47 protein-coding genes and 1 pseudogene (1 of these 48 running past the window's edge) are annotated in these 57374 nt (G+C 70.9%); 27 read left to right on the forward strand and 21 right to left on the reverse strand.

The genetic code is table 11. From position 1 onward, the window contains the following. The first annotated feature begins 585 nt into the window (after positions 1-585). Complete coding sequence (locus tag ACLJPY_RS47985) at positions 586-1350, forward strand: hypothetical protein (RefSeq protein ID WP_410597690.1); 765 nt, start codon at positions 586-588, stop codon at positions 1348-1350. Then, positions 1347-2657, forward strand: coding sequence for a DUF6923 family protein (locus ACLJPY_RS47990; RefSeq protein WP_410597691.1), 1311 nt, complete (start codon positions 1347-1349; stop codon positions 2655-2657). Before ACLJPY_RS47985 ends, ACLJPY_RS47990 begins: the two co-directional genes overlap by 4 nt. A 4-nt stretch (positions 2658-2661) precedes the next feature. On the opposite strand, the gene ACLJPY_RS47995 is transcribed toward ACLJPY_RS47990, so the two are convergent. Continuing rightward, complete coding sequence (locus ACLJPY_RS47995) at positions 2662-3678, reverse strand: autoinducer 2 ABC transporter substrate-binding protein (RefSeq protein ID WP_410597692.1); 1017 nt, start codon at positions 3676-3678, stop codon at positions 2662-2664. A 265-nt stretch (positions 3679-3943) separates the two neighbouring features. Here ACLJPY_RS47995 and ACLJPY_RS48000 point away from each other — a divergent pair, with 265 nt between their 5' ends. Continuing rightward, the gene (locus ACLJPY_RS48000; RefSeq protein ID WP_410597693.1) at positions 3944-4399 is read left to right on the forward strand and encodes a DUF4396 domain-containing protein; all 456 of its coding nucleotides are present in this window, start codon (positions 3944-3946) and stop codon (positions 4397-4399) included. Positions 4400-4624: 225 nt separating this feature from the next. Here the strand turns inward: ACLJPY_RS48000 and ACLJPY_RS48005 are convergent, their stop codons facing one another. The 3 genes from ACLJPY_RS48005 to ACLJPY_RS48015 all read right to left on the reverse strand — a co-directional run bounded on the left by ACLJPY_RS48005 (position 4625) and on the right by ACLJPY_RS48015 (position 10319). Further along, positions 4625-5860 (reverse strand): glucuronyl hydrolase, encoded by a 1236-nt coding sequence (locus tag ACLJPY_RS48005; protein WP_410597694.1) that lies wholly within the window; start codon positions 5858-5860, stop codon positions 4625-4627. A gap of 213 nt (positions 5861-6073) precedes the next feature. After that, complete coding sequence (locus ACLJPY_RS48010; protein ID WP_410597695.1) at positions 6074-7297, reverse strand: hypothetical protein; 1224 nt, start codon at positions 7295-7297, stop codon at positions 6074-6076. Positions 7298-7385: 88 nt separating this feature from the next. After that, positions 7386-10319: an AfsR/SARP family transcriptional regulator gene (locus ACLJPY_RS48015; protein ID WP_410597696.1), complete on the reverse strand. Its 2934-nt coding sequence runs from the start codon at positions 10317-10319 to the stop codon at positions 7386-7388. A gap of 370 nt (positions 10320-10689) precedes the next feature. Here ACLJPY_RS48015 and ACLJPY_RS48020 point away from each other — a divergent pair, with 370 nt between their 5' ends. Continuing rightward, positions 10690-12171: a glycoside hydrolase family 28 protein gene (locus ACLJPY_RS48020; RefSeq protein ID WP_410597697.1), complete on the forward strand. Its 1482-nt coding sequence runs from the start codon at positions 10690-10692 to the stop codon at positions 12169-12171. A 107-nt stretch (positions 12172-12278) separates the two neighbouring features. Here the strand turns inward: ACLJPY_RS48020 and ACLJPY_RS48025 are convergent, their stop codons facing one another. Next, entirely contained in the window at positions 12279-13463 is a 1185-nt protein-coding gene (locus tag ACLJPY_RS48025) for a glycoside hydrolase family 105 protein (protein ID WP_410597698.1), read from the reverse strand. A 352-nt stretch (positions 13464-13815) separates the two neighbouring features. Here ACLJPY_RS48025 and ACLJPY_RS48030 point away from each other — a divergent pair, with 352 nt between their 5' ends. Then, positions 13816-15588, forward strand: coding sequence for an alpha-L-fucosidase (locus tag ACLJPY_RS48030; protein ID WP_410597699.1), 1773 nt, complete (start codon positions 13816-13818; stop codon positions 15586-15588). Between the two features lie 40 nt (positions 15589-15628). Here ACLJPY_RS48030 and ACLJPY_RS48035 read toward each other — a convergent pair whose 3' ends face one another. Continuing rightward, a complete protein-coding gene (locus ACLJPY_RS48035) occupies positions 15629-16864 on the reverse strand; it encodes an MGH1-like glycoside hydrolase domain-containing protein (protein WP_410597700.1) in 1236 nt (411 codons plus the stop codon). Between the two features lie 59 nt (positions 16865-16923). Here ACLJPY_RS48035 and ACLJPY_RS48040 point away from each other — a divergent pair, with 59 nt between their 5' ends. Both ACLJPY_RS48040 and ACLJPY_RS48045 read left to right on the forward strand, forming a co-directional pair. After that, positions 16924-18069, forward strand: a complete 1146-nt coding sequence (locus tag ACLJPY_RS48040; RefSeq protein ID WP_410597701.1) for an ROK family protein — start codon at positions 16924-16926, stop codon at positions 18067-18069. A gap of 302 nt (positions 18070-18371) precedes the next feature. Next, positions 18372-20303 (forward strand): protease pro-enzyme activation domain-containing protein, encoded by a 1932-nt coding sequence (locus tag ACLJPY_RS48045; protein WP_410597702.1) that lies wholly within the window; start codon positions 18372-18374, stop codon positions 20301-20303. 53 nt (positions 20304-20356) lie between these two features. Here the strand turns inward: ACLJPY_RS48045 and ACLJPY_RS48050 are convergent, their stop codons facing one another. Further along, entirely contained in the window at positions 20357-21901 is a 1545-nt protein-coding gene (locus ACLJPY_RS48050; RefSeq protein WP_410597703.1) for a sensor histidine kinase, read from the reverse strand. Positions 21902-22034: 133 nt separating this feature from the next. Between ACLJPY_RS48050 and ACLJPY_RS48055 the strand changes: the two genes are divergently transcribed. The 3 genes and pseudogenes from ACLJPY_RS48055 (at position 22035) to ACLJPY_RS48065 (ending at position 25120) form a co-directional block, all read left to right on the forward strand. Further along, positions 22035-23402, forward strand: coding sequence for a purine-cytosine permease family protein (locus ACLJPY_RS48055; RefSeq protein WP_410597704.1), 1368 nt, complete (start codon positions 22035-22037; stop codon positions 23400-23402). 44 nt (positions 23403-23446) lie between these two features. Then, complete coding sequence (locus tag ACLJPY_RS48060) at positions 23447-24112, forward strand: SDR family NAD(P)-dependent oxidoreductase (protein ID WP_410597705.1); 666 nt, start codon at positions 23447-23449, stop codon at positions 24110-24112. Beyond that, positions 24109-25120: pseudogene (locus ACLJPY_RS48065) on the forward strand (S-adenosylmethionine:tRNA ribosyltransferase-isomerase). Before ACLJPY_RS48060 ends, ACLJPY_RS48065 begins: the two are co-directional and overlap by 4 nt. 507 nt (positions 25121-25627) lie before the next feature. Here the strand turns inward: ACLJPY_RS48065 and ACLJPY_RS48070 are convergent. Beyond that, entirely contained in the window at positions 25628-26008 is a 381-nt protein-coding gene (locus ACLJPY_RS48070) for a hypothetical protein (protein WP_410597706.1), read from the reverse strand. A 210-nt stretch (positions 26009-26218) separates the two neighbouring features. Here ACLJPY_RS48070 and ACLJPY_RS48075 point away from each other — a divergent pair, with 210 nt between their 5' ends. The 5 genes from ACLJPY_RS48075 to ACLJPY_RS48095 all read left to right on the forward strand — a co-directional run bounded on the left by ACLJPY_RS48075 (position 26219) and on the right by ACLJPY_RS48095 (position 30272). Then, the gene (locus ACLJPY_RS48075; protein WP_410597707.1) at positions 26219-27271 is read left to right on the forward strand and encodes an ABC transporter substrate-binding protein; all 1053 of its coding nucleotides are present in this window, start codon (positions 26219-26221) and stop codon (positions 27269-27271) included. Between the two features lie 62 nt (positions 27272-27333). Further along, positions 27334-28125 carry an ABC transporter ATP-binding protein gene (locus ACLJPY_RS48080; RefSeq protein WP_410597708.1) on the forward strand — a complete coding sequence of 264 codons (792 nt, stop codon included), beginning with the start codon at positions 27334-27336 and terminating at the stop codon, positions 28123-28125. After that, entirely contained in the window at positions 28112-28996 is an 885-nt protein-coding gene (locus ACLJPY_RS48085) for an ABC transporter permease (protein WP_410597709.1), read from the forward strand. The genes ACLJPY_RS48080 and ACLJPY_RS48085 overlap by 14 nt, the downstream gene beginning before the upstream one ends. An 80-nt stretch (positions 28997-29076) precedes the next feature. Further along, on the forward strand, positions 29077-29454 hold the full coding sequence (locus ACLJPY_RS48090; protein ID WP_410597710.1) for a DUF1761 domain-containing protein: 378 nt from the start codon (positions 29077-29079) through the stop codon (positions 29452-29454). Continuing rightward, on the forward strand, positions 29454-30272 hold the full coding sequence (locus ACLJPY_RS48095) for an SMP-30/gluconolactonase/LRE family protein (RefSeq protein ID WP_410597711.1): 819 nt from the start codon (positions 29454-29456) through the stop codon (positions 30270-30272). The genes ACLJPY_RS48090 and ACLJPY_RS48095 overlap by 1 nt, the downstream gene beginning before the upstream one ends. Before the next feature lie 395 nt (positions 30273-30667). Here ACLJPY_RS48095 and ACLJPY_RS48100 read toward each other — a convergent pair whose 3' ends face one another. Further along, a complete protein-coding gene (locus ACLJPY_RS48100; RefSeq protein WP_410597712.1) occupies positions 30668-32146 on the reverse strand; it encodes a DEAD/DEAH box helicase in 1479 nt (492 codons plus the stop codon). Between the two features lie 235 nt (positions 32147-32381). On the opposite strand from ACLJPY_RS48100, the gene ACLJPY_RS48105 reads away from it, so the two are divergent. The 3 genes from ACLJPY_RS48105 to ACLJPY_RS48115 all read left to right on the forward strand — a co-directional run bounded on the left by ACLJPY_RS48105 (position 32382) and on the right by ACLJPY_RS48115 (position 35378). Next, positions 32382-34088: an acyl-CoA dehydrogenase gene (locus ACLJPY_RS48105; RefSeq protein WP_410597713.1), complete on the forward strand. Its 1707-nt coding sequence runs from the start codon at positions 32382-32384 to the stop codon at positions 34086-34088. A 95-nt stretch (positions 34089-34183) separates the two neighbouring features. Further along, the gene (locus tag ACLJPY_RS48110; protein WP_410597714.1) at positions 34184-34960 is read left to right on the forward strand and encodes a 2-keto-4-pentenoate hydratase; all 777 of its coding nucleotides are present in this window, start codon (positions 34184-34186) and stop codon (positions 34958-34960) included. 4 nt (positions 34961-34964) lie between these two features. After that, positions 34965-35378: a hypothetical protein gene (locus tag ACLJPY_RS48115; protein ID WP_410597715.1), complete on the forward strand. Its 414-nt coding sequence runs from the start codon at positions 34965-34967 to the stop codon at positions 35376-35378. A gap of 12 nt (positions 35379-35390) precedes the next feature. Here the strand turns inward: ACLJPY_RS48115 and ACLJPY_RS48120 are convergent, their stop codons facing one another. The 3 genes from ACLJPY_RS48120 to ACLJPY_RS48130 all read right to left on the reverse strand — a co-directional run bounded on the left by ACLJPY_RS48120 (position 35391) and on the right by ACLJPY_RS48130 (position 37588). Further along, positions 35391-36266, reverse strand: a complete 876-nt coding sequence (locus ACLJPY_RS48120) for an SAM-dependent methyltransferase (protein ID WP_410597716.1) — start codon at positions 36264-36266, stop codon at positions 35391-35393. A 68-nt stretch (positions 36267-36334) separates the two neighbouring features. Next, the gene (locus ACLJPY_RS48125; protein WP_410597717.1) at positions 36335-37210 is read right to left on the reverse strand and encodes a helix-turn-helix domain-containing protein; all 876 of its coding nucleotides are present in this window, start codon (positions 37208-37210) and stop codon (positions 36335-36337) included. 105 nt (positions 37211-37315) lie between these two features. Next, positions 37316-37588, reverse strand: coding sequence for a DUF397 domain-containing protein (locus tag ACLJPY_RS48130; protein ID WP_410597718.1), 273 nt, complete (start codon positions 37586-37588; stop codon positions 37316-37318). An 805-nt stretch (positions 37589-38393) separates the two neighbouring features. On the opposite strand from ACLJPY_RS48130, the gene ACLJPY_RS48135 reads away from it, so the two are divergent. Then, complete coding sequence (locus ACLJPY_RS48135; RefSeq protein WP_410597719.1) at positions 38394-39323, forward strand: hypothetical protein; 930 nt, start codon at positions 38394-38396, stop codon at positions 39321-39323. 252 nt (positions 39324-39575) lie between these two features. Here the strand turns inward: ACLJPY_RS48135 and ACLJPY_RS48140 are convergent, their stop codons facing one another. Continuing rightward, complete coding sequence (locus ACLJPY_RS48140) at positions 39576-39878, reverse strand: hypothetical protein (RefSeq protein ID WP_410597720.1); 303 nt, start codon at positions 39876-39878, stop codon at positions 39576-39578. A gap of 215 nt (positions 39879-40093) precedes the next feature. On the opposite strand from ACLJPY_RS48140, the gene ACLJPY_RS48145 reads away from it, so the two are divergent. Continuing rightward, positions 40094-40384 carry a hypothetical protein gene (locus ACLJPY_RS48145; RefSeq protein ID WP_410597721.1) on the forward strand — a complete coding sequence of 97 codons (291 nt, stop codon included), beginning with the start codon at positions 40094-40096 and terminating at the stop codon, positions 40382-40384. 78 nt (positions 40385-40462) lie between these two features. On the opposite strand, the gene ACLJPY_RS48150 is transcribed toward ACLJPY_RS48145, so the two are convergent. Further along, complete coding sequence (locus ACLJPY_RS48150; protein ID WP_410597722.1) at positions 40463-42844, reverse strand: Tex family protein; 2382 nt, start codon at positions 42842-42844, stop codon at positions 40463-40465. Between the two features lie 154 nt (positions 42845-42998). On the opposite strand from ACLJPY_RS48150, the gene ACLJPY_RS48155 reads away from it, so the two are divergent. Next, positions 42999-44480 (forward strand): chitinase, encoded by a 1482-nt coding sequence (locus tag ACLJPY_RS48155; protein WP_410597723.1) that lies wholly within the window; start codon positions 42999-43001, stop codon positions 44478-44480. A gap of 47 nt (positions 44481-44527) precedes the next feature. On the opposite strand, the gene ACLJPY_RS48160 is transcribed toward ACLJPY_RS48155, so the two are convergent. The 3 genes from ACLJPY_RS48160 to ACLJPY_RS48170 all read right to left on the reverse strand — a co-directional run bounded on the left by ACLJPY_RS48160 (position 44528) and on the right by ACLJPY_RS48170 (position 48813). After that, complete coding sequence (locus ACLJPY_RS48160; protein ID WP_410597724.1) at positions 44528-46180, reverse strand: GMC oxidoreductase; 1653 nt, start codon at positions 46178-46180, stop codon at positions 44528-44530. Next, positions 46180-47643 carry a flavin-containing monooxygenase gene (locus ACLJPY_RS48165; RefSeq protein ID WP_410597725.1) on the reverse strand — a complete coding sequence of 488 codons (1464 nt, stop codon included), beginning with the start codon at positions 47641-47643 and terminating at the stop codon, positions 46180-46182. Before ACLJPY_RS48165 ends, ACLJPY_RS48160 begins: the two co-directional genes overlap by 1 nt. A gap of 75 nt (positions 47644-47718) precedes the next feature. Next, positions 47719-48813 carry a winged helix DNA-binding domain-containing protein gene (locus tag ACLJPY_RS48170; protein ID WP_410597726.1) on the reverse strand — a complete coding sequence of 365 codons (1095 nt, stop codon included), beginning with the start codon at positions 48811-48813 and terminating at the stop codon, positions 47719-47721. An 80-nt stretch (positions 48814-48893) separates the two neighbouring features. On the opposite strand from ACLJPY_RS48170, the gene ACLJPY_RS48175 reads away from it, so the two are divergent. Continuing rightward, positions 48894-49949 (forward strand): AraC family transcriptional regulator, encoded by a 1056-nt coding sequence (locus ACLJPY_RS48175; RefSeq protein WP_410597727.1) that lies wholly within the window; start codon positions 48894-48896, stop codon positions 49947-49949. Here ACLJPY_RS48175 and ACLJPY_RS48180 read toward each other — a convergent pair. After that, positions 49870-50541, reverse strand: coding sequence for a TetR/AcrR family transcriptional regulator (locus ACLJPY_RS48180; protein WP_410597728.1), 672 nt, complete (start codon positions 50539-50541; stop codon positions 49870-49872). The two genes, ACLJPY_RS48175 and ACLJPY_RS48180, sit on opposite strands and share 80 nt — an antisense overlap. Positions 50542-50733: 192 nt before the next feature. Here ACLJPY_RS48180 and ACLJPY_RS48185 point away from each other — a divergent pair, with 192 nt between their 5' ends. Next, positions 50734-51045, forward strand: coding sequence for a hypothetical protein (locus tag ACLJPY_RS48185; RefSeq protein ID WP_410597729.1), 312 nt, complete (start codon positions 50734-50736; stop codon positions 51043-51045). A gap of 128 nt (positions 51046-51173) precedes the next feature. On the opposite strand, the gene ACLJPY_RS48190 is transcribed toward ACLJPY_RS48185, so the two are convergent. The 3 genes from ACLJPY_RS48190 to paaI are packed head-to-tail and all read right to left on the reverse strand — an operon-like array spanning position 51174 to position 53448. Beyond that, positions 51174-51761 carry a TetR/AcrR family transcriptional regulator gene (locus tag ACLJPY_RS48190; RefSeq protein WP_410597730.1) on the reverse strand — a complete coding sequence of 196 codons (588 nt, stop codon included), beginning with the start codon at positions 51759-51761 and terminating at the stop codon, positions 51174-51176. Continuing rightward, positions 51758-53035, reverse strand: coding sequence for a phenylacetate--CoA ligase PaaK (gene paaK / locus ACLJPY_RS48195; protein ID WP_410597731.1), 1278 nt, complete (start codon positions 53033-53035; stop codon positions 51758-51760). The genes ACLJPY_RS48190 and paaK overlap by 4 nt, the downstream gene beginning before the upstream one ends. Continuing rightward, on the reverse strand, positions 53032-53448 hold the full coding sequence (paaI, locus tag ACLJPY_RS48200) for a hydroxyphenylacetyl-CoA thioesterase PaaI (protein ID WP_410597732.1): 417 nt from the start codon (positions 53446-53448) through the stop codon (positions 53032-53034). Before paaI ends, paaK begins: the two co-directional genes overlap by 4 nt. Before the next feature lie 165 nt (positions 53449-53613). Here paaI and paaZ point away from each other — a divergent pair, with 165 nt between their 5' ends. The 4 genes from paaZ to paaC form a co-directional block, all read left to right on the forward strand. Beyond that, positions 53614-55644: a phenylacetic acid degradation bifunctional protein PaaZ gene (paaZ, locus tag ACLJPY_RS48205; RefSeq protein WP_410597733.1), complete on the forward strand. Its 2031-nt coding sequence runs from the start codon at positions 53614-53616 to the stop codon at positions 55642-55644. After that, complete coding sequence (gene paaA / locus ACLJPY_RS48210) at positions 55641-56573, forward strand: 1,2-phenylacetyl-CoA epoxidase subunit PaaA (RefSeq protein WP_410597734.1); 933 nt, start codon at positions 55641-55643, stop codon at positions 56571-56573. Before paaZ ends, paaA begins: the two co-directional genes overlap by 4 nt. A gap of 86 nt (positions 56574-56659) precedes the next feature. Continuing rightward, positions 56660-56926 carry a 1,2-phenylacetyl-CoA epoxidase subunit PaaB gene (gene paaB / locus ACLJPY_RS48215; protein WP_410597749.1) on the forward strand — a complete coding sequence of 89 codons (267 nt, stop codon included), beginning with the start codon at positions 56660-56662 and terminating at the stop codon, positions 56924-56926. Next, positions 56923-57374, forward strand: partial view of a 1,2-phenylacetyl-CoA epoxidase subunit PaaC gene (gene paaC, locus ACLJPY_RS48220; RefSeq protein WP_410597735.1) — the 5' portion only. It continues 406 nt past the right edge of the window; 452 of the gene's 858 nt are visible here — the first part of the coding sequence; the start codon lies at positions 56923-56925; its stop codon lies beyond the right edge, outside the window. The genes paaB and paaC overlap by 4 nt, the downstream gene beginning before the upstream one ends.

Below are 57374 nucleotides of genomic sequence, written 5' to 3' on the forward strand. Positions count from 1 at the left end.
GGAGGAGATGCCCTGCATCTGCGGGACCGACTTGGTCGTCGTGGCCAGCGTCCGGGCCGCCGCCCGCCCCAAGCTCGACGGTGCCTGCTCGGATTCCACCGGGTCGGTGACAGTCACAGCGAAAACCACCCAATCGTTCGCGTTCGGCCCGTACCTGCCCAGCGGGCACGCCGGTCCTGAGGTAATTGTGGATATGCGCGGTTTCGTCACACCGCGAAATCAACATAGCAATCGCGCCGGGTCGCACAATGACACGATCGGGTCACCCGCGAAGGCGGCTGTGTTCGATACTTGATCGTTTCCCGACGACGTTCGAACGCCGTGGTCACAGCCTGTCCCCGGACGTCACTCGGTCGTGGAAATCCCTGTACAGCAGCGGGGTCCGTGGTTGCCGAGCGGTACGCTGCCACCGCCGTATCCCGCGTCGACTGGGCCGAATCGGCGACTTCCACGGTCGGGGTGCGGCCACCAGGATGAATTCGACCCCCGCTGTTGTCCGCCCGGAAATGGGTGACTAACTTGAGCGTTCCCGGGGCTGGAATGCGCCGGGCCGTGCTTCCCGCGCTCGCGGGCGAAAGGACCCCGATGAACATCTTCGTGGCCGGCAGTCTGTGGGTGGCCGGCGCGGCCGCGGTGGCGGGCGTGATCGCGTACCTGGTGCGCCGGTTCGGCTGGGACGAGGGCCGCCCGGACAACAACGACGCGGCCGGCCAGGTGTTCACCATCGTCGGCGGGTTGCACGCGGTCCTGGTCGCCTTCGTGCTGATCTCGCTGTTCGACTCGGTGAACGACGCGAGCCAGAACGCGCAGACCGAGGCCGACAGCCTCGTCGCGGCCACCTGGGCGGCCGACGCGCTGCCGGCCGAGACGAAGGACCGCGTGCACCAGCTCGCCGCCGCGTACGCGCGGACGGTCGAAGAGCAGGAGTGGCCGCGCCTGGCCGACGGCGGCCCGGTGCCGGCCACGGGCGCGACGCAGCTCGACCAGATGCGCGAGGCCGTGACGGCCGCCCCGGCCGACGGCGACTGGCAGCTGGACCGCAAGACCGAGGCGAGCAACCAGCTGTGGTCGGTCTACCAGGCCCGCGAGCAGCGGCTGGCGCACTCCGGCGCCGGCGGGGTCGGCGCCGTCGTCTGGTTCGCCCTGATCCTGGGCAGCCTGATCACGGCGATCCTGCTGCCCAACCTGTTCGGCGGCACCCGGCTCGCCGCGCACATCATCATCGTGTCCACCCTGGCCGGCACGATCACGCTGCTGTTGTTCGCGATCTACCAGCTGCAGAACCCGTTCAGCGGGGGCGCGAAGGTGGCGCCGGAGGCGTTCACCTCGGCTCTGGAAAGGCTGGTTTGACCGGCACGCGGGCCCGCTGGGCGGCGATGCTCGGCGTGGCCGCGGCCGTCTCGGCGCTGCTGGCGGCGACGGGCTGGCTCGCGCCGCCGCGCGCGAAGCAGCCGCCGCCGCAAGCGCCGGGCGGCTGCACGATCCTGCAGGCGGAGAACGTCCGCGAGGGCGCGCCGACGACCTTGCGGCTGCTGGCCCTGCCCGCGGGAACCACCCGCCGCGTCACCCAGGCCGGGTACTGGATCAACGCGATGGGCTACTCCGCCGCGCAGGACGTCGTCTACGGCGTTGCCGACGGCACCCGCACCGGCCGGTACGTCCACGGTGCGCACGCGGTCCGGATCGACGCCGCGGGCGTGGTCACCGACCTCGGCGTGATCGGGCGCGCGGGTGCGCACCGTCCCGTGTGGAGCCTCGTCACCGGGGCCACCGCGGGCGCGATCGACGGCCACCGCTGGTACGTGCGGCAGGGCAGCGATCTGTACACAGTGGACATCGACCCGGCCGGGCAGGACTACCTGCGGGTCGTGCACCGGACGCCGCTGCGGCCGGTGTCGCTCGCCGTCGGCATCGACGACTTCGCCGTCGACCCGGCCGACGGGCTGCTCTACGGCGTCTCGACGACCTCCCGCGGGGACAGCTCGGTGGTCGGGATCGACCCGGTGACCGGGCGGGTCGCGGTGGTGCCCGGCCTCCGGTTCCCGGAGGGCGGCGCGTACGGGTCGGTGGTGCTCGCGCCCGGTGCGATCTACGCCACGGCCAACCACGCCGGACGGCGCAGCGTCACCTACCGCCTGCCGCGCGACGGCTCGGGTCCCGCCATCGAGGTCGCCTCCGGGCCGCCGCTGGTGAGCAGCGACGCGGCCGGGTGCCTCACCGAAGCGGCGCCTCCGCCGTCGTCCCCGCCGCCGTCGACCACCCGGCCATCCCCGCCGTCGACCACCCGGCCGTCGCTGCCGCCGTCGACCACCCAATCGTCCCCGCCGCCGCCCCGGACCCAGACGCCGCCGGTCACGCCGCCGCCGTCGCCCGAACCGCCGCCGCCGTCGCGGCCGCTCCCGGTGGAGCAGCCCGTCGTCGTGCCGCCGGCCCCGGCGCCGGCGCCCCTGCCGACCCCGGTGGTCACGCCGCCGCCGTCCGCTTCGGCGCCGCCACCGCCGTCGCCGTCACCTCACGTGCACCCGGCGAAGAAGGCTGAAGTGGCAGCCCCGGACACCGGTAAGCGGACCCAGCAGAAACGCCGCTGGGGGCTGACGGTGCTCATCCTCGTGCTCGGCGGCGCCGCCGCGGGCGGGCACGCGCGCCGGCACCGGTGAGGGGTCAGTACTTGAACTGGTCGACGTTGTCGGCGGTGATGAGCAGGGGATCCCCCAGCAGGACGGTCTTCGTCGCGGCGTCGTACTTCACCGACGGCAGCTCCAGGCTGACCTTGTTCACCGGGTTGAGGGGCTTGCCGTCGGCGACCTGCTTCGCCGTCCACGCGGTGAGGTAGCCCAGCGACTCGACGTTCCACAGCACCGACTGCGAGCACGAGCCGTCGAGCAGGAACGGCTTGACCGCCTGCGGCGTCCCGACGCCGACGGTGAACACCTGGCCGATCTTCTGCTCGTCGCCCACGGCCTTCGCGACGCCGGGCGCGGACGTCGTGCACTCGCCGATCAGCCCGGTCAGGCCGGGGTGGCTGGTGATGAGCTGCTTGGCCAGCGCGGTCGCGACGTCCTCGTCCTCGCCCGCGTAGACGGTCCCGACAAGCTCGGCCTTCGGGTAGTGCGCGGCCGCATACTCCTTCTGGACCGCGATCCACGCGTTGAGGTTCGCCGCGGCCGGGCCGCAGGAGACGATCGCGTACTGGCCGGCCCCGCCGGTCTTCGCCATCAGCGCGTCGACGAGCGCGGTGCCGATGCCCTGCGCGCTGGCCTGGTTGACGAACACCTCGCGTTGCGTGCCCGGCGCGTCGGCGTCCGCGGTGAGCACGTGGATGCCCTTCGCCCTGGCCTCGGCGATGACGCCGGCGAGCGCGGCCGGGTCGTTGGGGGCCACGACGATGACGTCGACCTTCTTCGCGATCAGGTCACGCAGGATCTTCACCTGCGCGGCCGGGTCGACGCTCGCCGGGCCGGTCGAGTGCCAGACGACGCCCAGCTGCCTGGCCGCGTCGAGGCCGCCGCGGTCCATCGCCTCGAAGTACGGGATGCCGCGGACCTTGGGCACGAACTCGATCCGGGTGGGCGACGGCGCGGGTGCGCTGCCCAGCTGGTCCGCGCAGCCTCCGAGCGCGAGCGCCGCCACCAGCGGCAGCGTCGCGGCCAGCCGGAAGGTCTTCGTCGGCCCTCGCATCCCCACCCATTCCTCGGGAAATTCGATCGGTTCGATCGGTCTGCGCACGGTGGAGACCAAGGGCGAACGTAGGGCTCCGGGTAACTGTGGTCAACGGGATGTGCGCAAAGGGTTACGGAAGTGAGTTCTGCTCCGGTGAAGATCCGCTGGTGAGGCGGGTTCGGCTACTGTGTGTGATGTCGACGGGTCTTTGGGTGCCCGGCCGCGCGCCGCTGTGACGGACAGAACGGGCGCCGTGTACCCCCAGGGGGTATACAGTGGCGTCATGAGCGAACAGCACGGGGCTTCGTGGGCGACGGCGATCCAAGCGACTCTGCACTGCCTGACCGGCTGTGCCATCGGTGAGGTGCTCGGCATGGTGCTGGGCACGGCGTTCGGCCTGCACAACGCGGCGACGGTCGTCCTGTCGATCGTGCTGGCCTTCGTCTTCGGCTACGGCCTGACCATGCGCGGCGTGCTGAAGTCGGGGCTGGGCGCGGCGGCGGCGTTCAAGGTCGCGCTGGCCGCGGACACCGTGTCGATCGCCGTGATGGAACTGATCGACAACACGGTGGTCGTGGCGATCCCCGGCGCGATGGACGCCGGGCTGACCAGTTTCCTGTTCTGGCTGTCACTGGCGCTGTCGCTGGCGATCGCGTTCGTCGTCACGGTGCCGGTCAACCGCTGGATGATCGGGCGCGGCCTCGGCCACGCGAAGGTGCACGCGCACCACCACCACTGAACGGCAACTGACCGGACACTGGTCGGCCACTGGTCGGCACTGATCGGGCACTGGCCGAGGATGGCAACTGATCGGCCACTGGATGCCAACTGACCGGGCACTGAGTCGCCACTGGCCGGGCACTGAGTGGCCACTGATCGGGAATTGGCCGGGAACTGGAACGACAACTGACTGGGCACTGAACGGCAACTGCGTCCGGGGAGGTGGCGGCCTCCTCGGACGCCGCTACACGCTCGAGAGGTCGATCGCGCGGTCCACCTTGCGCCGGTCGAGCACCCGCAGGATGCCTTCCAGCAGGTAGTAGTCGGCGTAGGGGAGCGACACCTCGACGCCGTCCTCGGCCGGCCGGTTGCGGGTGCAGCGGGCGACACTCGCCTCGGCGCGGGCGGACTTCGTGGTCAAGCACGTCCGCGACACCGCCGTGAGGATCCTCAGGGCACTTTCCCGGTAGTGCGGGCGGTGCGTGAGCTCCGCCAGGTCCAGCAGGCCGCACGCCATGACGACCCCTGCGGACGCGTCCTTGACGTCGTCCGGTGCCTGCGGGGCCAGGTAGTCCCACACCGGCACGTGGTCGGCCGTCAGCTGCCCCAGCGCGAAGTCCGCGAGCCGCCGGGCCGTGGTCAGGAACTCCGGGTCGCCGGTGCGCCGGTGGATGGTCGTGAACCCGTAGACGCCCCAGGCCTGCCCGCGCGACCAGCACGACGCCGGGCTGTAGCCCTGCACCGTGTTCGGCCCGACCGGCGCGCCGGTGACCGGGTCGAAGTCGAACACGTGCGGCGTCGACCCGTCCGGGCGGACGAAGTTCCGCTGCGCGGTCTGCGCGTGCGCGACCGCGATCTCCAGGTACTTCGGGTCCTGGGTCTGCTGACTCGCGAAAGCCAGCAGGTCGAGGTTCATGATCGTGTCCATGATGACGCGGCCGGCGTTGTTCGGGTCGCTCAGCGAACCCCAGGCGCGGATGAACCGGCCCGCCGGGTTGTAGCGCTTGATCAGCGACGACGCGGCCTGCACCGCGCCGGCCCGCCACTTCTCCTCGCCGGTGAGCCGCCAGGCGGTCACCCACGAGGGGTAGAAGAGGAACCCGAGGTCGTGCGTGCTCGTGTCGTTCTGGCGCGGCGCGAGTTTCTCCGCGGAAGCCAGGGCGAGTGCCTTGAATTGTTCCTCGCCGCTGTGCAGCCAGGCCAGCCACAACTGGCCGGGCCAGAATCCGCCGACCCAGTCGCCGTTCTGCGAATAGGTCCACTTTTCGAACTTCGTGCCGACCGGAAACGCGGTGACGCCGGGGGCCACCGCGCGGAGCTTGGCCACCGCGTAATCGGCCGCTTGGCGGAGCGTCCGGGTGGCCGAGGCCAGGTCCAGCTGGTCGGGGGTGGCCGCCGAGGCGGCCGGGGCGGTGCTGGCACCCACCGCCACCGCGGCACCGGCCGCGGTGGTCAGCAGGGTTCTCCGGGAAACGCTCACAGGTACCCGCCATTCCGTGGAATCCGTGGGAGTGAAGTGCCCGGAATTTTTACACGCCCGGCGGCCCGTTGTACACCCGGCGGAATCTGTTCAAGGTTGTGAATAGTGTGCCGGTGAGTGGAATGGCGGAAAAGGCGAAGGCCCGGCGGGGAACGCCGGGCCTTCGCGTTATCGCGGGGTGAGGGCAGTCATCCACGCGATGCTTGCGGGAACTCAGCAGTGCGGGGCGACGGGGCCGTCGGAACCGGTCTGGAGGTAGGTGTCCGAGACGAAGTTGTTCGGGCCGATCCGGTCCCAGATGTTGGTGGTGCCGAACTTGCCGGCGACCGTGTCACCCTCGACGTAGCACTCGATGGTCACCTTGGCGTAGTTCGCCGCGAGGCCCTTGACGGCCGCCGACGTGCTGGCGCTCGCCCGGACGTTCATCGGGTCACCGGCCGTGCTGACGACCCCGGTCGGGCCGGAGCCGGTCCACAGGTAGGTGACGTTGACGTTCCCGTTGTCGGACATGCCGAGCCCGTCGTAGAAGACGCCGTCGGCGAGGTCGATGCCGGCCGGGTTCTCCACCTTGTAGCCGAGGTCGTCCTTACCGCCGTTGTAGCCGTTGTGGTAGGCGGCGTACGCCTCGGGCTGGCCCTGCGGGAGGTCCTTGTACTCGGCACGCACCGAAGCCGGGTTCCAGTAGTCGTCCTTGGTGTTCCACGGGCCGATGTCCCACACCGGCGCGTACTCGCACCGGCTGGCGTCGGTCTTGCAGACGCGGACGGTGTAGGTGCCGGAACCCTTGCCGGACAGCGCGCGCCCGGTCGGCAGGGCGACGAAGTGGTCGCGGCCGGCGATGACGTGGCCGTTGGCGGTCGTCCGGCCGGTCAGGCCCTCGCGGGTGGCGTAGACCTTGTAGGTGAGCGCGGTCGCCGCGGTCAGCGCGTTGACCTGCGGGACGCTGTCGGCGCTGAGCGCGACACCCGTGACGGCGGGTCGCACGCCGTCGGTGCTGCTGTGCAGGCTGATCCGCACCTGCACCTCGCTGACGGCGCTCTTCAGCGCGGTGCCGGCGGGTGTCCACTCGGTCCAGTCGTTGACACCGGTGCGGCCGCGGACGTCGACGTCGACCGAAGTGCCCTTCGGGGTGTCGGCGGTCAGTTCCGCGCTGACGCGGTTCGCCGGCGAGCCGAGCCGGTGCGCGGCGGTCGTCAGGCTGCCCTCGCTGCCGGCGAAGACTCGGGCGGTTCCGTGCCAGGCGGCGTCGGCCAGGGTGAGCGTGCCCCCCGCGCCGGTGACGTTGACGTCGTTGTCGTCCACAGTGGACAAGTCGGCGGTCCAGCCGGCACCGGCCGGCGCGGTGGTGGCCTGGGCGGGGCCTCCGGCCAGCGCCGTCACCGCTCCGGCGGCCAGGACCGCCGCGGTCACGCGGCCGGGCTTCATGATCCGGATCATCCCCGGTTCTCCTCTCGCACCTGTTCGTTCGAAGGTGGCGAAAGACTGACCGGACGGCGTACACGATCCGTACAAGCAGAATTGTGCGTCAGGCGGAAGCCACGCGCGCGCGCTCCTCGACCAGGACCGTCGGCTCCTTGGGCCGCGTGGACAACTCGCGCCAGATGGCCAGCGCCCGGTCCGAGTAGTCGCGTGAGCGTTCCGGCTGCGAAAGCGCCCGGTGCAACTCGCCGAGCAGCTGCGAAACCTCCGCCTCCGACCGCCGGTCGCCGTTGCGGCGGTGGACGGCCAGGGAGTTGACCAGCAACAGTTGCGCGTGCGCGAAGTCGCCGCTGTGGAGGCACAGCTCGCCCAGGTTCTGGTTCGCGTAGCCCACGCAGTGGTCGTCGCCGAGGTCGGTGAAGATCGCGATCGCGCGGTCGACGTGCTCGCGCGCGGCCGCCAGGTTGCCCTGGTGCTGGAACAGCAGGCCGAGCCGCTTGAGGGCGTGGGCCTCGCGGTGGCGGTCGCCGATCGCGGCGGACAGTTCCAAGGCGTCGGTGATCCAGCGCTTCGCCGCCGCGTAACACCCGCGGGACATCCACACGGCGCCGGCGCCGAGGCGGGCCACCGCTTCGCCGTTCGGGTCGTCCGCCTCCGCGAACAGGGCCAGTGCCTCGTGACAGTGGTCGAGCGCCGGGTCGTCCTCGCCTTCGATGCGCAGGATCGTCGAAAGCCCGGTCAGCGCGACGGCGACCCCCTGGACGTCGTCGACGACCTCGAACAGCTTCTTCGACGCCGCGAACGCCACCCGCGCCTCGGCGTACTCGTCCTGGTAGAGCAGGTACTGCCCGAGGTTGCGCTGGACGATCGCCTCCGCCCGCGCGGAGCCCGTCCGGCGGGCCGCCGCCAGGGCGATCAGGTGGGTGCTGTGCCAGTCGTCCTGCGGCCCGCGGAGGTCGAAGTACGGCGTCAGTGCCGAGGCCAGTTGCCAGGCCAGGTCGTCGAAACCGTGCTGGACGGCCAGCGAAACCGCCGCGACCGTCGTGTGCCGCTCGGCCGCGAACCAGGTGGCGGGGTCCTCGGGCAGCACGCCTTCGGGCACCGCGGGGCGCGGCAACTCGTCGTCGCAGTACGCGCCGAAGAAGTGCAGCGGCATCCGGCGGGCCGCCTCGAGCGCGAGCCCCAAGTAGCCCTCCAGCACCCGCCGCAGGCCGGCCCGGGTCTTCGCCGCGTCACTCCGCTCGGCCAGTTCCACCGCGTAGACGCGCAACAGGTCGTGCAACCGGTAGCGCGGCTGCCCGGTCGGATCGGAGCCGACGAGCTCGACGAGGTGGCCGTCGACCAGCACGTCGAGGACGTCGTCGGCGTCGCGGCGGCCCAGCACGGCCGCGACCGACCACGCCGGGAACTGAACCGGCCCGAGCAGGCCCAGCCCGCGGAACGCCGTCGCCGCCGACATCGGCAGCAAGTCGTAGGACAGTGTCACGCTCGCCCGGACGGCGAGGTCGCCGACGCGCAGCTCGTCGAGCCGGCGGCGTTCGTCGCCCAGCCGGTCGGCCAGCAGCCGCAGCGTCCAGCCCGGCCGGTGCGTCAGCTTCGCGCCGGCCACCCGGATCGCCAGCGGCAGGTGCCCGCACTGGCGCAGGATCACCGCGGCGCTCTCCGGCTCGGCGGCCACCCGCTCCGCGCCCACGATGCCCTCCAGCAGCCGCGCGGCCTCGGCCTCGGGCAGCAGGTCGACGTCCACCGGACTGGCGCCGGCGAGCCCGGGCAGCCGGATGCGGCTGGTCACCAGCACCGCGCAGGCCCCGGCGCCGGGCAGCAGCGGCCGCACCTGGGCCTCGCTGCCGGCGTCGTCGAGCACGACGCACATCCGCCGCCCGGCCAGCCGCGAGCGCAGCAGGGCCGAGCGTTCGGCCAGCTCGCGCGGCAGGCCGGCGTCGGGGATGCCCAGCGTGCGCAGGAGCTCGGCGAGCACGCTCATCGGCGCCCGCGGCGAGGACGACGTGCCGGCCAGGTCGACGTGGAGCTGGCCGTCGGGGAACTCGTCGCGGACCGCGTGCGCGACGCGGACGGCGACCGCGGACTTGCCGACGCCCGGTGCGCCCGAGAGCACGACCACCGCGGGCGAACCGGAATCCGCCCGCTTCTGCAGCAGGGTGACGACGTCGTGGATCAGCGCGTCGCGGCCGGTGAAGTCCGGCAGGTCGAGGGGCAGCTGGCAGACCGGGGCCACGTCGGCGGGCCGCGGGACGGCGGCGCTTTCCGGCACGAGGGTCGCGCGCAGCTCGCGCAACCGGGCACCCGGGTGCGCGTCGAGTTCCTCGCGCAGGACCCGCTCGGCCGATTCGTACGCCTCGATCGCCTCGCCGGTCCGGCCCGCGGCGCGCAGGGCGGCGATCAGTTGCGCCCACAGTTCCTCGCGCAGCGGGTGCTCGGTGACCAGCCCGCGCAGTTCGGCGATGGCCTCGCCGGAGCGGCCAAGGCCGATCCGCGCCCGGAGCCGCTGTTCCTGCACCGACAGCCGCAGTTCGGCGAGCCGGGCGACGGTCGCGCCCCAGCTGTGGTCGTGCGGCAGGCCTTCGAGGACCTCGCCGCGCCACAGCGCGTCGGCCTTGTCGAGGAGTTTGAGCGCGCTCTCGGCTTCGCCGCTTTCGAGCGCTTCCTGTGCTTCGCCGGCCAAAGCGGCGAAGGCGAGGTGGTCGAGTTCGTCCGGCGACGCGGTCAGCAGGTAGCCGGAGGCCCGGCTGCTGATCCGTTCGCCGAGGGCGGCGTCGATTTCGGCGAAGCGTCTTCGCAGCGAATGCACGTACGTGCGGATGTTCGCCGCGGCCGACCGCGGCGCCGATTCCGGCCACAGCACTTCCACCAGCACGTCGGTCGAGACGACGACGTTCGGCTGCAGGGCCAGCGCGGCCAGCAGCAGCCGGGGCTTCGGTCCGCCGAGGGCGATCACCCGCCCGGCGGCGGTGACCTCCAGCGGACCGAGGACGCGGATGGTAAGCGAGGTGGTCTCAACCTGCCCGATGAGTTCCCCCATGTCCCGGACTCTAGGACCCGTCCGGCCGCATCGGATAGATCCATTCGGAGTGTCTGTGCGCACACGTGCGCTTTGTACGGAACGTGTACGGCGGGGAGTCATGCTGCCGCCATGCAGTGTTCGCACCTCCGGCGTACCGGGGCAGACCGCTGGCGAAGTCCTTCGACGTCCGCCCGGCCCCACCGCTTTTCACGGAGCACCAATCGATCCTGAATGGACTCCGGCGGCACCGGAAACCGGGGACCCGCGTCCCGGCTGGGGGTGACGCGGGTCCTCCGCTCCGATCTTGACAGTGTGCTCGCGCCGCTCGTAATCTGATGTCTCCGCCGTCATGCCGATGTTTTCGATTCCATGACAAGGCGGTTCCACGGTGAAAAAACTCTTGCTGATCACCTGCGCGGTGGCGAGCCTGGTGGTGACCGGTGCCGGCGTCTCCGCCGCCGCGCCCGGCGGCGTCTACGACGTCAAGGACTACGGCGCCAAGGGAAACGGGTCCGCCAACGATTCCGCGGCCATCGACAAGGCGATCACCGCGGCCAACGCGGCGGGCGGCGGCACCGTCCGGTTCACCTCCGGCACCTACAAGTCGGCGAACACCGTCCACCTGAAGAGCAACGTGACGATCCAGCTCGACGCGGGCGCCACGATCACGGGGTCCGGTGCGGACACCTACGACAAGGCCGAGCCGAACCAGTGGGACTCCTACCAGGACTACGGCCACAGCCACTTCCACGACGCGATGTTCTACAGCGACAAGCTGACGAACATCGGTTTCACCGGCGCGGGCACGATCGACGGCGGCGGCAACCTCATCACCGGCAACCCGAAGTCCGGCCAGGCCGACAAGATCCTGTCTCTCACACGGTGTGACGGGCTGACGCTGTCCGGGATTAAGCTGCGCCGCGGCGGGCACTTCGGGGCCCTGATCAACGGGTGCAAGAACGTCGTCTCCGACCACCTGACCATCGACACGGCGAGCGACCGCGACGGCTGGAACATCATCAGCACCACCAACATCACGATCACGAACGCTTCGATCGCGGCGAACGACGACGCCCTCGTGTTCAAGAGCGACTACGCGCTCGGCGCGAAACTGCCGAACGGGAACGTGACGGTGACGGGCGCGAAACTGTCGGCGGTCTGCTGCAACGCGCTCATGTTCGGGTCCGAGACGTGCGGCGACTTCACCGGCTACCACTTCTCGGACATCACGATCACCGGCGCGCACAAGTCCGGCATCGGCATCGTTTCGATGGACGGCGCGAAGATCTCCGACGTCCACTACCGCGACATCACGATGTCCGGGACGTATTCGCCGATCATGATGAAGATCGGCACGCGCAAGCGGTGCGGGAACAACCCCGGCGTCGGGTCGATCAGCGGCATCACGTTCGACAACGTCACCGGCACGCACACGGGCACCAGCTTCAGCCCGACGATCTGGGGCGCGGACAGCGGTCACCGCGTCGCTGACGTCACGTTCACCGGCGTCAAGCTGACGGTGCCCGGCGGCAACGGCACGATGGGCACGGGCGTGCCGAGCAACACGGCGACGGACTACAACCCGAAGAGCATCGGCACCCGCCCGTCGTACGGCTGGTACGTGCACTACGCGGCGGGCATCCGGTTCGTGGACAGCTCGGTCGCGTTCGCCAAGGACGACGGCCGTCCGGCGAGCATCGTCAACAACAGTTCCGACATCGTGTTCGACCACTTCACGGCGGAGAAGGGCACGAAGAGCCCGTTCGACGTCGGCTTCCAGTCGGTGACGGGCTACTGCGTCAAGAACTCGGCCACCACCTCCGGCTCCGCCCTCCGCATCAACACGACAAGCTCGACGTCCAACTGCTGACCCGCCCAAGGCCCTTCCCGCCCCCCCGCGGGAAGGGCCTTGCCGTCCAGCACACGACGAAGGGGCCCCGGCGTGAGCCGGGGCCCCTTCTGCGGCGCGCCTCGAGGTCAGTGGGCGTACTGCTCGTTCATGATCAGGAAGGCGCCGAGGCCGTGGAAGTCGTTGGTCTTGCGGGCCCGGCCGTAGTAGTAGGACAGGTCGCCGACGTTGGTGCCTTCGCAGATGTCGGTGATGTTCGTCAGGCCGTCGGAGCCCAGCGAGACCTTGCGAAGCACGCCGGCGTACCCGCGGTCCGCCACCGCCTGGTACGACGCCGGCAGGTAGCCGCGCTGGACGCCGCGGGCCATCGTGAAGGTGTACATCGACGACGCCGACGTCTCGAGCCAGTTCTTCGCGTCGCCGCCGCGGTCGACCACCTGGTACCAGCGGCCGGTCGCCGCGTCCTGGTAGCGCTGGTAGCCGGCCGCCAGGAACTGCACGACGTCGATCAGCGCGGGCCGCCGCGGGTGGTTCGGCGGCAGCACCTCGAGGATGTCGACGGCCGCCATGCCGAACCAGCCGATCGCGCGCGCCCAGTGGTACTTCGAGTGGTGCCCGGCCCCGGACGCCCACGACTCGGAGCCGTCCTCGTCGTAGGCGTGGTACAGCAGGTTCTTCGCCGGCTCACGCAGGTGGCCGAAGTACACGACGACGTTCTTCGCCGCCTCTTCGAAGCAGTAGTCCCCGTCGCCGAACGCCGCGCCGTACAGCGCGAGGAACGGCTGGGCCATGTAGGCGCCGTCACCCCACAGCTGACCGACCTTGCTCGTGGCGTGGAACATGCCGCCGTCGGACGTCCGCGGGTAGGACGGGAACCGCTTGCGCAACTGGTCGGCGGCCGTCTTGTACTTCTTGCGGCCGGTTTCCGCGTACAGCAGCGGCAGCAGCTGGCACGAGCGCATCGAGTCCAGGTTGGTGAAGCTGTTCGAGATTCCGCTGTCGGTGATGAAGCGGTCGTACCACGCGACGATGTAGTCGAGGTACTTCTTCTCGCCGGTGCGCTTGTAGAACAGGTACTGCCCGTAGAGGTACAGGCCCAGGGTGTAGCCCCAGCCGCCGATCTTGCCGGGCGGGTAGCGCTGCATCGTCGAGTCGATCACCGCGCGGGACCAGTCGGCCGGTGCCGTGTCACCGACCGGGGGCAGCCGGTCCGCCGCCCGGGCGAGGGGCCCCGCCGCGGCGAGCGTGCCCAGGGCGCCGAGCGTGCCGGCCAGGACCGCGCGCCGGGTCGGGCGAAGGGGGTGTTCGGACATCGTCGTCCCTTTCGTGCACTGGCCCCGCGACGCGGTGGAAAGGGTGGCCGGGATGCCGATCCGCCGTCCGTCGGCATCCCGACCAGCTCTGGGGGGCGCGGCGTGCTGCCCGTGTCGCCGGAGCGATGGTCTCGAAGCGAAAGCGCTTCCGGGGAAAACATCTACTCGCCCCCGGGACGCCGAGTCAAGAGAGATCGGATCTCTCGCGTCATATATCAGATATTTAACCCGAACGGCCGCGGTGGTGATGTACCGGCCAGCGAAACTTCGCCGAAAGGTCGGATCTCAGCCTTGACCGGCCGTCGTCGACAGGAGTACACCACCGGGTGGACCAGACCACTGGAGGTCGTTCATGGCAGACAGGTTCCTCCGCCGGGTGCTCGTCGCGTGCGCGGCGGCCCTGACGGTGTCCGGGCTCATCGCCGCACCGGCTTCGGCCGACCTGCAGAAGCCGTCCCAGCAGTGGCTGCGCGACAGCCAAGCCGGGTTGTTCCTGCACTGGGGCATGCGCACCGCACCCGGCTACACCAGTTGCAGCGCCTGGGAAAAGGCGATCACCGACGGCGGGTGGGATCCCGCCTACTGGGTCGGCGAAGCCCAGAAACTGCACGCGTCCTACCTCGTGCTCGCGTCCTTCCACAGCCGCCTCGGCTACTCGCGGGCCTGGCCGTCGAAGATCCCGGGCAGCTGCTCCACCAAGCGGGACTTCCTCGGCGAGCTGGTCGCCGCGGCGAAAGCCCGCGGGCTCAAGGTCATCCTCTACATGACCAACGACGCCCAGTGGCACGACGAGGGCGGGCACGAATGGCTCGACTCGGCCGGCTACTCGAAGTACAAGGGCAAGACCGTCGACCTCGACACCCAGGACGGCTTCGGCCAGTTCAGCTACGACAACTTCTTCGAGGTGATGAAGAACTACCCCGACCTCGGCGGCTTCTGGATCGACAACGACAACGCCTACTGGGAGTCGCACCACCTGTACGAGCAGATCTACCAGCAGCGCCCGGACTACCTGCTGAGCAACAACAACGAAGACACGCCGATCATGGACACGATCAGCAACGAGCAGAAGACCGGCATGACACCGTCCTACGACTACCCGCAGGCGACCTACACCGCGATGCCCCGGCTCACCGAAGCCTGCTTCAAGCTGCCGGACACCGGAGCCTGGTGGTACGGCGGCTCGAACCCGCCGGTGAACAAGATGCTCAACCTCGGGCGGCTCGTCGCGAACTCGGGCTCGTCGATCAAGTCCCTGATGGCCGAGACGGCGATGGTGAACGGGAAGTTCCCGTCGAACCAGGAACAGTTCGACAACTTCGCGGACACTTACCTCGCCGCGATCTGGGAGTCCCTCGGCGGCACCCAGGGCGCCGGGTACATGTACGGCGGTATGCAACCGGGCTTCTGGAACGACGGCGCCCACGGCGTCATCACCATCAAGGGTGACGCGCAGTACGTGCACGTCCTGACCAAGCCGTCGACGTCGACGCTGAAGATCCGCGACAACGGCTACCGCGTCCGCCGGGTCACGAACCTGCGCACCGGCGCGGCGATCGCGTTCACCCAGGGCGGCGGCAGCCTGACCCTGACCGGGCTCTCCGGCTGGGATCCCTACGACACGGTGTTCAAGGTCGAGACCGCGGGCCGCACCGGCCTCTACGACCCGAAAACCGTGACGCTCGAGGCGAGCGCGTCCGCGAGCGGCCACGGTGGACAGTCCGCGAGCGACGGCGGCTACCTCACCTACTTCGACAACAACAAGACACTGCCGGTCAACCTCGACTACGCCCTCGGGACGGCGAAGAAGGTGCAGTACCTCGGGATCAACCAGCGCGAGGACTCCGTCAGCTACGCCCGGTCGGACACCGAGCAGTCGGCGCGGATCAAGGCGTACAAAGTGTTCGTGTCGACTGACGGTACCAACTGGGGCAGCGCGGTGAAGTCCGGGACCCTGCCGAGCCACCGCGGCGTCCAGTTCGTCGACCTCTCCGCGGTGACGGCCCGGTACGTGCGCCTGCAGGTGACGAGCACGTACGCGGCGTCGAGCGACACCACGCGCTACAAGCGGCTGCGGATCGACGAGACCTGGGTCGGCTCGGACTACGCGACCGCCGCGAGCTGAGCGGGTCGCCCGGCCGCCCCCGATGCGGCCGGGCGACCCGTCATTCCCCCTCGGCCAGCAGGTCCACGGTCAAGGCCGCGGTCCAGCTGAACGACCGGGTGCCGTGGCCGGCGCCGGTGAACGGGTCGACGTACTCGGCGAAGCCGGTCCGCGCGGCCGTTTCGACGAGGTCTTCGCGCAATCGCGCGGCGAGGACGTGCTCGCCGTGGCGCAGCAGGCCCTGGCGGACCAGCCAGCCGACGTTGAACCACGACGGCCCGCGCCAGTAGCGGCCCGGGTCGAAGTCCGGCGCGGTCAGATCGTAGCTCGGCACGCCGTGCACCCGGCCGAGCCGGAACCGCGGCCCGGTCGCGGTGGACACCAGGGCCGGGGCGACCGCCAGATCCGGCAGCAGGAGCGGGAGCAGGCCCGCGCACGTGTACTCGGGGGCCGGCGCGCCGGTGCGGACGTCCCTGGCGAAGAACCAGCCGGCGGCACTGTCCCACAGTGTGTCCTGCAACGCCTTCGTGACGCGGGCCGCGGCCTCGCGGTGGGCGGCGGCGGCCGTGGGCAGCCGGAGGATCTCGGCGATCTCGGCCAAGGCCAGTTCGGCGTCGGCCAGCAGGGCGTTGAAGCCGGGGTCTTCCACAACGAAATCCCCGAAGTCGCGGTAGCCGCTGTCCCGGTAGTCCGTGGCCAGCCGGACGTACCGGCCGTAGTCCTCGTCGCTCGGCCGGTCGGCGGCCGCGCCGTGCTCCAGGTCGCGGCGGACGAACCCGCTCGACGGCGTGACGTGCGAGAGCGGGCCGTCCCACGCCGGGCTGTTGTCCATGCCCGACTCCCACGGGTGCACGATCGCCGCGAGGCCGCGCCCGCCCGCGTCGCGCCCGGTCCGCAGGTACTCGTGCCAGGCCCGCAGCTTCGGGTACAGCGTGGCGAGGAACACCGGGTCGGGCTCGGCTTCGTGCACCGCCAGCACCGCGCGGGCGTGGATCGGCGGCTGGACCAGCCCCGACGTCCGCCCGGCCTGCCAGAAGGCCGGGCCCGGGAAGTACGCCTCGGCCGGGGTGGCCGGGTTGAAGAGGATGTGGGGGACGCGGCCGTCGCGCCACTGCGCGGAGAACAGCGTCAGCAGCTCGCGCCGGGCCCGCGCCGGCGACAGGTGGCGCAGGCCGAACGCGATGAAGGCGGAGTCCCAGCTCCACTGGTGCGGGTAGAGCCCACGGGAGGGCACGGTCGACGAGCCGAGCCAGTTGCCTGCGAGGACCTCGGTCGCACGCCCCCATGTTACGTTCATATGTCCAACATATCTCCTACTTATGTCTTGTCAATGGACAAAAGTCCGAAGGGGGTCGGATGGCGAGCGCCGGCGAGCTGTTGCAGCTGGTCAGGGTGGGACGGGCGACGACGCGGAAGGCCCTGCAGGTGCACAGCGGCCTGTCGCGGTCGACGCTGACCGCGCGGCTGGACCAGCTCCAGGCGGCCGGTCTGCTCGCCGAAGGCGGCCAGGAGGACTCCACCGGCGGCCGTCCGGCGCGGCAGCTGCGCTTCGACGACGAGCACGCGGTCGTGCTGGCCGCGAGCATCGACACGACGCACGCCGAAGCGGTCGTCACCGACCTGGCCGGACGCGTCCTGGCGCGCCGCGCCGGCGCCCTGCGGGTCGCCGACGGCCCGGAACCCGTGCTCGACCGGGTCGCGGAGTGGTTCGAGGCGCTGCGGACCGAGGCGGGCCGGCCGGTGTGCGGCGTGGGTGTTTCGGTGCCGGGCCCGGTGGAACCCGGCCGCGCCCGCGTGACGCAGCCGCCGATCATGCCCGGCTGGGACGGCTACCCGATCGACGCCCACCTCGGCGCGCGCTTCGGTGTCCCGGTGCTGGTCGACAACGACGCGAACCTGATGGCGCTGGGCGAGCACCGCGCGCGGTACCCCGACTCGGCCGCGCTGGTGGTGGTCAAGGTGTCCACCGGGATCGGGGCCGGACTGGTGCTCGGCGGCGAGGTGTACCGCGGCATCGACGGCGGCGCGGGCGACATCGGGCACATCCGGCTGCCCGAGCACGCGGACGCGCGCTGCCTGTGCGGATCGCACGGCTGCCTGGCGGCCGTCGCGGGCGGCGGTGCACTGGCGGCGAAGCTGACGGAGCTGGGCCTGCCGACGGCGTCGGGATCGGGCGTGCGCGACCGCGTCACGGCGGGCGAGCCGGCCGCGGTCCGGCTCGCCGAGGTGGCCGGCCGGCAGGTGGGGGAAGTGCTGGCGACCCTGGTGTGCGTGGTCAACCCGGGAGTGGTGGTGATCGCCGGCGACCTGGCCGAGCCGCACTTCGTGGCGGCCGTCCGCGAGGTGCTGTACCGCCGCGCCCTGCCCAGGGCGACGCAGCACCTGCGGGTGGAAATCGGCGGCCGGGGCGAGGGAATGGCGCTGGGCGGCGCGGTGGCGATGGTGGTGGACGCGGTGTTCGCCCCGGCGGAGGTGGACCGGCGGCTGGCGGCCCGCGCGTGACGGCCGAAGTACCGCCACCGCCGGACTGTCCGGAGTGGACGGAGCAACCGACTTTAGTAGGTGGCGCGCTCCCGAGGCGCGTGGTCCGTGATACCGGCACGAACCGGACGAACCGTGCAGAAAATACTATTTCGCGCGTTTTCGTCACGACAAATCGGATTTCCGTACCACGCTTCACGCGCCGGGAATTCCCGGCCAGATAACGGTTCCGCAAGCACTTCCCCGCGAGCGGAACACCGATCTAGTCTCAGCCGGTGTTCTCAGGCCCGTTTCCACGGGCCGTTCCGAAGAGGGAGATTTCTGTGCGAAGAAGCTCCACCCTGCTCCTTTCGCTCGCGGTGGTGGGTGGCCTGACCGGCACCCTGCCGGCGACGGCGTCCGCGCAGGGGCGTCAGGACATCCCGCAGTCGCACCCCTTGTGGGCGAACGCGCAGGCGAAGGTGGCCGACACGGCGCCCGCCGCGAAGCTGAGCTTCCGGGTCTACCTGAACCAGCGCGACAACGCCGGTGCCGAGGCGCTGGCCCAGGCCGTGTCCGACCCGGACAGCGGGACCTACCGGCAGTACCTCAGCCCCGACCAGGTGCGCGACCGCTTCGCCGCCAGTGACGCGACCGTGAACGCGGTCAAGTCGTGGCTGACCGGCAACGGCTTCAGCATCGGCGAGATCCCGTCGAACCGCGCCTACGTCGAAGCCACCGGCACCGCCGCCCAGACGGAGAACGCGTTCGCCGTCGACCTCGGCAAGTACCGGGTCAAGGGCCAGACGCTGCGCGCCGCCGACAAGAACCTGTCGGTGCCGGCGAACCTGGCCGGCGACGTCCTCGGCGTCGTCGGTGTCGACCAGGCGACCAACCTGTTCAAGCCGGACCACGCGACCGGTTCCGGCACGCCGTCCGACGTCGCGCCCGGCCCGGGCTTCCGCAACGCCCGGCCGTGCAGCGCCTACTACGGCGAGAAGATCGACACCACCGATCCCGCCTACAACGGCAAGCAGCTGCCGTACGCCCCCTGCGGCTACACCCCGGCGCAGCTGCGTTCGGCCTACGGCATCGACAAGGTCGGCGCCGACGGCAAGGGCACCACGATCGCCATCGTGGACGCGTTCGCCTCGCCGAACATCTACTCCGACGCGAGCACGTACGCGAAGAAGAACGACCCGCAGCACCCGCTGAAGCAGAACCAGTTCTCGCAGCACATCTTCCCGGTCAACCCGGTCCTCGAGCCGGCGGACCAGTGCGACGCGGCGGGCTGGTACGGCGAGGAGACCCTCGACGTCGAGGCCGCGCACGGGCTCGCCCCGGGCGCGAACATCCTGTACGTCGGCGGGTCCGACTGCCAGGACAACTCGCTCGACGAGGCCCTGAACTACGTGGTCGCCGGCCACAAGGCCGACATCGTGTCGAACTCCTACGGCGACACCGGCGAGGACATCCCGGCCGACGAGGTCAAGGTGTTCAACCAGATCTCGCTGCAGGCGGTCCTCGAGGGCATCGGCGTCTACTTCTCCTCGGGCGACAACGGTGACGAGGTCGCGCGCCTCGGCACGCCGTCGCCGGACTTCTCCGCCTCCGCGCCGTGGATCACCGCGGTCGGCGGCACGTCCATCGCCATCGGCAAGGACGGCAAGAAGATCTTCGAGACCGGCTGGGAGACCAGCAAGTCGACGCTGACCAACGGTGTCTACGGCCCGGCCAAGTACACCAGCGGTTCCGGTGGTGGCACCAGCCGCCTGTTCCCGCAGCCCTTCTACCAGAAGGGTGTCGTGCCGGACGCGCTGGCGAAGAAGAACCAGACCGGCGACGCCAAGGGCCGGGTCGTCCCGGACATCTCGGCGGTCGGTGACCCGAACACCGGCTTCCTGGTCGGCCAGACGCAGACCTTCCCGGACGGCGTCTACTACGACCAGTACCGGATCGGCGGCACGAGCCTCGCGTCGCCGGTGTTCGCCGGCATCATGGCGGTGGCCGACAGCTTCGACCACTTCCACCACGGCTTCATCAACCCCGTGATCTACAAGCTGACCTCCCGCACGCCGGCGATCAGCGACGTGAAGCACGTGGACGCCGCGGTGGAGCGCGTGGACTACGCGAACTCGACCGACGCTTCGGGTGGCCTGCTCACCTCGGTGCGCACGCTCGACTACCAGGGTCTGACCATCCACACGACCCCGGGCTACGACGACGTGACCGGCCTCGGCTCCCCGAACGGGCTGCTGTTCCTGTTGCTCGTCTAGTTCCCGTTCAGTGACGGGCACCCTCGCGGCTGTTGCGGCCGGGAGGGTGCCCGTCACTGCTTTCCGGTCTCCAGCGGGATGACCGCGGTCACCGTGGTGCCGTCCGGGCCGCTGGCGACGTCCAGCTCCCCGCCGAGGGCCTGGACCCGGTCGCGCAGCCCGGCCAGGCCCGTCCCGCCCTCGGCGTCCGCGCCGCCGACGCCCGCGTCCGTCACTTCGACCCGCAGCTCGGCGCCCGCGACCTCGATCCGGACGTCGGCGCGGTCGGTCCGCGCGTGCTTCAGGGCGTTCGTCAGCGCCTCCGACGTCACGAAGTAGGCCGTCGCCTCGACCGCCGCGTCGAGGCGCCCGACCCGGCCGACCGTCAGCGCCACGTCCATCGGGCTGCGGTCGGCCAGCGACCGGACCGCCGCCACGAGGCCGGCTTCGGTCAGGATCGCCGGGCGGATGCCGCGAGCGAGCTCCCGCAGTTCGGTGATCGCCGTCTGCAGCTCGTCGACCGCGCCGGTGAGCAGGGCGCGAAGCTCCGGCGGCAGGTCGGCGCCGGCGCGGCGGCCCGCCATCCGCAGCAGGAGGACGACGCTGACCAGCCGCTGCTGGGCGCCGTCGTGCAGGTCGCGCTCGAGCCGGCGGCGTTCCTCGTCCCCGGCCGCGACCAGCCGCGCCCGCGACGCCCGCACCTCGGCCAGCCGCTGTTCCAGCTCGGCCGTGAGCCGCTGGTTGTCCAGCACCAGCCCGGCGGCCGCGTCGAGCGCGTCGATCGAGCGGCTGTCCTTCCACACCTCGTCGTCCTGCACGAGCGCGGCCAAGCCGGTGCCGTCGCGCTCCAGCAGCAGCCGGATCATTTCGGCGTTGCCGACGCGGGCGCGCAGCACCCCGGCCAGGAACGCCAGCGGCCACAGGCAGAACAGGAGCCGGTACGCCTGCAGCAGCGGCGCGGCCAGCGGGTGCGCGTCGCCGAGCGCCGTGCCCGCTCCCGACGTCACCGCGCCGGCCAGCGCGATGACCACCACCGGCGACAGCAGCCGCCGCTGCGGCAGCCGCCCGCTCAGCCACCGGTAGAGCAGCACGACGACCACCCCGGCGCTGATCGCGGTCGCGCCCAGGTCCAGGAGGCGGTCGGCGGCCCGCCCGGTGCCGGGCCAGCGCGCCAGCAGGTCGCGCGGGTCGTCGTCGACGAGCAACCCGAGCGCGCCCGAGCCGAGCACGAGCAGGTAGGCGGCGGCCACCAGCAGCCGTTCCCACCGCGAGCGGAGCCTGCCGTGCGGGAAGGCGAGCACCAGGTGCGCGATCACCGGGCTGGACGCCGCGCGCAGCGGGACGGCGATCGTGTACAGCACCGGGTCCGGCGTGAACTGGAGGTCTTCGAGGAACAGGGCGACACCGGCGAGCGCGATGAGCACCCCGATCGGGTTGGCCGGGCGCCGCACGTGCGCGACCGCGCCGGCGAGCAGGAAGAGGAACCCGGTCGTGGTGCTGAGCGCGGTGTCGAGCGCGGAGTGGCTGCCTTCGCCGGCTTTGAGCGTCAGCGCGACCACGCCGAGCGCGCACCCGGCGGCCAGCAGGCCGGTCATCGCCGGCGTCCGCGGGTGCTGCACTGCGCGCCCTCCCGGTGGGTCCTGGCGGTCGTGTGGAGCAGTCCGGCAACGGCTAACCGTGATTCGTCCGTTCGGGCCGTCTCGTTACACCGTGCGGCTGCGCTTTAGGGTGATTGCCGACGAGAGGCGGGACATGAGCGGAAACGGCCTGGACGCCGAGGTCTTCGGCGGCCGGATGCCCGCCGGCGGCGGGGACCTGGCGATCGAAACGCACGGCATCGCCCCGGTGCCGCCGGGCAACCGGTTCGGGCGCCCGTGGCGGCTGTTCAGCGTGTGGTTCGCCCCGAACCTGACGATGACGGCGGTGTTCACCGGCACCCTCGCGGGGTCGTTCGGCCTCGGGTTCTGGACGGGCCTCGCGGCGATGCTCGCCGGCACGGTGCTCGGCTCGCTGCCGGTGGCGTACCTGTCGACGTGGGGGCCGCGCACCGGCACCGGCCAGCTGCCGCTGGCCCGGCTGCCGTTCGGCGGCGGCGTCGTGCTGCCCGGCCTGGTGCAGTGGCTCGGCTCGATCGCCTGGGACGCGCTGGTCGGCCTGTTCGGCGGGGAGGCGCTGGCCGACCTGACCGGGCTGCCGTTCTGGGCGGCGGTGCTGATCGTGCTGGTGCTGCAGTGCGCGCTCGGCGTGTTCGGCTACGCGCTGATCCACCGCGTGCAGGCGGTGATGAGCGTGCTGCTGGTGCTCGCGTTCGCCGCGCTGGCCGTGAAGGTCCTTTCCGGACACCCGATCGCCACGGCCGACACGGCCTCGGGTGCCGATCTGGCCGGCGGTGTCGTCCTGTTCACGACGGTGACGTTGTCGCTGGCGATCTCCTGGGCGCCCTACGCGTCGGATTTCAGCCGCTACCTGCCCGCTTCGACGTCGTCGCGCAGCATCTTCTGGGCGACTTTGCTCGGCCTGGTGGCGTCGTACGCGATCGGGGAGGGGCTCGGGCTGGCGCTGGGGTCGTCGCTGGGCGACCAGACGGCGAAGGGCGTCGCCGCCCTGCTCGGCGGCGGGTTCCTCGGCTCGCTCGCGCTGGCCGTGATCGCGCTGGCGGCGGTGTCGTCGAACGCGATGAACGACTACAGCGGCTCGCTCGCGCTGCAGACGGTCGGCGTCCGGCTGCGGCGCCCGGTGTCGGCGGTGCTGGTCACGGTGCTCGCGTTCGCGCTGATCCTCTGGATGCACAGCGGCGACCTCTCGGCGAAGTTCCAGAACGTGCTGCTGTTCGTCTCCTACTGGATCCCGCCGTTCCTGGGCGTGGTCGTCCCGGACTGGCTCGCGCGCACCCGCCGCGGCCGGAGCGTGGACGTCCTGGCGTCGGTCCCCGTGCGTCCGTGGGCGGCGGTGGTGGCGTTCGTCGTCGGGTTCGCGGCCGCGGTGCCGTTCATGAACACGACCCTCTACACCGGACCGGTCGCGGCGGCGCTGCACGGCGCGGACCTCGCGTACCACGTCGGCCTGGTCGTTTCGCTGGCAGCGTATTCGCTGCTCCGCCGCCGCGTTGACCTCAAGTAATGTAGAGGTTTCACGATGGGGTGGTAGCCCTCGAAGGAGGAACCATGCCCACCGCACTCATCACCGGCGCGTCCGCCGGACTGGGCCGCGCGCTCGCGGCCGCGCTCGTTCGTCGCAAGTGGACGGTCATCGGCACGGGCCGGGACGCGGCCGCGTTGGAAGCCGCGGCGCGCGAAGCCGGCTTCACGGCCGTCCCCGGCGACGTCACCGACCCGGCGCACCGGGCCGCACTGGCCCGTCCCGCGCTCGACCTGCTCGTCAACAACGCGAGCTCGCTGGGTGTCAGCCCGCGGCCGCCGCTCGCCCGGTACCCGGTGGCGGACCTGGAGGACGTCTACCGGGTCAACGTCTTCGCACCGCTCGCCCTGACCCAGCTGTTGCTGCCCGCTCTGACCGCTTCGCGGGGTGTCGTGATCGACGTCAGTTCCGACGCCGCCGTCGAGCCGTACGAGGGCTGGGGCGGCTACGGCTCCGCGAAGGCGGCGCTCGATCAGCTGACCGCTGTTCTGGCCGTGGAACACCCCGACCTGTCCGTGTACGCGATCGACCCGGGCGACCTGCGCACGGCGATGCACCAGCGCGCGTTCCCGGGCGAGGACATTTCGGACCGTCCGCGGCCGGAGACGGCCGTCCCGGCGTTCCTGCGGCTGCTCGACGAACGCCCGCCGAGCGGCCGCTACCGCGCGGCCGACCTGCTGGTGACGGCGTGAACGTCCGGTTCGACCTGCCCGCCGACCTGTCGGCGTCGGCCCCGCCGGAGGCCCGCGGCCTGGCGCGGGACCAGGTCCGCCTGCTGGTCGCCGCGCCCGAGGGCGTCCACCACACGCGGTTCACGAACCTGGGGGAGCACCTGCGGCCGGGAGACCTCCTGGTGGTGAACACGTCGGCCACACTCCCGGCGGCCGTCGACGGGTGGCGATCGGGCCACCGCCCGGTCGTGGTCCACTTCGCCACGGAACTCGACGACGGCTCGTGGGTGGTGGAACTGCGCGCCCCGGGCGGCCCGCTGCTCGACGGCCGCGCGGGAGAACGCGTGTCACTGGCCGGCGAGGCGTCACTGACGCTGCTGGCCCCGATGGCCCCGGGCGCGGCCAGGTTGTGGCGGGCGGCGGTGTCGGTCGAGGTCGGTGGCCTCCTCACGGCGGCGGGCCGCCCGATCCGGTACGGGTACGTCCCGCGGGCGTGGCCGCTGTCGGATTACCAGACGGTGTTCGCCCGCGAGCCCGGGAGCGCGGAGATGCCCTCGGCGGCCCGGCCGTTCACCCCGGAACTGGTGACGCGCTTGGTGACGGAGGGGGGTGTTGTTCGCCCCGCTGGTGCTGCACACGGGAGTGTCTTCCCCGGAGGCGGCGGAGCCACCCCAGGCGGAGAGGTACCGGGTGCCCCCGGCAACGGCAGCGCTGGCGGCGTGGGTCAGGACCCGCGGAGGACGGGTGATAGCGGTGGGCACGACGGCGGCCCGGGCCCTGGAGTCGGCGGCTCCGGAGGGGTCGGTCCGAGGGGCTGAGGGGTGGACGGAGCTGGTGCTGGGGCCGGAGCGCCCGGCCGCGGTGGTGGACGGGATCGTCACGGGGCTGCACGCACCGGAGGCATCGCATTTGTTGTTGCTGGAAGCGGTGGTGGGAAGCGAGGTGGTTCAGAAGGCGTACGAGGCGGCGGTGGCGGAGAGGTATCTGTGGCACGAGTTCGGCGACGTGTCCCTTTTGCTGCGCCACTGAGAGGCGGGAGTCGCTGATCATCGGGAGCGGCCGTGGCGTGATCTTGAGGCGTGGGCCGCGGCTTGTCCGCGGCCAGCCGGCGACCTTGCGCCGCAGCCCGCCGTTGGCGCGCACCCGCGGGACTTGCTGAATCGTTGCGCAGCACGCGTGCCATTGCGGCCGGTCGGAGGCTAGCTCGAAGCGGAGGCGTCTCGCGGTCCGGTAGTCAACCCGACGCCGGGCCGCTTTTCAGCTGCCTGCTGGCTCCACCACGTCTCCAGCGGCGGGTAACGCAGGGCTACGCACCGATCAGTACCGGACGCAACGTTGCTCAGGAGCCGGTCCCGATTTCGCCTGAACAAGAGCGACTGCTGAACCAGGCGTTGCAGCCCCCGCCCTCAAGCAGCCCCCGCCACTCCCAGGGGGGCGTCCCCAAGTCCAGCCTACCGCCCACCCCCGACGAAACCCCGAAACGCCCTCCCCGCGGCCAAGCTGTCCCCATCACCCAACTCCCTGTGGACAACCCGCCTACCGCGGCACCTCAACCCGCCGCCGCGACCGCACCAACCCGAAAACCACCACAACGGCGACCCCCAGCCCGACCCCGCTCACGATCGACGCCACCAAACTCGCCGTACCCGTCGCCAGGCCGAACGCCCCTCCGAGGTACACCGGGATGGAGATCGCCACCGGCAGCCAGTTGCGCAGCGTGAACGCCCGATCGGACGCCACCCACAGCACCAGCGTCACCGCCGCGGCCGTCACCACCGGGATCGCCCACACCACCGCGCTCGTCAGCGCGTCCATGCCCAGTGACCGGAGCCACTCGAACGACGCCTGGCCCAGCCCGATGAACAGCACGACCAGCGCCACGCGGACGCCGACGGCTCCCTGGCTCCTGCTCGTCATGTCTTCCTCCCGAATCCGTGGTCAACCTGTACCACGTCCGGGTGACGCCGGCGGTTGCCCGCGCCGGCGACTTTCTGCGCGGATGCTCTAAGTGCCGAGGTCGCCGATGTCAAGAAATCTCACGGGGTTTCCCGGGATGCGGATGGCTATGCGCCTGAGTGGGTGACCGTGCGAACCTCGCCCCCGACACCGACGAAAGGCGATGCTGACGTGCGCACCCCTCGAAGAATCCTGGCCTCGGCGCTGGCCGCCCTGACCGTCGTGGGCGCGCTCGCCGGCTGTTCGCGCGCCGACAGCACCGCCGCCCCCGCCGCGAACCAAGGCGCTGCCGGCGAGGTCCGGATCGGGTACTTCCCGAACGTCACCCACGCGCCCGCGCTCATCGGCGTCAAGAAGGACTTCTTCAAGAACGAGCTCGGCTCGACCAAGCTCACCACCCAGACCTTCAACGCCGGCCCCGAAGAGGTCAACGCCCTGCTCGGCGGCTCCCTCGACGTCGCCTTCCTCGGCTCCGGCCCGGCGATCAACGCCTTCACCAAGTCCAAGGGTGCCATCCAACTGATCTCCGGTGCCGTCTCGGGCGGTGCGCAACTGGTCGTCAAGCCGGACATCACGAGTGTCGAGGGGCTCAAGGGCAAGAACATCGCCACGCCGCAGCTGGCCAACACCCAGGACGTCGCGCTCAAGAAGTTCCTCGCCGGCAAGCAGCTGACCGGCCAGGTCAAGATCACCAACCTCGACAACCCGAAGACACTGGACGCCTTCAAGAAGGGCGAGGTCGACGGCGGCTGGCTGCCCGAGCCGTGGGCCTCCCGGCTGGTCCTCGACGCCGGCGCGAAGGTCCTGGTCGACGAGAAGACACTGTGGCCCGGCGGCCGGTTCCCGAGCACTGTCGTCATCGTGCGCAGCGAGTTCCTGCAGCAGCACCCGGACACCGTCCGCGCGATCCTGAAGGGCGAGCTCGCCGCCATCGACTGGGCCAAGGGGAACCCGGCGGACGCGAAGACCGTGGTCAACGGCGCCCTCAAGGAACTGGCCGGCAGTACCCTGAGCGCAGCGGTCCTGGACCGCGCCTTCTCCGGCATCGAGCTGACCACCGACCCCATCGCCGCCGAATTCCCGCAGCTCGCGCAGGACTCGGTGACCGCAGGCGTGGTCAAGTCGGCCGTGGCGCTGAAGGGTTTCGCCGACTTCGGCCCGCTCAACGACGTGCTGAAGGCCAAGAACCTGCCCGCCGTCGACGCTCCCGAACTGACCAAGTGAAACCGGGGTTCCGCCACCCGGAACCCCCGGAAAAAGAGAGTGATCCGGAGAGGCAGCCAGCGATGACCACGACCCTCCCGACCGGCCGCAGCAGTTTCACCGGCGCGACAGCGGTGCGTCTCGACGGCGTGCGCAAGACGTTCGGCACGGCCGGCCGCGCGGTCGTCGCGCTCGACGGCGTGGACCTGACGGTCGCGCCCGGCGAGTTCGTCTGCCTGCTCGGCGCCTCCGGCTGCGGCAAGAGCACGCTGCTGAACCTGGTCGCCGGGCTGGACGCGCCGTCGGCGGGGAAGATCACGCTGAACACTTCCCGGCCGGCGGTCATGTTCCAGGAGGCCGCGCTGATGCCGTGGCTGACCGCGGCGCGCAACGTCGAGCTGCCGCTGCGGCTGGCGGGGTTCGGCCGGACCGAGCGCCGCGAAAAGGCGACCGAGCTGCTGGAACTGGTCCGGCTGACCGGCGCGGGCGGCAAGCGCCCGCACGAGTTGTCCGGCGGCATGCGGCAGCGCGTGGCACTGGCCAGGGCACTGGCCGCGACCCTGCGCGTCGGCGGTGACCCGGAGCAGGCGCTGCTGCTGATGGACGAGCCGTTCGCCGCGCTCGACGCCATCACCCGCGACGTCCTGCAGGGTGAGCTGCTGCGCGTCTACCGCAGCACGGGCACGTCGGTGCTGTTCGTGACGCACGACGTGCGCGAGGCGGTCCGGCTCGGCCAGCGCGTGGTGCTGCTGTCGTCGCGGCCCGGCCGGGTCGTGCGCGAATGGGCGGACGTGCCGCTGGCCGACGCCGAGGAACTGACCGAGGAAATCACCGGGCACCTGCGTGAGGTGATCAGCACCCATGCCGCAGCTTGACCGGTCCGCCGAGGCCGAGCTGGACGCGGTCGGCGCCGGGCTCGATTCGCTCGACGCCCCCGTCGGTGAACGCCGTCCCGGCTTCTGGAAGCGGTTCGCCTGGGGTTTCCTTCCGCCGGTGGGCGCGCTGGTCCTCCTGATCGTTGTCTGGCAGATCCTCTGGGCCGCCGCGTTCTGGCCGGAGTCGCAGCTGCCGTCGCCGGCGGCGGTGTGGGGCGAGTTCTGGGGCATCGTCGCCGACGGCCAGGTGTTCGGCTTCGTCTGGACGTCGGTGCACCGCGCCGCGCTCGGCTTCTTCGCCGGCGTGCTGATCGGCACCCCGCTCGGCCTGGTCGTGGCTAAGGTCCGCGTGGTGCGGGCGGCGATCGGCCCGCTGCTGACGGGGCTGCAGAGCCTCCCGTCGGTGGCGTGGGTGCCGGCGGCGATCCTGTGGTTCGGGATCAACGACGCCGCCATCTACTTCGTGGTGCTGCTCGGCTCGGTCCCGTCGATCGCGAACGGCCTCGTGTCCGGCATCGACCAGATCCCGCCGATCCTGCCGCGGGTCGGTCAGGTGATGGGCGCGAACCGCCTGTCGGCGGCCCGCCACATCCTGCTGCCGGCGGCGTTGCCCGGGTTCCTCGCCGGGCTGAAGCAGGGCTGGGCGTTCTCGTGGCGCTCGCTGATGGCGGCGGAACTGATCGCGCTGTCCCCGCAACTGGGCATCGGCCTCGGCGCGTACCTGAACCAGGGATCGTCGTTCAACAGCATGGAGACGGTGATCGCGGCGATCTTCCTGATCCTGCTGGTCGGCGTGGGGATCGAGCTGCTGGTGTTCCGCCCGCTGGAGCGCGCGGTGCTGCGGGCCCGCGGGCTGACGTCGTCGCTCTAGAAAGTTTTCCGCTCCGGATGTCGAAGCCGGTGTTCCGGCCTCGACGTCCCGTTCAGTTGCACGGGACGAAGGAGCGAGCGATGGTGATCGCGGTACTGGTGACGTCAGTGGCGGCGTTCGTGGTGAGTGCGGCCTGGTACACCGGCTTCGGGCCGGTCTGGGCCCGGCTCAGCCCGGCGGGCGCGGCGGCCCGGCCGTCACCGTGGCGGCTGGGCGCGGAGTTCGCGCGGACGGTCGTGCTGGTGGTGGCGTTCGCGCTGCTGGCGAGGGCCGTCGGCGTGGACGGCGTGGCCGGCGCCCTCGGCCTGGCGCTGCTGGTGTGGGCGGGGTTCCCGGTGGTGGTCCTGGCGGGCTCGGTGCTGCACGAACGGGTTCCGGTTCCGTTGGCGGCGTTGCACGCGGGCGACTGGCTGGTGAAGATCGCGGTGGTGGCGGTCGTGCTGGGAGCGTGGCAGTGATGGCGGCGGTGTTGCTCGAGGGAGTGGCGTTCGGCGAGTCCCCGCGCTGGCACGACGGCCGGCTGTGGTTCGCCGACTGGCTCGCCCACGAGATCGTGGCGGTCACCCCGGCGGGCGAGCGCGAGGTGGTGTTCCGCGCGGACTTCCCGACGATGCCGATGTGTTTCGACTTCCTCGACGGCCGGCCACTGATCGTGTCTTCGTCGGACGGTCTCCTGCTGCGCCTCTCGGAGTCGGGCTTGACGACCCACGCCGACCTGGGCGGCTCCGGTTTCAACGAGCTGGCGGTGACGGGAACGGGCGGCTGCTACGTCAACGGCGGCGGCTTCGACCTGATGGCCGGAGAGCCCTATCGGCCGGGATCGATCTGGTATGCGGCCCCGGACGGTTCGGTCCGCCGGGTGGCGGAGGACATCGCGTTCGGCAACGGCATGGCCCTGACCCCGGACGGGTCAACGCTGATCGTGGCCGAGTCGTACGCGAACCGCCTGACGGCGTTCTCGATCCGCCCGGACGGCGACCTGGCGGACCGCCGCACCTGGGCCGACCTCGGCGAGGGAGTACCGGACGGCATCGCTCTCGACGCGTCGGGCGCGGTGTGGGTATCGGACGTACCGCACCGATCGTGCACGCGGGTCCGCGAAGGCGGCGAGGTGCTGGAGAAGCTGACGTTCGACCGCGGGTGCTTCGCGTGCGCGCTGAGCGAGGACACGTTGTGCGTGGTGGTCCAGGAGTGGCGCGGCGTCGGCGGAGTGGGTGCGGGGGCGGAGCGGACGGGACAGATCCTGACGCATCCGGTGCCGGTGGGGCGCGCTTAGTTATCCACAATGGGTTTGGTTGTCCACAGATTTCGCGAGCACCCGTTTTTGCAGGTCAGGGGCGGTAGACTGGACCAGGGGACGCCCCCCGGGACAGGGTGGGGGCTGCTCTGGGGTTGTTTCCGGTGGGCGTTGCAACACCGCTCAGTCTGTTACGTCCGAGCTTGCTCAGCTCGGGCCGCTGGCGAGGGCAGCTCGGTCGCGATGGCCCGAAGCGGATCTCCGGCTCGCTCAGGCAAGCTGAGCACCGCGGACATCGCCTTGGCGGCTGCCAGGGCCGTCCCCGTTTCGCGGTGCGGTAGTCAAACCCAGGACGTTTCAGCTTCCTGACCGGACAGACCGGAACGGACAACGCGGCCGAGTCGTGACCGGCCGCGTCGTCCTTCCAAACGTGGTCAGCGAGGCCGCCGCGCCCCAGCCCGGGTCCCGGCCGAGAACGCCGCCGCGCCGCCGCTCCGGCGACCGCCCGCCGCCGCCGGGGCTCCCGAATGGCCCGTCTTCGCCGCGCCGCCCGATCGGCGCTTGGTCCCGGAGGTACCTCGCCCCGATTCGGAGGACGAACGCGGCTGCTGGTCCTTCGCGCCCGCTCGGGCGCGCTGGCCGCCGCGGTTCTCCTTCGGGGCGCCGCTGCGGCGGCCGCGGCCGCCGCCCGGTGCCGCGCCCGTGGCGGAAACCTTCTTCGGGCGGTTGTCGACCGCCGGGGCCTTCGAGAACGTGCGCTCGCCCGGGGCCAGCTCCGCCAGCAGCGGGTGACCCGGACCCAGCTGGGTCGTCGTCGGCTTGATGCCCGCCTTGCGGGTCAGGTCGCGGACGTCGCGGACCTGCGCGTCCGTCATCAGTGTCACTACAGTGCCCGAGGCCCCCGCGCGGGCCGTGCGGCCCGAGCGGTGCAGGTACGCCTTGTGCTCCACCGGCGGGTCCGCGTGGATGACCAGCCGCACGTCGTCGACGTGGATGCCGCGCGCCGCGATGTCGGTGGCCACCAACGTGCGGGCCGTGCCCGACGAGAACGCCTCGAGGTTGCGCGTCCGGGCGTTCTGGCCCAAGTTGCCGTGCAGTTCCACCGCCGGGACGCCCGAGGCCACCAACTTGCGCGTCAGTGCCTTCGCCCGGCTCTTCGTCCGCGTGAACACCAGCGTGCGGCCCGGCGCCGCCGTCAGGTCGACCAGCACCGGGAGCCGGTGGGTCTCCTCCAGGTGGAGCACGTGGTGCTCCATCGTCGCCACCGGCGACTGCGCGGAGTCGACGCTGTGCGTGATCGGGTCGTTCATGAAGCGCTTGACCAGCACGTCGACGCCGTTGTCCAGGGTCGCGGAGAAGAGCATCCGCTGCCCGCGGGACGGCGTCGCGTCCATGATCCGCCGGACCTCGGGCAGGAAGCCCAGGTCGGCCATGTGGTCGGCCTCGTCCAGCACGGTGATCTCGATCGCGTCGAGCTTCACGTGCCCGGAGCGCATGTGGTCGGCGAGCCGGCCGGGGCAGGCGACGACGATGTCGACGCCGTCGCGCAGCCGCGTGATCTGCGGGTTCGCCGAAACGCCACCGAAGATGGTCGTCACGCGCAGGCCCAGTGGCTTCGCCAGGGGCAGGATCGACGCCTCGATCTGCGTCGCCAGCTCGCGCGTCGGCGCGAGGATCAGCGCGCGGGGACGGCCGGGCTTGCGCCGCGTCGGGCCCGCGGCGAGGCGGGCCAGCACGGGCAGCACGAAACCGTACGTCTTGCCGGAGCCGGTGCGGCCGCGCCCCAGCACGTCGCGTCCGGCGAGGGTGTGCGGCAGGGTCGCCGCCTGGATCGGGAACGGCTCGGTGACGCCCTGGCCGGCCAGTGCGGCCACGAGGGGAGTCGGCAGGCCGAGTTCAGCGAAAGTGCTCATAAGTACGTGCGGGCACGTGAATGCCCTGGTCTCCATAACCTGAGAAGGGTTGTCCTGCCCGGCGCAGACCGGTCAACGGCCGCGGCGCGTGGTAGTCGACAACAGCAGCGGGCCGAGGCAGAACTGAGCGGCCCGCATGATCAGTATAGCGGGCGGAGGTGACGTACTCCCAGTGAGATTGCCCGCACTCGCGCCCGCTTGCTAAGTTACCGGTCGGTAATCGAGGAGGACGACCATGCTGCTGAACCCGCGCGAGTACGACCCGGCGCACTTCGACGCCGAAACGCGGCGCCTGCTGCGCGCCACCATCGACTGGTTCGAACAGCGCGGCAAGGCGAAGCTGACCGAGGACTACCACAACCGCACCTTCTACGCGGACTTCATCGAGTTCGCGGGCAAGGAAGGCCTGTTCTCGACGTTCCTGACCCCGTCGGCGAACGCGGACGGCAACCCGGACAAGCGCTGGGACACCAGCCGCGTCGCCGCGCTGTCGGAAATCCTCGGCTTCTACGGCTTGAACTACTGGTACCCGTGGCAGGTGACGATCCTCGGCCTCGGCCCGGTGTGGCAGAGCGCCAACGCGCAAGCGCGCAAGCGCGCCGCGGACGCACTGGACGCCGGCGGCGTCGGCGCGTTCGGACTGTCCGAAAAGGACCACGGCGCCGACATCTACGCCTCGGACATGGTGCTGACCGAGGACGGCGACGGCTACCGCGCCACCGGCTCCAAGTACTACATCGGCAACGGCAACTGCGCGCGCACTGTTTCGGTGTTCGGCCGCATCGACGGCGTCGAAGGCCCCGACCAGTACGTCTTCTTCTACGCCGACTCCGAGCACCCGGACTACCACGTCGTGAAGAACGTCGTGCCGTCGCAGATGTACGTCGCCGAGTTCCGGCTCGAGGACTACCCCGTGCGCGCCGAGGACATCCTGCACGTGGGCGCCGAGGCGTTCAGCGCCGCGCTGAACACCGTCAACATCGGCAAGTTCAACCTCTGCTTCGGCGGCATCGGCATGGCGACGCACTCGCTGTACGAAGCCATCACGCACGCGCACAACCGCGTCCTGTACGGCAAACCGGTCACCGGCTTCCCGCACGTCCGGCGCGAGTTCGTCGAGGCGTACGCGCGGCTGATCGGGATGAAACTGTTCTCCGACCGCGCCGTCGACTACTTCCGCAGCGCGCACGCCGAAGACCGCCGCTACCTGCTGTTCAACCCGATCACCAAGATGAAGGTGACGACGGAGGCGCAGAAGGTGATCGGCCTGGTCGCCGACGTCGTCGCGGCCAAGGGCTTCGAGGCCGACACCTACCTGGCGATGTCCAAGAACGACATCGACGGCCTGCCGAAGCTGGAAGGCACCGTGGCCGTCAACCTGGCGCTGATCGCCAAGTTCATGCCGAACTACCTGTTCGCGCCGCAGGAGTACCCGCCGGTCCCGACGCGCACCGACGCGGCGGACGACGAGTTCCTCTTCCGCCAGGGCCCGGCCCGCGGCCTGTCGAAGGTCCGGTTCCACGACTGGAAGACCGCCTACGCCGAAGCCGCGCACATCCCGAACGTCGCGCTGTTCACCGAGCAGGCCGGCTACCTGGTCAAGCTGCTCACCGAGGCCGCACCGGACGAGGCGCAGCAGGCCGACCTCGACTTCGGGCTCGCGCTGGCCGAGCTGTTCACGCTGATCGTGTACGGCCAGCTCATCCTGGAGCAGGCCCGCACCACCGGCCTGGACGACGAGGTCGTCGACCAGCTCTTCGCGGTGCTGGTCCAGGACTTCAGCGCCGCGGCGGTGGACCTCCACGGCAAGGCGAGCTCGACCGAGGCCCAGCAGGCCATCGCGTTGGCCGCGCTGCGCAAGCCGGTGGTGGACGCGGCCCGCTTCGAGAACGTCTGGGCGCGCGTGCGGGAGCTCTCCGGGGTCTACGCCATGCACCCGTGACGGCGCGCCGACCGGACCACGCCGGTCGACGAACACCGGGTGTTCGCCGCAGAAGCCGATCGACACCCGGTGTTCCGGTTGGCAAGATCGCGGGCGTGGAGCGAGAGCGGGCGGCGGAGCTGATCTGGGACGCGTGGCTGACCGGCAAGCGGCTGGAGGGGCTCCCCGGGGACGCCCGCCCGGACGACCCGGCCGAAGGCATGGCGGCGCAGGCGGCGCTCGCCGAGCTGGCCGGTCCGGTGTCCGGCTGGAAGATCGCCGCGACCACCGTGTACGCGCGCCAGTACCTCGACGTCCCCGGCCCGCTGCCGGGCGCGATGTTCGAGCGGTTCCACCACGTCGAGGGCGAACCGGTGCCGGCCGACACGATGACCATGGGTGTCGCCGAACCGGAGTTCGCCTTCCGGCTCAAGGCCGACCCGGGGCTGTCGCCGTCGCTGGCGGCGGTGCTCGACGCCGTCGACACGATGTTCCTGGCGATCGAGCTGCCGGACAGCCGCTACACCGACCACCGCCACGCGGGCGGCCCGCAACTGCTGGCGGACGCGGCGTGCGCGGGCCGGTTCGTCGAGGGCCGCCCGGTGCCGGGGTGGCGCGACCTCGACCTGCCCCGCCGCCCGGTGGTCCTGCACGCCGACGGCGAGGAGTTCTCCCGCGGCAGCGGCAGCCTGGTCCTGGGCGACCCGCGGCTGGCGCTGCACTGGCTGGCGATGGAACTGCCCCGGCACGGCCGCGCGCTGCGCCCGGGCGACATCGTGACGACGGGCACGGCGACCCCGCCGTGCCCGATCCGGGCCGGCGGCCACGTCGTCGCGGACTTCGGTGCGCTGGGCAGCGTGGAGGTGCGGTTCCGGCCGTCCCCGCTAGGGTGACGACGTGCTGACGTTCCGTGCGGGTTTCGTCGTCCTGGCGCTGGTCGTGGCGGGACTCGACGCGGGGTTCTGGTGGCTGACCCGCGGCCCGCACCAGACGACGGCGCGCATCGGTTTCGTCGCGGGGTTCGTGCTGCTGCTGGCCGTGCTGGCCGCCGTGGCGGGGCTGGTGCGCTGGGAGGTCGCGGTTCCACTGGCGTCGGCGTCGACCTCAGGCCTGTTCGTCGTCGGCGCGGCGGCGATCTTCAGCGTCGGCCTCGGGTTCCTGCTGGCGGCGGTGGTGGAGGCGGCGCTGGTCCGCCGGCTGGTCCTGACCGCGGCCCCGTTCGGCTGGCGCGGCGGAACGGGCCTGATCAGCGCGGCGGCCGCGGTGGTGCCGGCCGTCCTCTTCGCGGCCGGCCTGCTCCTGCGCCGCTGACGCGGCGTTCAGTTACTCCTTCAGTGCCGCGCCGGCCAGGACGATGGACTGCGCGTCCGCCAGGGCCGGGGTGTCGTCGGTGACCTCCGCCTCCTCGGGGTGCCACTTCGGCGTCCACACGAGGCCGGGTTCGATGATCCGGAAGTCGCCGAACAGGTCCCGGATCTCCCGCGCCGTCCGCCAGATGACCGGGCTGCCGGACTCGTCGTACCGCTGCTTGATCCGCCTCAGCATCGCGGCGGATTCGTCCGACACGCCTTCGTCGGTGACGTGGGAAATGCCGAGGTAGGACCCCGGCACGAGCAGATCGCGGTAGGTGCTGACGAGTTGCGGCCCGAGGTCGTCGGACGCGGCGCTGCCGGGGGACGGCAGCTGCTGGATGTGCAGGACGGCGATCATCAGCAGCCCGACCGGTTCGTCCAGGTCGATCACGCCGGTCTCGGCGATCTTCTCCCACAGCCCGGCGGGGTCGCGCAGGTCGCCCTGGATGGCCGTGTGCCGGTCTTCGTCACCGTACTGGCGCAGCAGGCTCCGGGAGTGCGCGACGGCCACCGGCTCGTGGTCGACGTAGGCGACCCGCACCTGCCCGGGCGCGACCTGCTCGGCGACTTCGTGGGCGTGCCCCATGGTGGGCACCCCGGACCCGAGGTCGACGAACTGCCGGATGCCCTGCTTGGTGAGGTACCGGACGAGCCGGTGGAGGAACAGCCGGTTGGACCGGGCGATCGGGCGCAGGATCGAGAACTCGTCCAGCAGTTTTTCCGCGAATTGGCGATCTATTTCCCAGTTGGCGTCGCCGCCGAGGAAGTAGTCGTAGATCCGGGCGATGCTCGGCCGGCTCAGATCCACGCCGGCAGGCGGGAACGGTTCGCTTCCCGATGTCGTCATTGTTCGCTCCCCGGTGGCGTTCGTGACGGGAACATCGTATTCGGTTCTTTCGCCGTTCAGCTGCGGCATCAGGGTGACCTCCGGTGCCGTTCGAGGGCTTTTTCGAGAACGGCGTGTGTCTGCTCGGGACTGAGGGCGGAGCCGCTCAACCGGTTCCAGTGTTCGTACAGGCGGCCGAGGTCGAGGCCGCCGGGATCGGTGGTGACGAGGGTGCCCAGCAGGTCGCTGTAGCCGAGCGCGGGTTCCGGTTCCGCGAATTCCATGATCGTGAAGTCGGGATCGACGTGCAGGCGCTGGGCGAAGGGAACCACCCGGATGTCGATGTTGGGATTCCGGTCCGCGAGCAGGAGCAGGTGTTTCAACTGGTCGACCGCGACGTACTTGTCCACGGTTTCACACTGGACGACGCGTTCGACGGCGCTTTCGCTGATGAGGAATTCGTAGCGGCAGCCGGGGTTTTCGGTGAACGCCCGGACCGTGCGCGCGGCCCGGCCGGCGACCGCGTCGGCGATGTTGTCGAGGTCGTGTTCGTGGAATTGCGCGATCATGTAGCTCTCGGCTTGCGTCAAGCCCTTGAACCGTTCGCCGGTCCAGCTCAGGACCCTGGTCGCGAACGGTTCGGCGGCCAGGATCCGGCGGAACCACGACGCGCCGACCAGGTCGCGGTCCCGTTTGGCCCGTTCGCGCTGGTTCACTTCGTTCAGCCGCAGGAGCCCGGCTCTTTCCGCATCCGTGGCTTCGAGGCCCGGCAGGACTTTGTGCAGCACTCCGGCGCTGAGTTTGTACCCGCTCTCCAGGCGGCTGATCATGCTCTGGTCGTACCGGACCTTTTCGGCCAGCTGCTCCTGGGTCAGCCCGGCGCGCTTGCGCAGTTTGCGCACGTCGAGACCGAGCTGCCGGCGCAGCTCGGTGTCGTCCGGTGAGGAAGAGGGCGGCCGCGGCACGTCAGGTCGTCCAATCGGGAGGCTTGAGGCCCCGATCATAGTAGCCGTCCGGGCTCGGACGCACACACTCAGTTGCCCGGGCGGCCGCCCGTCAGCTCCCGCCGTTCACGGCCGTGTCGTGCCGTCCGGTGCGGCGCCGCGTGGCCCGCCGGACCGGAAGGCCGCCCGGTGCAGGCCGCGGGTGAACGCTTCCCACTCCGAGTCCGAGAACACGAGGACGGGACCGCCGGTCAGTTTCGAGTCCCTGATCGCGACCAGGCCGGGGCGGTCGAGGTTGATTTCGACGCAGTCACCCTGGTCCGGGCCGCACAACGGGCTTTTCTGCCAGGCGTCCGCGCTGAACGCGTCCTGGACGGTCATCGGGTCGTAGCTGTTCATTTCCCTGTCTCCCCCTTGTCAAGCACCCGGCTCGGGCTGAATATGCAACTTATTCAGGCTTAGATCTTGAATATTCAGATGGCAAGGGTGATCGGGAGACTTCGCCGCCGTGGGTGACTTTTTCACTCGATCAGCGCTGGTGGTGGTGCACGTGCGCCTGCAGGGGCTCGTCGTCGGCGCGCTCTTCCGGCCCTGCCCTTCGCCAGATGTCCCGATTTTGTCCGGATTGCTGGCTGTGGTGGACTGTTGACGGACGCCGGGCGCGGTCGCGAACGGGCGCCGGGCCGGGTCGGCGCGCGCCCGCTGCATATTCCGACCGGAACCTGGAATATCCGGCGGTGGCTCCCATCCCCGGCGACGGCGCAATTTTCGCTAGGCCGTTGGGCTGAGCCCGGCCGTCCAACGGTGGTACGCAGAGTAAAAGATCGCCGGTGGGTTGCGCAGGCAACTGTCGCGAAGGTGTGACACTCTGCGTCATCCGGGTGATGGGAACGGTCCGGAATTCGTGCGCCGGACGTCGGCACCGGACCGGCGCACCGTCGTCGCGGTCCGGCTAGCTTGATTTCCGTACCGGGCTTCATCCCTTTTTCCACCGGAGTGCACGACATGCGATTCACCGTTCCGCCGCCGCGACCGGCGCCGGCGCGACCCGAAGCGACGACCGGGTGACGGCGTGGCCGGCCGGCGGGCTCCCTTTCCGGGGCGGCCCGTCGGCGACGATCTCCGCGGGCTCGCACCGGAACGGCGGTGCCTCGTGGGCGCGCCGGCTCGGGGTGCCGGTGCGCCGGGACTCCGGGGCGACGCGATGAGCCGCCACGAAGCGCGGCGAGGGCCGCGGATCAGGGGGCGCACGGCATTGGGGCAGGTCCCTTCGACCGACGCCTTCGACACCCCGGCGAAGAAGTCGCCGCTGACCCTCGACGAGCGCAAGCTGGTGCTGTTCCTGCTCGTCGCACTGGCCGATGAGCGGGGGACGCTCGCCCGGACGCGGCGGCGCCTCGTCGAAGCCTTCGGGGACCGGGACCGGCACTGGTGTGCCGGCAAGTCCGAAGACGCGCTCCTGCACCTGCTGGCCAAGTCGATCGGCCGGAGCGCGGCCACGCCGCCGCCGTGGGAGCGGATCGCCGAGATCGTGGGTGTCGCGGTGCCGCCGGCTCGCCGGGACCTGGTGCTGGGCCAGGCGGCGGCTCTCTTCGCGCGGAGTGTCGGCTGGGAGCGGCCGGTGCCCGGCTACGACGGGCCGTTCTCGGTGCCGTCGTGGATCGGGGAACCGGTCGTCACCGTGGAGATGATCGTCGACGGCTGGGCGGACCCGGCCGCGGCGCCCGGCCCGGACGGGCGGGGGCCGGCAACCCAGCCGCTGGTCCCCGGCCCGCGCGTTCCGTCGGTACCCGCCGAAGGGCCGGCGCCGCGGCCCGTGGCCCCGAGACCGCTTCGCGCGGCCGTCCACCCGATCGACGACCCGGCGGCGCTGCGGAAGGTCATGCTGGCGGTCGCCGGAGCGGCCCGCCGCCTCGACGAGCGGGCCGAGACGCTGAGGGAGTCGCTCAACGCGCACCAGCTCGCGAACTGGAAGCTGCGGTCGGAGAACCAGCGGCAGCGGAGCCTGCTCGAACAGCTGCTGCGCGAGAAGTACCCGGGCGCGGCCACCGACACCATCCGGCAACTGATCGCCGAGCAGCTGCGCACGGTCATCACCGCCGACCCGCCCGAATCCCGCCCGTCGCTCGGGTGACCCCCGGCGACCGGGCGGGGAAAGTGAACGGGAACTGAAGAAGTGCGGCAATGCGGCGGGATTCGTTCAGTTGCCGATCAGTTGAAGAACAGTTTCCGGTTCAGTTCCGATTTTCGGAACTGAAAGGAACTCATCGGTCACATAAGTTCCACTTGTCGAGCCGGATACCGGTCGTCGCGAGCATCGACCGTTGGCCGCGAACTGGTTTCCCGGCGCATTGATTGCCGGTTAGGCTCGGAAGCGTCGCCTTGCTCAGCAAAAACCGAAACGTTCCTGGAGGTGTGCTGTGCGCGCAGAATCGGCCGGTTTCCGGTCGGCGGCCGTCGCGTGGCGCCGGTCGCCGGCGTGCGGCGCGGCGTCGCGCGGTGCTCGACGGGGAGCGCAAAACCCGTGGTGGGGCCGGGTATCGATGACCCCGGCGCGCCGGGGCTTCTCCGCGAGGAGGAGCCGCAGGGCTGCGAAAGCGGCCGGAAAGAAGAGAGGAGAAAGAATGTGTGGTAAACATCGGAAAAGGGAGGCCAGCAGGGCCGGGTGTGTCGTGATCTTGGTGTTCACGACGCCCCTGCTCATCCTGCTGGCCGCCCTCGCTGATCAGGCTCCGCACCTGATCGGCTGAATCCGGCCCCTCTTGTGGAAGAACCGCGGCGCGGGGCCGGAACACCCGGTCAGCACCCGGCCGGTCCCGCGCCGCTCAGTATCGCATCTCCGCTGCAACCTGGGAACAGTTGCGCCCCTATGGGGTGGCCCACAAACGACGAACGGACCACGTGATGCCTTCCGAACGCCACAAAAGGAACTGCTCTTTCGTCGCCGCCCGCATCCGGCTCGGGGTGCCGCGCGCGGACGGGCGGCGGGCGGGCGAACGTGACCGGCAGGTGCACCTCGTTGTCCTGCCCGACGACCGGCCGGCTCCACCGGTGCTGGAAACCCTGTGCGGCGACCCGCTGGCCCGCGAGGCGACGGAGTTGCTCGACCACATCGCGGGCATGCCGTGCGTCCGGTGCCTGGCGCAGGTCCCGGACGCCGGGCGGGCGGCGCGGGACAACTGCCGTTCGGCGTAGGCGCCGGGACCCGCGGCACTGTCGCGCCGGAAAAGGCGGGTCACCCGGAGGTGACCCGCCTCGGCCGGCGGCGAAGTCCTACTTGCCGAAGCCTGCCCGGCGCAGTGCGTCGGCCATCGACCCGCTCGCGTTGCCGCCGCGATCCCGGCCGCCGCCACCGCTACCGCCGCGCCGGTCGCCGCCGCCACCACCGGCAGCGCCGCTACCACCGCGGCGCTGGCCGCCGCCGCCCTGGCCCCGGTCCCGGCGCTCGCCGCCGCGGTTGGCCGCGGCCGCGCCCGGCTCGTCGTCCAGGCGCAACGTCAGGGAGATGCGCTTGCGGGGGACGTCCACGTCCAGCACCTTCACCTTCACGATGTCCCCGGGCTTCACGACCTCGCGCGGGTCCTTCACGAAGTTCTTCGACAGCGCCGAAACGTGGGCCAGGCCGTCCTGGTGCACGCCCACGTCGATGAACGCGCCGAACGCCGCCACGTTGGTCACCACGCCCTCCAGGCGCATGCCCGGCTTGAGGTCGGAGATCTTGTCCACGCCCTCGGCGAACGTCGCCGTCTTGAACGCCGGGCGGGGGTCGCGGCCCGGCTTGTCGAGCTCGGACAGGATGTCCGTCACCGTCGGGAGGCCGAACGTGTCGTCGACGAAGTCGGCCGGGCGCAGCGAGGACAGCGTGCGCGTGTTGCCGATCAGTGCCCGGATGTCGGTGCCGGTCTTCGACAGGATCCGGCGGACCACCGGGTACGCCTCCGGGTGCACCGAGGACGAGTCGAGCGGGTCGTCGCCGTCCGGGATGCGCAGGAAGCCCGCGCACTGCTCGAACGCCTTCGGGCCGAGCCGCGCGACCTCCTTCAGCGCCGTCCGGGACCGGAACGGCCCGTTCGTGTCGCGGTGGGCGACGATGTTCTCCGCGAGGCCCGTCGTGATGCCCGAGACCCGGGTCAGCAGCGGCGCCGACGCCGTGTTGACGTCCACGCCGACCGCGTTCACGCAGTCCTCGACCACCGCGTCCAGCGAACGCGACAGCGAAACCTCGGACAGGTCGTGCTGGTACTGCCCGACCCCGATCGACTTCGGGTCGATCTTGACCAGCTCGGCCAGCGGGTCCTGCAGCCGGCGGGCGATCGAGACCGCGCCGCGCAGCGACACGTCCATGTTCGGCAGTTCCTGCGAAGCGAACGCCGACGCCGAATACACCGAAGCGCCGGCCTCGGAGACCACGGCCTTCGTCAGCTTCAGTTCCGGGTGCTTCTTGATCAGTTCGACGGCGAGCTTGTCGGTCTCGCGCGACGCCGTGCCGTTGCCGATCGAGATCAGTTCCACCTTGTGCCGCGCGCACAGGGCCGCGAGCTCGGCGATCGACTGGTCCCACTTGTTGGCCGGCTGGTGCGGGTAGATCACGTGGGTGTCGACGACCTTGCCGGTCGCGTCCACGACGGCCACCTTGACGCCGGTGCGGAAGCCCGGGTCCAGGCCCATGGTGGCGCGGGTGCCGGCCGGCGCGGCCAGCAGCAGGTCGCGCAGGTTGGCCGCGAAGACGCGCACGGCGTCGTCTTCGGCCGCCTGGCGCAGCCGCATCCGCAGGTCGATGCCCAGGTGGAGAAGGATCTTGGTGCGCCACGCCCAGCGGACGGTGTCGCCGAGCCACTTGTCGCCCGGCCGCCCCTGCTGGCTGATGCCGAACTTCGCGGCGATGCGCTGCTCGTACTCCGTCGGGCCGACCTGCGGCTCGTCGCTGGGCTCGTCCGGGGCCATCGTGAGGTCGAGGACCTCCTCCTTCTCGCCGCGCAGCATCGCCAGGATGCGGTGCGAGGGGAGTTTGGTGTACGGCTCGGAGAAGTCGAAGTAGTCGGAGAACTTCGCCCCTTCCTCCTCCTTGCCGGCGCGGACCTTGGCCACCAGGTGGCCCTGGCCCCACATCTTCTCCCGCAGGTCACCGATGAGGTCGGCGTCCTCGGCGAAGCGCTCGACGAGGATCGCGCGGGCGCCGTCGAGGGCCGCCTGCGTGTCCGCGACGCCCTTGTCCGCGTCGACGAACACCGCCGCCGCGGCCTGCGGATCCGTCGAAGGGTCGTTCAGGAGACCGTCGGCCAGCGGCTCGAGACCCGCTTCGCGCGCGATCATCGCCTTCGTGCGGCGCTTCGGCTTGTAGGGGAGGTAGATGTCCTCCAGCCGCGACTTCGTGTCCGCGGCCAGGATCGACGCCTCCAGGGCGTCGTCGAGCTTGCCCTGGCTGCGGATGGACTCGAGCACGGCGAGCCGGCGCTCGTCGAGTTCCCGCAGGTAGCGCAGGCGCTCCTCGAGCGTGCGCAGCTGCGCGTCGTCGAGCATGCCGGTGACTTCCTTGCGGTAGCGCGCGATGAACGGCACGGTCGACCCGCCGTCGAGCAGCTCGACAGCGGCCTTGACCTGCCCTTCGCGCACGCCCAGTTCTTCGGCGATCTTCTGCTCGACCGACACGCTCACGGCAACACGCTCCCGATTGACCTGGATCCGATCGTCACATTCTGCCGTTTCCGCCGCCCCGACTTTCGGATGGGGCTGGCATCGAGCACCTTGACAACGAGATTGGTCTAGTCCACTTTGTGGTGACCTGCCTCACGAGTGCTGTGGAGGTCCCGTGGTCCCCAAGGTTCGTTTCGCTCTGCTTTCTCTGCTTTCCGTGGTCACGCTCTGTCTCGGCGTGACGTTCGTGCTCGCCGGCAACGCCGCGGCGGCGAACATCCTGGCCAACCCCGGCTTCGAAGCCGGCGCCACGGGCTGGACGTGCACCTCCGCGCCGGCCGTGGTCGGCACCCCGGTGCACGGCGGGAGCAAGGCCCTGAGCGTGACGCCGACGTCGTCGGACAACGGGCAGTGCTCCCAGACGCTCACCGTCTCGGCGAACACGGCCTACAAGCTGTCGGCCTGGGTCCAGGGCAGCTACGTCTACCTGGGCGTTTCCGGTTCCGCGACGACCAGCACGTGGACGCCGGGCACCAGTGGCTACCAGCAGTTGTCGATCAGTTTCACGACCGGCTCGAGCACGTCGCTGACGGTCTACCTGCACGGCTGGTACGGCCAGCCGACCTACTACGCCGACGACGTCAGCCTCGACGGCCCGGGCACCCCGCCGACGACCACGCCGACGACGCCCACCACCTCGACCACGCCGCCGACGACGACCACCACTCCGCCGACGACGACCACGACGACGCCGCCCACGCAGGGCAACTTGCCGAAGCACGTCCTGACGGGTTACTGGCAGAACTTCTACAACGGCGCCAAGGCACTGAAGCTCGCCGACGTCCCGACGACGTACAACATCATCGCGGTGTCGTTCGCGGACGCCACCGGTACGCCCGGCGCGGTGAGCTTCACGCTCGACTCGGGCCTGTCTTCGCAGCTCGGCGGCTACACGGATGCCCAGTTCAAGGCCGACATCAAGACGGTGCAGGCGCGCGGCCAGAAGGTGATCATCTCGGTCGGCGGCCAGAACGGCACGATCAGCGTCGCGGACTCGACGTCGGCGAACAACTTCGCGAACAGCGTCAAGACACTGATCGCGAACTACGGCTTCGACGGCGTCGACATCGACCTGGAGAACGGCATCAACGCCACGTACATGGGCCAGGCGCTGCGGAGCATCTACAACGGCGGCGGCAAGGTCATCACGATGGCGCCGCAGACGATCGACATGCAGTCCACGCAGGGCGGCTACTTCCAGCTCGCGCTGAACATCAAGGACATCCTGACGATCGTCAACATGCAGTACTACAACTCCGGCTCGATGAACGGCTGCAACGGCAACGTCTACTCCCAGGGCACGGTCGACTTCCTGACGGCGCTGGCCTGCATCCAACTGCAGGGCGGCCTGCGCGCGGACCAGGTCGGCCTCGGCCTCCCGGCCTCTCCGCAGGCCGCGGGCGGCGGCTACCAGGCCCCGGCCAACACGGTATCGGCGCTGAACTGCCTGGCCCGCGGGACTTCGTGCGGCAGCTTCAAGCCGTCGACGACGTACCCGACGATCCGCGGCGCGATGACGTGGTCGATCAACTGGGACGCGTCGCAGGGGTACGCGTTCGCCAACACGGTTTCGTCGGGCCTCGCGGGCCTGCCGTAACCGTGAGCTGAGTGGCCCTCCCGGCGGCGCGGTCCGGGAGGGCCGCTTCACGCCAGGGGCAGCCGCAGGGCGCCCGGGGCCGTCGGCGGGACCACCGGGTTCTTCGGCGGCACCGGCGCCACCCGCCGGTACGGCGAACCCGACGCCGGCCGCGGGTCCGGCTCCCCGCGGTTCGGCCAGAACGCCATCGCGCGCTCCGCCTGGGCCGTGATCGTCAACGACGGGTTCACGCCCAGGTTGGCCGAGATCGCCGAGCCGTCCACCACGTGCAGTCCCGGATGCCCGTACAGCCGCTGGTACGGGTCCACCACCCCCGTTTCCGGTGCATCCCCGATCGCGCAGCCGCCGATGAAGTGGCCCGTGATCGGGATGTTCGCCATGTCCGTCCACGCGCCCTGCGGAAGGCCGTCGATTTTCTCCGCCACCCGGCGGGTGACCTCGTGGCCCGCCGGGATCCAGTCCGGCGAAGGGGCACCCGCACCCTGGCGCGTGGTCATCCGGCGACCGAAGAGCCCCCGTTTCGTGTACGTCGTCACCGAGTTGTCCAGTGTCTGCATCACCAGCAGCCCGATCATCCGCTCCGACCAGTGCCGCGGGTTGTGGATCCGCAGCAGGTCGCGGCGGGCGCGCCACAACTCCCGCAGCCCCAGCACCCAGCGCCGGCGGCCCGGGGCCGCGTCCACCAGCACCGTCGCCAGCAGGCCCATCAGGTTGCTGCCGCGGCCGTAGCGCACCGGCTCCACGTGCGTCACCGCGTCCGGGTGGATCGACGACGTGATCGCCACCCCGCGCGTGTAGTCCGCGTCCGGGCGCAGTGACCGCGCCGCCAGGACGGCTTCGGAGTTCGTGCGGGCCAGCAGGCCGAGCCGGGGGGACAACGCGGGCAGCGTCCCCGTGTCGCGCATGCGGTGCAGCAGCCGCTGCGTCCCCAGCGCCGCCGCCGAGAACACCACCTGCAAGGCCGTGAACGTCCGGCGCGAACGGCCGCCCGTCCGCCGCGTGCCGACCGCGTAGCCGCCGTCGACCGGCCGCACCGACACCGCCGTCGTCAGCGGGTGCACCACCGCACCCGCCTGCTCGGCCAGGTACAGGTAGTTCTTCACCGTCGTGTTCTTCGCCCCGACGCGGCACCCGGTCATGCACTCGCCGCACAGCGTGCAGGCGGTGCGCGCCGGACCCGCGCCGCCGAAGAACGGGTCCACCCCGGACTGTCCGAAGTAGACGCCGACCGGGGTGCGGCGGTACGTGTGCCCGATGCCCATGTCGTCGGCGACCGACCGGAGCACCTCGTCCGCCGGGGTCGTCGCGGGGTTCTCGACCACGCCGAGCATCCGCTTCGCCTGGTCGTAGTACGGCGCGAGCTCGTCCTTCCAGTCCGTGATGTGCGCCCACTGCGGGTCGGCGTAGAAGCCGTCCGGCGGCTCGTACAGCGTGTTCGCGTACACCAGCGAGCCGCCGCCGACGCCGGCGCCGCTCATCACGAACGTGTTCTTCAGCAGCGTCAGCCGCTGGATCCCGAAGCAGCCGAGCGCGGGCGCCCACAGGTACTTCCGCAGCCGCCACGACGTCTTCGCGAACTCGTCGTCGGCGAACCGCCGCCCGGCCTCCAGCACGCCGACGCGGTAGCCCTTCTCGGTCAGCCGCAACGCCGTGACGCTGCCGCCGAACCCCGAACCGATCACCAGGACGTCGTAGTCCATCAGGCGACCACCCGGTAGTCGGCGAGATCGAAGCGCCGGGTCCGGCGGTCGTACTCGGTGACCAGGCCCGGCCAGTTGGTCGTCACCCGGCCGTCGGCCTGGCGGTACCAGCTCGTGCACGCGCTCCACACGCTGTGCCCCAGCCGCCGCTGCACCTCGCGGTCGTAGGCGTCCTCGACCTCCGGCCGGACGTCCACATAGGACAGACCGGGCCGTGCGAGCCTCTCCACCGCCTGCCGGATGTAGCGCGCCTGCCGTTCGATCATGTAGATGATGGACCCGGCGCCGAGGTTCGTGTTCGGCCCGTAGACGCAGAACAGGTTGGGAAAACCGGGCACGGTCATGCCGAGGTACGCCCGCGCACCGCCGGACCACTCCTCCTGCAGCGACCGCCCGCCGAGGCCGCGCACGTCCATCCGGTGCAGGAACTCCGTCGCCGCGAACCCGGTCCCGTAGACCAGGACGTCGGCCTCGATCTCCGTCCCGTCCTCGACCCGCACGCCCTTCTCGGTGATCTCGCGGATCCGGCGCGTCTCGACGTCGACGTCCGGCTGCGCCAGCGCGGGCAGGTAGTCGTTGGTGAACAGGATCCGCTTGCAGCCCAGCGGGTAGGACGGCGTCAGCTTCGCGCGCAGCTCGCGGTCGGGGATGTGGCGACGGCGGAGTTGCGCGGTCCGCAGCTCGAACATCTTCGCCAGCACCGGGTGGCGCGTCATCGCGTAGGTGGCGTACTCGGCGAGCAGGAAGATCCGCAGCCGGCCGAGCAGCTGGGTCGGCGGCAGGTGCTCGAACAGCCAGTGCTGCCACCGCCGGTAGCTCGGGTCGGACTTCGCCAGGACGTACGGCGGCGTGCGCTGGAAGACGGTCACGTGCTGCGCACGTTTGCGCAGCTCGGGCACGAACTGGACGGCGCTGGCCCCGGTCCCGATGACGGCGACGCGCTTGCCGGCCAGGTCGACGTCGTGGTCCCACCGGGCGGAGTGGAAGGCGGCGCCGGCGAAGCTCTCACGGTTCGGGATGTCCGGCAGCACCGGCCGCGACAGCTGCCCGACGGCGGGCACGAAGACGTTCGCCTCGAACGTCTCCCCGCCCCGCGTCTCGACGCGCCAGAGGCCGCGCTCTTCGTCGAAGGCGGCCCCGGTGACCTCGGTGCGGTACCGGATGTGCGGCTCGAGGCCGTACTTCGCGATGACGCGCCGCAGGTAGGCGAGAATGTCGGGCTGGTGGGAGAACCGCTTGGGCCACCGCGGGTTGGGCTCGAAGGAGAAGGAGTACAGCGGCGACGGGATGTCGCAGGCGGCGCCCGGGTAGGTGTTGTCCCGCCAGACGCCGCCGGGTTCGGCGGCGCTCTCCAGGATCGTGAAGCCGGTGAACCCCGCCCGCTTCAGCTCGATGGCCGTTCCGATGCCGCCGAATCCGGTGCCCACGATCAGCACCGATGGCCCCTTCGCCGCACTGCTCATGCGGAAAAAACTACGCACCGGACGCCTGTGACAACAGGCCACGAACGGTCACTCAATCGAGATTTCCGGCCAGCCTCACTCCGGCGGACGGACGTGCACGTCGTGCGTCTCCGCGCCCGCCTCGGCCCACTCGACCAGCTCGCCCGCCGACTTCTCCAGGGCCGCCAGCACCCTCTTCGGCAGCTTCTCGAACGGTGACAGTGAAATCACCGCCGCCTTCTTCGTCGCCTTGATCTCCCGCCAGCCGCACACCTGGCCGTCCACCATGAGCGTGCCCTTGACCAGCCCGTTCTGCGAGATCACCCGCTTGCGGTAGGCGTCGGAGATCACCCGCGTCCGGTCCGCGTAGGACAGGATCGTCTGGTCGAACGGCCCCAGCAGCCGCGGCGGCGCCGGAACGTCCTCGTCCGGCACCGTCAGCTCCGGCAGGTCCAGCAGCTCGCGGCCGTCCGGGTCGCGGTAACGCCGCAGGTCCATCGAAGAAGCCACCTCGCCCAGGCGCGTGATGCCCGCCCACGTCTGGACGTCCGCCACCGTCGCCGGGCCGAACGCGCGCAGGTACCGCGAGATCAGCGAAGCGGGCGAAGGTGGCGACAGGGGCGCGCCCACCCACTCCTCCAGACACGCGTACGTCGTCTGCCCGGCCTTGCCCCAGATCGCGCGCGGCGGCACCTGGACCAGTGGCAACCGGCCGCGGGCCAGGTGGGTCAGGGACGCCGCCGGGACGTCCCAGGTGCGCGCCAGCTCCGCACCCAGTGCTGTGCTGGACAACGCCGACGTCGCCAGCAGCTCGCGGGCCGCCGAAGCGACCGCAGCGTGGTCGAGCCCGGCCAACGCGGCGGCGTGCAGGGTGTTCTGCTTGAGATCACGGTCGTAGAGCACCTGGACCACCGGCCGCCACGCCAGCGCGTCCGCCGCCGTCACCAGGTGGACCGTGCCGCGCATCAGCGCGATCCGGACCACGCGCCGGCTCTCCAGCAGCTCCGCCAGGTCCGCCGGCCGGAACCCGGCCAGCCGCGACCACAACCCGAAGTACGGCGGGAACGGCGCCTGGGCCTGGAGCCCGGCGAGGTGCGCGACGGCGTCGTACGCGGACATCTCGGCCCGGCGCAGCAGCAGCTGGCGCTCCAGCGTGGCCCGGTTCAGGGCCCGGCGGCTCAACGTCTCCACGCCGTCACCTTAACGATCATCCAGGACAGCTCCGGTCCTCGATTGGACACGTTCTCCGGCCGTGATCCAGAATTCCGGCCATGGCCGAGCTTGCCGCGCCCGCCGTCCGGGACTGGGACTTCCCGCGCGGCACCGCGAGCATCGAGCTGATGACCCGGTTCGCCGCCGGCCGCGGCCTGCCTGCGAGCCGGCTGCTGGCCGGCACCACCCTGACGCCGGAGCTGCTCGCCGACCCGGCCGTCCAGGTCGACGCGCGCCAGGAACTGGCCGTCGTCCGGGCGCTGGCCCAGCTGGACGGTTCGGACGCGGCGGCGCTCGAGCTGGGCCGCCGCTACCGCGTCACCACGTTCGGCATCTTCGGGTTCGCCTGCATCAGCAGCCCGACGTTGCGCGACGCGATGCTGTTCGCGCTCCGCTACTTCGACCTCAGCTTCGCCTTCTGCATCCCGCACGTCGTCCTCACCGCCGACCGGCTGACGCTGGAGCTCGACGACAGCCGCGTGCCCGCCGACGTCGCCCGCTTCCTCCTGCTGCGCGACCTGGCCGCCATCTTCGCCGTGCTGCGCGACCTCCTGCCCGAGATCGCGCTGGACGAGCTGACCTTCCGGCACGAGACCGCCACGCCGGAGGACTACCGGGCCGCGTTCGGACTGTTGCCGCGCTTCGGCGCCGACGCCTGCCGGGCGGCGCTCGACCCGGCCCTGCTCGGCCGGCCGCTGCCGCAGGCCAACGACCAGACCGTCGCCTTGTGCGCCGCCCAGTGCGAAGCGCTGGTCACGCGACGGCGGCAGCGGTCAGGGATCTCGCAGCAGGTCCGGGAACGCCTGGTCCGGCTCGGCGGGGTGGACGCCGGGATGGACGAGATCGCCCGCCAGCTCACGCTCAGCACGCGCACCCTGCGCCGTCGCCTGACCGAAGCCGGCACGAGCTACCGGGCACTGGTCGACGAGGTCCGCCAGGCACTCGCCGAGGAACTGCTCGACACCGGCGTGCTGTCGGTCGAGGACGTCGCCTACCGGCTCGGGTACGCCGAGGCGTCGAGCTTCATCCACGCGTTCAAGCGCTGGACCGGGATGACGCCTGCCGCGTTCGCCCGCCGGTTCCGCTCCGCCCGGCGAGGACCGCCGGGTAGGTGAGCTTCAGCAGGTTGAGCAGCGATTCGGTGAGGAAGGTCCGCAGCGCTTCGCGGTCGAGCGTGCCGCGGATCAGCCACTCCCGCGACGCCGCCCGCAGCATCCCGCCGAACGAGCGGATCATCGCGCGCAGCTCTTCGCGGCCCTCGGTCACGCCGGTCATCAGCGCGGCCTCCAGCACCCGGTCGGCAGCGATTTCGTCGGCCTCCAGCATGATCCGCTCGATCTCGGGGTCACGCCCGGCCGCCTCCGGCCCGATCACGGTCAGCCACGCGTCGCGGTTGCGGTCCACGACCTCGATCCACCGCTGCACGCCGATCGCCAGCCGCTGCTCCATCGTGGTGTCCGGCAGCGCTTCGGTCACCGGCGCGGGCACGATCATCATCTGCCGCACCACTTCCAGGTACAGCTCGCGCTTGCCGCCGAAGTAGTGGTTGATCAGCGGGCGCGCCACCCCGGCGGCCTCGGCGATGTCCGAAGTGGACACCGAGGCGTAGCTGCCCGCGCCGAACAGGCGCCGGGCGGCGGCGAGGATCTCCGCGCGCCGCTCGGCCGGTTCCAGCCGGCGGCGCCGGGGCCGCGTCCCACTGGTCATCCACTCAGCCTCGCGGGGGAGCGGCACGCTGTCAACAAGCAGTTGACCGACTGTCAAGAAGTGCCTCCCATGGCGGGCAAGCGGTGTTTCGCACCGGTGGTTGTCGTTACGAAACCGGAACAACCCGCCGGTAACTCCCCGGCACCCGGATGCGACGAGACGGCAGGGGGCCCGGACCGGGGGTAGGAGCAGATGGACGAAGAAGGCGCGCCGATCCGGCCGGCCGGACGCTGGGTGAGCGTCCGCCTGCAGCATCGCCACGTCAGCTTCGACGAAGGCTTCGAAGCGGACGAGCCCCTTCCGGACGGCGACTGCGCGGACGAAGGCTCACTGTCCTACTCGGGCATCGTGATTTCCGGCTACGACCGGGGCGAGAAGGTGTCCGAGCGCTGGATCCCGCTGGGCACGGACCCGTCCGAAGCGGACGACGAGCAGTTGATCGGCCAGCTGCGGGAAGCGTTGCTGTGGCAGGCGGGCCGGCCGCCGCAGACCGCGGAGGAGTGACCCGGCCGCCCCCGATGTCGCCTCCGTTGAGGGTGGCGGTGGGCATGGATGACGCACCCAAGGCGGCCTTCGGTGCGTAAGACGCAACCAAGGCCGCCTTGGGGCGCTTGAGCTTGGGTGGAGGTGGCTCAGGTGCGGAGGCCCTCGAAGGCCACCTTGCACACCGCGTCCGCGACCTCCGCCGCCGAGGAGCCCCGGCGCGGGCGGTACCACTCGATCAGCGAGTTCACCATGCCGAAGATCAGCCGGGCGGTCACCGACGGGTCGACGTCCGGCCGGAGGTCGCCCTCCGCCTCGGCCTGCTTCACCAGGTCCGTCACCAGCCGGTCGAACTCGCGGCGGCGGGTCAGCGCCGCCCGCTCCACCTTCGTGTTGCCACGCACGCGCAAGAGCAGCGTCACGAACGGCAGCCGGTCGGCCAGCACCAGCACGCTGCCGCGGACCAGGTGCTCCAGCCGGTCGATCGCGCGCCCGTCCAGCTGGTCGGTCGACGCGGCCACCTCGAACAGCCCGTCCAGCGCCCGGTCCACCGCCAGCCGCAGCAGTTCCTCCTTGCTGGGCACGTGGTGGTAGATCGCCGACTTCGTGATGCCGAGCTTGCGGGAGAGGTCCTCCATGCTCGTGCCGTCGTAACCGCGCTCGTTGAACAGCTTCACCGCTACCTGCAGCAGCGATTCGAGGTCGTAGCCGGGCCGTCCGCGGCGAGGGGTGGTCACGGCTTCTCCCGCTGGTCGACGATCCGCCGCATCTTGCCCATGGACCGCTCCAGGGTGTCCGGGTCGACGACGTCCACCGAGACGGTCACGCCGACGCCGTCCTTGACGCCGCTGATCAGCGAGGCCACCGCACTTTCGCGGTCCCCGGCCGTGGCGTCGTGGCGCGCCTCGACCCGGACGGTCAGGTGGTCGAGCCGCCCCCGCGTGGACCGGACGAGCTGGAAGTGCGGGCTCAGCCCTGCCGTGCGCAGCACGATCTCCTCGATCTGCGTCGGGAAGACGTTGACCCCGCGCAGGATGATCAGGTCGTCGGTGCGCCCGGTGACCTTGGCCATCCGCCGGAACGCCGGTCGCGCGGTGCCCGGGTTCAGTTCGGTCAGATCCCGGGTGCGGTAGCGGATGATCGGCAGCGCCTGCTTGGTCAGCGACGTGAACACCAGCTCGCCGGTCTCGCCGCCGCCCAGGACCTCCTCGGAGTACGGGTCGATCACCTCGGGGTAGAAGTGGTCCTCCCAGATGTGCAGGCCGTCCTTCGTCTCGACGCACTCCTGCGCGACGCCCGGGCCCATCACCTCCGACAGCCCGTAGATGTCGACGGCGTCGAGGGCGAACCGCTCCTCGATCTCGGCGCGCATCTGCTCGGTCCACGGCTCGGCGCCGAAGATGCCGACTTTCAGCGAGGAGGACCGCGGGTCCACACCTTGGCGCTCGAACTCGTCGAGCAGCGTCAGCATGTACGACGGCGTGACCATGATGATCTCGGGCCGGAAGTCGGTGATCAGCTGCACCTGCCGCGCGGTCATCCCACCGGACGCCGGGATCACCGTGCAACCCAGCTTCTCGGCGCCGTAGTGCGCGCCGAGCCCGCCGGTGAACAGCCCGTAGCCGTAGGCGACGTGCACCTTGTGCCCGGGACGCCCGCCCGCGGCGTGGATCGAGCGGGCCATCACCGTCGCCCACGTGTCGATGTCCTGCTCGGTGTACCCGACGACGGTGGCCTTGCCGGTGGTGCCGCTGGAGGCGTGGATGCGCCGGACCTGCTCCTGCGGCACGGCGAACATCCCGAACGGGTAGTTCTCGCGCAGGTCCTGCTTGGTCGTGAACGGGAACTTGGCCAGGTCGGCCAGTTCCTTGCAGTCGTCCGGGTGGACGCCGGCCTCGTCGAACTTGCGCGTGTACGCCGGCACGTTCGCGTACGCGTGCCGGAGTGTCCACTGCAGACGTTCCAGCTGGAGCGCGGCCAGCTCGTCGGCGCCGATGTCCGTCTCGATCATGCCTCGCCTCGTTTCGCGGGAAGAGCGCGGCTGCGGCCGCGGAATTCGGCGACGACCTCGGGCCCCGCGGGGGTCTCCCGGTGCACCGTGACGTCGTAGATGCCGTTGCGGCCGTAGCGGGTGCGCTCGGTGGCCGTCGCGACGAGGTGGTCGCCGAGCCGGCCGGCCGCGACGAAGGAGATGTCGGCGCCCGCGGCGACCGTCGCGGGGCCGTGGCTGTTGCAGGCGAGCGCGAAGGCCGTGTCGGCCAGCAGGAAGACGTACCCGCCGTGGGCGATGTCGTGGCCGTTGACCATCTCGCGCGTGATCGTCATGGCCGCCACGGCCCGCCCGTCAGCGGCTTCGACGAGTTCGATGCCCAAGGCGCGCGACGCCTCGTCGGCGGCGAACATGGTGTGCGCGGCGTTGGTCATGCACCCTCCGTCCCCACTGACCGAATGGACGGTCACCTCGCGGTGCCGCCCAGTAAAGGCAGTGGTCGGGGCCGGTGTCAAGCGTCGCCCCTTCCGATCTTCGGGTTCGGCGGCTACCATGCGATTAACTGAACGTCCGGTAGGTAATTCGGCGAGAGGGACCTGATGGCACTGCTGCGCAGCTACGTCTCCGGGAGCTGGCACACGGCGGCGGACGAGGGCGTCCCGCTGCACGACGCGGCCACCGGCGAGGAGGTCGCCCGGATCTCCTCGAAGGGCGTCGACTTCGGAGCCGCCCTCGAGTACGGCCGCACGGTCGGCGGCCCGGCCCTGCGCGAGCTGACGTTCCACCAGCGTGCGGCCCTGCTCAAGGCGCTGGCCTCGCACCTGCGTGAACACCGCGAAGAGCTGTACGCGCTCTCCGCGCGCACGGGCGCCACCCTCGGCGACTCGAAGTTCGACATCGACGGCGGCATCGGCGTCCTGTTCAGCTACGGCTCCAAGGGCAAGCGCGAGCTGCCGAACGACACCGTCTACGTCGAGGGCAACGTCGAGCCGCTCAGCCGCGGCGGCACGTTCGTCGCGCAGCACATCGCGACCCCGCTGCGGGGCGTCGCCGTCCAGATCAACGCGTTCAACTTCCCGGTGTGGGGACCGCTCGAGAAGTTCGCGCCCGCGTTCCTCGCCGGGGTCCCGAGCCTGGTCAAGCCGGCGAGCTCGACGGCGTACCTGACCGCGCGGCTGGTCGAGCTGATCATCGAGTCCGGCATCCTGCCCGAAGGCTCGCTGCAGTTCGTCGCGGGCAGCGTCGGCGACCTCCTCGACCACGTCACCGCGCAGGACCTGGTGTCCTTCACCGGGTCGGCGTCGACCGCGCAGAAGCTGCGGACGCACCCGGCGATCATCCGCCACGCCGTTCGGTTCAACGCCGAGGCCGACTCGCTGAACTGCTCGATCCTCGGCCCGGACGCGGTGCGCGGGACCACCGAGTTCGACCTGTTCGTCAAGCAGCTGACCACCGAAATGACGGTCAAGGCGGGGCAGAAGTGCACCGCGATCCGCCGCGCGTTCGTCCCCGCCGAACTGCTCGACGACGTCGCCGCGGCCGCGTCGGAGCGGCTCGCGAAGGTGACGGTCGGCAACCCGGCGTCCGAGGGCGTCCGGATGGGCGCGCTGGCCAGCCTGGAACAGCGCGAGGAGGTCCGGCGGTCGCTGAAGGCGCTGCTGGACGCCGGGAGCGTCGTCTTCGGCGACCCGGAGAAGGTCGATGTCGTGGACGCCGACGCCGAGCGCGGCGCCTTCATCTCGCCGGTGCTGCTCAAGGCCGACCCCGAGCGCTCCGAGCCGCACGAGGTCGAGGCGTTCGGGCCGGTCTCGACGCTGATGCCGTACACGTCCACCGAGCAGGTCGTCGACTTCGCCGCCCGCGGCGGCGGCAGCCTGGCCGGGTCGGTGGTCAGCGCGGACAAGGAGTTCGTGCGCGAGGTCGTCCTCGGCGCGGCGCCGTACCATGGCCGCCTGCTGGTGCTGGACGCCGAGGACGCGAAGGAGTCCACCGGGCACGGTTCGCCGATGCCGCAGCTGGTCCACGGCGGCCCGGGCCGCGCGGGCGGCGGCGAGGAGATGGGCGGCATCCGGGGCGTGCTGCACCACATGCAGCGCACCGCGGTCCAGGGCTCGCCCGCCGTGCTTTCGGCGGTGACCGGCCGCTGGGTCACCGGCGCGCCGCGGACCGAAGGCGACGTCCACCCGTTCCGGAAGTCCCTGGCCGAGCTGCGCACCGGCGACTCGGTCGTCGCCGGGCCGCGTGTTGTTTCCCAGGAGGACGTCGACCACTTCGCCGAGTTCACCGGCGACACGTTCTACGCGCACACCGACCCCGAAGCAGCGGCCGCGAACCCGCTGTTCGGCGGGATCGTCGCGCACGGCTACCTGGTCGTCTCGTTCGCGGCCGGGTTGTTCGTCTCGCCCGAGCCGGGCCCGGTGCTGGCCAACTACGGCCTGGAGAACCTGCGCTTCCTGACCCCGGTCAAGGTCGGCGACTCGCTGACGGTGACGCTGACCGCGAAGCAGATCACCCCGCGGATCGACCAGGACTACGGCGAGGTCCGCTGGGACGCCGACGTCACCAACGCCGAGGGCGAGTCCGTCGCCAAGTACGACGTCCTGACGCTCGTCGCGAAGGAGCAGCCGTGACCGCCACCGTGTCCCTCGAAGAACACTTCGAGCACACCATCGAGCGCGACCAGCGGATCGAGCCGCGCGACTGGGTGCCCGAGGGCTACCGCAAGACGATGATCCGGCAGATCGCGCAGCACGCGCACTCGGAGATCATCGGCATGCAGCCGGAAGGCAACTGGATCACGCGGGCGCCGTCGCTGCGGCGCAAGGCGATCCTGCTGGCCAAGGTCCAGGACGAAGCCGGCCACGGCCTCTACCTCTACTCCGCGGCGGCGACGCTGGGCGCGGACCGGGCGGACCTGACCGACAAGCTGATCAACGGCAGGCAGAAGTACTCGTCGATCTTCAACTACCCGACGCTGACCTTCGCCGACGTCGGCGTGATCGGCTGGCTGGTCGACGGCGCGGCGATCTGCAACCAGGTGCCGCTGTGCCGGTCGTCGTACGGGCCGTACGCGCGGGCGATGATCCGGATCTGCAAGGAGGAGTCCTTCCACCAGCGGCAGGGCTACGAGCTGCTGATGACGATGATGCGCGGGACGCCGCAGCAGCGCGAAATGGTCCAGGAGGCGGTGAACCGCTGGTGGTGGCCGTCGCTGATGATGTTCGGCCCGCCGGACGCCGACTCGCCGAACACCGCGCAGTCGATGGCGTGGAAGATCAAGCGCCACACGAACGACGAGCTGCGGCAGCGGTTCGTCGACATGTCGGTTCCGCAGGCTTCGGCGTTGGGTGTCACGTTCCCGGACCCGGAACTGAAGTGGAACTCAGAGCGTGGGCACTACGACTTCGGCGCGGTCGACTGGGACGAGTTCAAGAACGTGCTGAAGGGCAACGGGCCCTGCAACGCGCAGCGGGTCGCCCACCGCCGGCGGGCGCACGAAGACGGCGCGTGGGTGCGGGAAGCCGCCGTCGCGCACGCCGGGAAGAAGGAGCGCAAGTGACCGACCTGACGGCCGAAGGCGGCCACGGCGCCGTCCCCCTCGAAGGCGTCCCCGCGGCTCCGGGCCCGGTCAAGCACGACTGGCCGCTGTACGAGGTGTTCGTCCGCGGCAAGCGCGGGCTCAACCACGTGCACGTCGGGTCACTGCACGCGGCCGACGACCAGATGGCGCTGCACCACGCGCGCGACCTCTACACGCGCCGCAACGAAGGCGTGTCGATCTGGGTCGTGCGCGCGGCGGACATCACGGCATCGTCGCCGGACGAGAAGGACCCGTTCTTCGCGCCCAGCGGCGACAAGGTCTACCGGCACCCGACGTTCTACGACATCCCCGAGGAGGTGCCGCACATATGAGTTTCGACAACGTCTACGAGTCGCTGACCGAGGAGAACGACGCCCGCTGGGCGTTCGGCACCGGCTTCGAGGACCCGCTGTCCGGAGTGGACACTTCGGTACCGTCCGGTGTGGACGGTGCGTCCCTGGCCGCCTACTGCCTGATGCTGGGCGACGACGCGCTGATCTTCTCCCACCGGCTGCAGGAGTGGTGCACGAACGCGCCCGAGCTGGAGGACGAGGTCGCGATCGCGAACATCGCCCTCGACCTGCTGGGCCAGGCGCGGCTGCTGCTCGCCCGCGCCGGCAAGGCCGACGGCTCGTCGCGCACGGAGGACTCCTTCGCTTTCCTTCGCGCCGAGAACGAGTTCCGCAACGTCCGGCTCGCGGAGCTGGGCGGCGGTCACTTCGGGCACCTGATCGCGCGCTTGTTCGTGTTCTCGACGTGGCGGCTGGCGCTGCTGCAGCG

Source organism: Amycolatopsis sp. lyj-23, assembly GCF_046549135.1.
Classification (GTDB): Bacteria; Actinomycetota; Actinomycetes; order Mycobacteriales; family Pseudonocardiaceae; genus Amycolatopsis.

Bases quoted from the DNA above. Each gene is read 5' to 3' on its own strand.
- ACLJPY_RS48105 (WP_410597713.1), top strand. From the start codon at position 32,382: ATGCTGCTGAACCCGCGCGAGTACGACCCGGCGCACTTCGACGCCGAA.
- ACLJPY_RS48000 (WP_410597693.1), top strand. From the start codon at position 3,944: ATGAGCGAACAGCACGGGGCTTCGTGGGCGACGGCGATCCAAGCGACT.
- ACLJPY_RS48185 (WP_410597729.1), top strand. From the start codon at position 50,734: ATGGACGAAGAAGGCGCGCCGATCCGGCCGGCCGGACGCTGGGTGAGC.
- ACLJPY_RS48175 (WP_410597727.1), top strand. From the start codon at position 48,894: ATGGCCGAGCTTGCCGCGCCCGCCGTCCGGGACTGGGACTTCCCGCGC.
- ACLJPY_RS48145 (WP_410597721.1), top strand. From the start codon at position 40,094: ATGCCTTCCGAACGCCACAAAAGGAACTGCTCTTTCGTCGCCGCCCGC.
- ACLJPY_RS48090 (WP_410597710.1), top strand. From the start codon at position 29,077: ATGGTGATCGCGGTACTGGTGACGTCAGTGGCGGCGTTCGTGGTGAGT.
- ACLJPY_RS48080 (WP_410597708.1), top strand. From the start codon at position 27,334: ATGACCACGACCCTCCCGACCGGCCGCAGCAGTTTCACCGGCGCGACA.
- ACLJPY_RS48165 (WP_410597725.1), bottom strand. From the start codon at position 47,643: ATGAGCAGTGCGGCGAAGGGGCCATCGGTGCTGATCGTGGGCACCGGA.
- ACLJPY_RS48030 (WP_410597699.1), top strand. From the start codon at position 13,816: ATGGCAGACAGGTTCCTCCGCCGGGTGCTCGTCGCGTGCGCGGCGGCC.
- ACLJPY_RS48095 (WP_410597711.1), top strand. From the start codon at position 29,454: ATGGCGGCGGTGTTGCTCGAGGGAGTGGCGTTCGGCGAGTCCCCGCGC.
- ACLJPY_RS48180 (WP_410597728.1), bottom strand. From the start codon at position 50,541: ATGACCAGTGGGACGCGGCCCCGGCGCCGCCGGCTGGAACCGGCCGAG.
- ACLJPY_RS48060 (WP_410597705.1), top strand. From the start codon at position 23,447: ATGCCCACCGCACTCATCACCGGCGCGTCCGCCGGACTGGGCCGCGCG.
- ACLJPY_RS48085 (WP_410597709.1), top strand. From the start codon at position 28,112: ATGCCGCAGCTTGACCGGTCCGCCGAGGCCGAGCTGGACGCGGTCGGC.
- ACLJPY_RS48130 (WP_410597718.1), bottom strand. From the start codon at position 37,588: ATGAACAGCTACGACCCGATGACCGTCCAGGACGCGTTCAGCGCGGAC.
- ACLJPY_RS48015 (WP_410597696.1), bottom strand. From the start codon at position 10,319: ATGGGGGAACTCATCGGGCAGGTTGAGACCACCTCGCTTACCATCCGC.
- ACLJPY_RS48035 (WP_410597700.1), bottom strand. From the start codon at position 16,864: ATGAACGTAACATGGGGGCGTGCGACCGAGGTCCTCGCAGGCAACTGG.
- ACLJPY_RS48100 (WP_410597712.1), bottom strand. From the start codon at position 32,146: ATGAGCACTTTCGCTGAACTCGGCCTGCCGACTCCCCTCGTGGCCGCA.
- paaZ (WP_410597733.1), top strand. From the start codon at position 53,614: ATGGCACTGCTGCGCAGCTACGTCTCCGGGAGCTGGCACACGGCGGCG.
- ACLJPY_RS48010 (WP_410597695.1), bottom strand. From the start codon at position 7,297: ATGATCCGGATCATGAAGCCCGGCCGCGTGACCGCGGCGGTCCTGGCC.
- ACLJPY_RS48025 (WP_410597698.1), bottom strand. From the start codon at position 13,463: ATGTCCGAACACCCCCTTCGCCCGACCCGGCGCGCGGTCCTGGCCGGC.
- ACLJPY_RS48070 (WP_410597706.1), bottom strand. From the start codon at position 26,008: ATGACGAGCAGGAGCCAGGGAGCCGTCGGCGTCCGCGTGGCGCTGGTC.
- paaI (WP_410597732.1), bottom strand. From the start codon at position 53,448: ATGACCAACGCCGCGCACACCATGTTCGCCGCCGACGAGGCGTCGCGC.
- ACLJPY_RS47985 (WP_410597690.1), top strand. From the start codon at position 586: ATGAACATCTTCGTGGCCGGCAGTCTGTGGGTGGCCGGCGCGGCCGCG.
- paaK (WP_410597731.1), bottom strand. From the start codon at position 53,035: ATGATCGAGACGGACATCGGCGCCGACGAGCTGGCCGCGCTCCAGCTG.
- ACLJPY_RS47995 (WP_410597692.1), bottom strand. From the start codon at position 3,678: ATGCGAGGGCCGACGAAGACCTTCCGGCTGGCCGCGACGCTGCCGCTG.
- ACLJPY_RS48135 (WP_410597719.1), top strand. From the start codon at position 38,394: ATGAGCCGCCACGAAGCGCGGCGAGGGCCGCGGATCAGGGGGCGCACG.
- ACLJPY_RS48120 (WP_410597716.1), bottom strand. From the start codon at position 36,266: ATGACGACATCGGGAAGCGAACCGTTCCCGCCTGCCGGCGTGGATCTG.
- ACLJPY_RS48040 (WP_410597701.1), top strand. From the start codon at position 16,924: ATGGCGAGCGCCGGCGAGCTGTTGCAGCTGGTCAGGGTGGGACGGGCG.
- ACLJPY_RS48160 (WP_410597724.1), bottom strand. From the start codon at position 46,180: ATGGACTACGACGTCCTGGTGATCGGTTCGGGGTTCGGCGGCAGCGTC.
- ACLJPY_RS48055 (WP_410597704.1), top strand. From the start codon at position 22,035: ATGAGCGGAAACGGCCTGGACGCCGAGGTCTTCGGCGGCCGGATGCCC.